This window comes from Moorena sp. SIO3E8, assembly GCF_010692445.1.
GTDB classification, from domain to species: Bacteria; Cyanobacteriota; Cyanobacteriia; order Cyanobacteriales; family Coleofasciculaceae; genus Moorena; species Moorena bouillonii.
Genome location: NZ_JAAHHM010000020.1, coordinates 57,672 through 115,342 on the forward strand (window position 1 = coordinate 57,672; position 57,671 = coordinate 115,342).

Annotated in this window: 39 protein-coding genes (2 of these 39 cut by a window edge); 15 read left to right on the top strand and 24 right to left on the bottom strand. The window is 43.9% G+C overall.

Translation table 11 applies throughout. The features are described from left to right. Positions 1-66: the 5' portion of a TerB family tellurite resistance protein gene (locus tag F6K46_RS10905; protein WP_075906050.1), read on the bottom strand. Its footprint begins 363 nt before the window's first position; 66 of the gene's 429 nt are visible here — the first part of the coding sequence; its start codon is at positions 64-66; the stop codon falls past the left edge of the window. Between the two features lie 324 nt (positions 67-390). On the opposite strand from F6K46_RS10905, the gene aat reads away from it, so the two are divergent. Further along, on the top strand, positions 391-975 hold the full coding sequence (gene aat, locus F6K46_RS10910; protein WP_075899377.1) for a leucyl/phenylalanyl-tRNA--protein transferase: 585 nt from the start codon (positions 391-393) through the stop codon (positions 973-975). Between the two features lie 12 nt (positions 976-987). On the opposite strand, the gene F6K46_RS10915 is transcribed toward aat, so the two are convergent. Together F6K46_RS10915 and F6K46_RS10920 are read right to left on the bottom strand one after the other, a co-directional pair. After that, positions 988-1,353, bottom strand: coding sequence for a hypothetical protein (locus tag F6K46_RS10915; protein ID WP_293056061.1), 366 nt, complete (start codon positions 1,351-1,353; stop codon positions 988-990). A 220-nt stretch (positions 1,354-1,573) separates the two neighbouring features. Then, positions 1,574-3,076 carry a zinc ribbon domain-containing protein gene (locus tag F6K46_RS10920; protein WP_293056067.1) on the bottom strand — a complete coding sequence of 501 codons (1,503 nt, stop codon included), beginning with the start codon at positions 3,074-3,076 and terminating at the stop codon, positions 1,574-1,576. Between the two features lie 335 nt (positions 3,077-3,411). On the opposite strand from F6K46_RS10920, the gene F6K46_RS10925 reads away from it, so the two are divergent. Beyond that, positions 3,412-6,345 (top strand): efflux RND transporter permease subunit, encoded by a 2,934-nt coding sequence (locus F6K46_RS10925; RefSeq protein WP_293056073.1) that lies wholly within the window; start codon positions 3,412-3,414, stop codon positions 6,343-6,345. Positions 6,346-6,349: 4 nt separating this feature from the next. Continuing rightward, a complete protein-coding gene (gene hpnA, locus F6K46_RS10930) occupies positions 6,350-7,321 on the top strand; it encodes a hopanoid-associated sugar epimerase (RefSeq protein ID WP_293056076.1) in 972 nt (323 codons plus the stop codon). 91 nt (positions 7,322-7,412) lie between these two features. Here the strand turns inward: hpnA and F6K46_RS10935 are convergent, their stop codons facing one another. After that, positions 7,413-7,568, bottom strand: a complete 156-nt coding sequence (locus tag F6K46_RS10935; protein ID WP_293056081.1) for a hypothetical protein — start codon at positions 7,566-7,568, stop codon at positions 7,413-7,415. 274 nt (positions 7,569-7,842) lie between these two features. Here F6K46_RS10935 and hpnH point away from each other — a divergent pair, with 274 nt between their 5' ends. Next, positions 7,843-8,862: an adenosyl-hopene transferase HpnH gene (hpnH, locus tag F6K46_RS10940; RefSeq protein ID WP_293056084.1), complete on the top strand. Its 1,020-nt coding sequence runs from the start codon at positions 7,843-7,845 to the stop codon at positions 8,860-8,862. Between the two features lie 263 nt (positions 8,863-9,125). Here hpnH and F6K46_RS10945 read toward each other — a convergent pair whose 3' ends face one another. The 3 genes from F6K46_RS10945 to F6K46_RS10955 all read right to left on the bottom strand — a co-directional run bounded on the left by F6K46_RS10945 (position 9,126) and on the right by F6K46_RS10955 (position 13,953). Continuing rightward, positions 9,126-11,459, bottom strand: a complete 2,334-nt coding sequence (locus F6K46_RS10945; protein WP_293056090.1) for a serine hydrolase domain-containing protein — start codon at positions 11,457-11,459, stop codon at positions 9,126-9,128. A 133-nt stretch (positions 11,460-11,592) separates the two neighbouring features. Then, positions 11,593-12,819 (bottom strand): ABC transporter ATP-binding protein, encoded by a 1,227-nt coding sequence (locus F6K46_RS10950; protein ID WP_293056095.1) that lies wholly within the window; start codon positions 12,817-12,819, stop codon positions 11,593-11,595. After that, positions 12,820-13,953, bottom strand: coding sequence for an ABC transporter permease (locus F6K46_RS10955; RefSeq protein WP_293056097.1), 1,134 nt, complete (start codon positions 13,951-13,953; stop codon positions 12,820-12,822). A gap of 180 nt (positions 13,954-14,133) precedes the next feature. Here F6K46_RS10955 and F6K46_RS10960 point away from each other — a divergent pair, with 180 nt between their 5' ends. Then, entirely contained in the window at positions 14,134-14,310 is a 177-nt protein-coding gene (locus F6K46_RS10960) for a hypothetical protein (RefSeq protein WP_293056102.1), read from the top strand. On the opposite strand, the gene F6K46_RS10965 is transcribed toward F6K46_RS10960, so the two are convergent. Then, positions 14,264-16,924 (bottom strand): glycosyltransferase, encoded by a 2,661-nt coding sequence (locus F6K46_RS10965; protein WP_293056104.1) that lies wholly within the window; start codon positions 16,922-16,924, stop codon positions 14,264-14,266. The genes F6K46_RS10960 and F6K46_RS10965 overlap by 47 nt on opposite strands. A gap of 13 nt (positions 16,925-16,937) precedes the next feature. Beyond that, on the bottom strand, positions 16,938-18,008 hold the full coding sequence (locus tag F6K46_RS10970; protein WP_293056106.1) for a glycosyltransferase family 2 protein: 1,071 nt from the start codon (positions 18,006-18,008) through the stop codon (positions 16,938-16,940). A 485-nt stretch (positions 18,009-18,493) separates the two neighbouring features. Here F6K46_RS10970 and F6K46_RS10975 point away from each other — a divergent pair, with 485 nt between their 5' ends. From F6K46_RS10975 to F6K46_RS10985, 3 genes are all read left to right on the top strand, one after another. Further along, positions 18,494-19,564 carry a glycosyltransferase gene (locus tag F6K46_RS10975; RefSeq protein WP_070392802.1) on the top strand — a complete coding sequence of 357 codons (1,071 nt, stop codon included), beginning with the start codon at positions 18,494-18,496 and terminating at the stop codon, positions 19,562-19,564. Positions 19,565-19,759: 195 nt separating this feature from the next. Beyond that, entirely contained in the window at positions 19,760-21,229 is a 1,470-nt protein-coding gene (locus tag F6K46_RS10980) for an NAD(P)/FAD-dependent oxidoreductase (protein WP_293056114.1), read from the top strand. A 501-nt stretch (positions 21,230-21,730) separates the two neighbouring features. Continuing rightward, the gene (locus F6K46_RS10985; RefSeq protein ID WP_293056117.1) at positions 21,731-23,545 is read left to right on the top strand and encodes a hypothetical protein; all 1,815 of its coding nucleotides are present in this window, start codon (positions 21,731-21,733) and stop codon (positions 23,543-23,545) included. Between the two features lie 185 nt (positions 23,546-23,730). Here F6K46_RS10985 and F6K46_RS10990 read toward each other — a convergent pair whose 3' ends face one another. Both F6K46_RS10990 and F6K46_RS10995 read right to left on the bottom strand, forming a co-directional pair. Continuing rightward, complete coding sequence (locus tag F6K46_RS10990) at positions 23,731-24,174, bottom strand: nucleoside deaminase (RefSeq protein ID WP_293056120.1); 444 nt, start codon at positions 24,172-24,174, stop codon at positions 23,731-23,733. 996 nt (positions 24,175-25,170) lie between these two features. After that, entirely contained in the window at positions 25,171-25,338 is a 168-nt protein-coding gene (locus F6K46_RS10995; RefSeq protein WP_293117007.1) for a hypothetical protein, read from the bottom strand. A 173-nt stretch (positions 25,339-25,511) separates the two neighbouring features. Here F6K46_RS10995 and F6K46_RS11000 point away from each other — a divergent pair, with 173 nt between their 5' ends. From F6K46_RS11000 to F6K46_RS11015, 4 genes are all read left to right on the top strand, one after another. Next, a complete protein-coding gene (locus tag F6K46_RS11000; RefSeq protein WP_293056130.1) occupies positions 25,512-26,321 on the top strand; it encodes a hypothetical protein in 810 nt (269 codons plus the stop codon). A gap of 4 nt (positions 26,322-26,325) precedes the next feature. Beyond that, entirely contained in the window at positions 26,326-27,339 is a 1,014-nt protein-coding gene (locus F6K46_RS11005) for an aspartate/glutamate racemase family protein (RefSeq protein ID WP_293056134.1), read from the top strand. Between the two features lie 94 nt (positions 27,340-27,433). Next, positions 27,434-44,539, top strand: a complete 17,106-nt coding sequence (locus tag F6K46_RS11010) for a non-ribosomal peptide synthase/polyketide synthase (RefSeq protein ID WP_293056136.1) — start codon at positions 27,434-27,436, stop codon at positions 44,537-44,539. A 94-nt stretch (positions 44,540-44,633) separates the two neighbouring features. Beyond that, positions 44,634-46,016 (top strand): MFS transporter, encoded by a 1,383-nt coding sequence (locus F6K46_RS11015; protein WP_293056138.1) that lies wholly within the window; start codon positions 44,634-44,636, stop codon positions 46,014-46,016. Positions 46,017-46,162: 146 nt separating this feature from the next. Here the strand turns inward: F6K46_RS11015 and F6K46_RS11020 are convergent, their stop codons facing one another. The 5 genes from F6K46_RS11020 to F6K46_RS11040 all read right to left on the bottom strand — a co-directional run bounded on the left by F6K46_RS11020 (position 46,163) and on the right by F6K46_RS11040 (position 48,062). After that, positions 46,163-46,348 carry a hypothetical protein gene (locus tag F6K46_RS11020; RefSeq protein WP_293056141.1) on the bottom strand — a complete coding sequence of 62 codons (186 nt, stop codon included), beginning with the start codon at positions 46,346-46,348 and terminating at the stop codon, positions 46,163-46,165. A gap of 271 nt (positions 46,349-46,619) precedes the next feature. Continuing rightward, positions 46,620-46,865: a BrnA antitoxin family protein gene (locus tag F6K46_RS11025; protein WP_075899319.1), complete on the bottom strand. Its 246-nt coding sequence runs from the start codon at positions 46,863-46,865 to the stop codon at positions 46,620-46,622. Positions 46,866-46,963: 98 nt separating this feature from the next. Continuing rightward, on the bottom strand, positions 46,964-47,248 hold the full coding sequence (locus F6K46_RS11030) for a type II toxin-antitoxin system RelE/ParE family toxin (protein ID WP_293056145.1): 285 nt from the start codon (positions 47,246-47,248) through the stop codon (positions 46,964-46,966). Beyond that, a complete protein-coding gene (locus F6K46_RS11035) occupies positions 47,238-47,441 on the bottom strand; it encodes a hypothetical protein (protein WP_293056149.1) in 204 nt (67 codons plus the stop codon). Before F6K46_RS11035 ends, F6K46_RS11030 begins: the two co-directional genes overlap by 11 nt. Before the next feature lie 420 nt (positions 47,442-47,861). Then, the gene (locus tag F6K46_RS11040) at positions 47,862-48,062 is read right to left on the bottom strand and encodes a hypothetical protein (protein ID WP_293044890.1); all 201 of its coding nucleotides are present in this window, start codon (positions 48,060-48,062) and stop codon (positions 47,862-47,864) included. A gap of 578 nt (positions 48,063-48,640) precedes the next feature. Here F6K46_RS11040 and F6K46_RS11045 point away from each other — a divergent pair. Next, complete coding sequence (locus F6K46_RS11045; protein WP_075899667.1) at positions 48,641-48,901, top strand: hypothetical protein; 261 nt, start codon at positions 48,641-48,643, stop codon at positions 48,899-48,901. A 27-nt stretch (positions 48,902-48,928) separates the two neighbouring features. On the opposite strand, the gene F6K46_RS11050 is transcribed toward F6K46_RS11045, so the two are convergent. From F6K46_RS11050 to F6K46_RS11070, 5 genes are all read right to left on the bottom strand, one after another. Next, positions 48,929-49,888, bottom strand: coding sequence for a lipase family protein (locus F6K46_RS11050; RefSeq protein ID WP_293056157.1), 960 nt, complete (start codon positions 49,886-49,888; stop codon positions 48,929-48,931). Positions 49,889-50,102: 214 nt separating this feature from the next. Further along, entirely contained in the window at positions 50,103-50,393 is a 291-nt protein-coding gene (locus F6K46_RS11055; RefSeq protein WP_075899663.1) for a hypothetical protein, read from the bottom strand. Positions 50,394-50,396: 3 nt separating this feature from the next. Further along, entirely contained in the window at positions 50,397-50,543 is a 147-nt protein-coding gene (locus F6K46_RS11060) for a hypothetical protein (protein ID WP_293056164.1), read from the bottom strand. Between the two features lie 36 nt (positions 50,544-50,579). After that, on the bottom strand, positions 50,580-51,167 hold the full coding sequence (locus F6K46_RS11065) for a single-stranded DNA-binding protein (RefSeq protein WP_293056170.1): 588 nt from the start codon (positions 51,165-51,167) through the stop codon (positions 50,580-50,582). A 195-nt stretch (positions 51,168-51,362) separates the two neighbouring features. Beyond that, positions 51,363-53,900, bottom strand: a complete 2,538-nt coding sequence (locus tag F6K46_RS11070; protein WP_293056175.1) for a mannose-1-phosphate guanyltransferase — start codon at positions 53,898-53,900, stop codon at positions 51,363-51,365. A gap of 645 nt (positions 53,901-54,545) precedes the next feature. Between F6K46_RS11070 and F6K46_RS11075 the strand changes: the two genes are divergently transcribed. Together F6K46_RS11075 and F6K46_RS11080 are read left to right on the top strand one after the other, a co-directional pair. Then, the gene (locus tag F6K46_RS11075) at positions 54,546-54,740 is read left to right on the top strand and encodes a hypothetical protein (protein ID WP_293056183.1); all 195 of its coding nucleotides are present in this window, start codon (positions 54,546-54,548) and stop codon (positions 54,738-54,740) included. A 2-nt stretch (positions 54,741-54,742) separates the two neighbouring features. Further along, the gene (locus tag F6K46_RS11080; RefSeq protein ID WP_293056192.1) at positions 54,743-55,534 is read left to right on the top strand and encodes a cobalt-precorrin-6A reductase; all 792 of its coding nucleotides are present in this window, start codon (positions 54,743-54,745) and stop codon (positions 55,532-55,534) included. 93 nt (positions 55,535-55,627) lie between these two features. Here F6K46_RS11080 and F6K46_RS11085 read toward each other — a convergent pair whose 3' ends face one another. From F6K46_RS11085 to F6K46_RS11095, 3 genes are all read right to left on the bottom strand, one after another. Next, the gene (locus F6K46_RS11085; protein WP_293056202.1) at positions 55,628-55,816 is read right to left on the bottom strand and encodes a hypothetical protein; all 189 of its coding nucleotides are present in this window, start codon (positions 55,814-55,816) and stop codon (positions 55,628-55,630) included. Between the two features lie 52 nt (positions 55,817-55,868). Beyond that, the gene (locus F6K46_RS11090; RefSeq protein WP_075899265.1) at positions 55,869-56,519 is read right to left on the bottom strand and encodes a DUF3386 domain-containing protein; all 651 of its coding nucleotides are present in this window, start codon (positions 56,517-56,519) and stop codon (positions 55,869-55,871) included. A 508-nt stretch (positions 56,520-57,027) separates the two neighbouring features. Continuing rightward, positions 57,028-57,671, bottom strand: the end of a protein-coding gene (locus F6K46_RS11095; protein WP_293056217.1) for an ATP-binding protein. It continues 1,078 nt past the right edge of the window; only the last 644 of its 1,722 coding nucleotides appear in the window; the start codon falls outside the window, past its right edge — the gene reads right to left on this strand; it ends in the stop codon at positions 57,028-57,030.

Sequence of the window (57,671 nt, forward strand, 5' to 3'; positions counted from 1 at the left end):
ACCGTCTATCCAGGCGGCACCGATTAAAATTTTGAGCAACTGTTTGACACTAGAATTTGTAACCATGACTTTATCTCTCCAGTAGGGGGGAACCGAACCAATACAGCACTTGTTGCCAATCAACCTTGAATCATCAACAGCTTGCCACGATTAGGGGAAAAGGGAAAGTGGAAAGGGAAGAGGGGGAAGAGTGGGCAGATTGGGGAGACGGGGGAGAACTTTGTCAAAAAACCGGGTTTGTTAAAACTAACTTAGTTAGACCCCTTAATCTAGGTAATAAACCTCATTTATTTAAAGCAAATTTTTTTGTACAGAAGTGTTAACCGCTAGTATGTTACGTTTAATTTTAATTAACTAAGTTAGTTCTTCCTTACACACTTCTTTCTGTTAATGGAAATCGATACTGATTACTTAATTCAAGGGTATGCTCAAGGCTATTTCCTGATGGCAGATGATACTGGTAATTTAGGCTGGTACTCAAGCCGCGAACGTGCTATAATTCCTCTGGATGAGCGGTTTCGCTATCCTAAATCTCTGCGTCGTGTCCTAAATCAGGAACGATTTAGTGTCAGCATTAACCGAGACTTTTTAGGGGTAATGACTGGTTGTGCTGACCGTGAAACTACTTGGATTTCTCCAGAACTAAAAGAGATTTATTGGCAATTTTATAAGGCTGGATGGGCCTACAGTTTTGAAACTTGGCAGGGAAATCAGCTGGCAGGAGGAATTTTGGGCATTGTAATTGGTGGAGCGTTCATTGGTGAATCGATGTTTTATCGGATTCCGGAGGGCTCAAAGGTGGCGATGGTTAAGTTGGTAGAACGGTTGCGCCATCGCAACTTTTTGCTGTTTGATGCTCAGATGATGAATTCTCACCTAGAACGGTTTGGTGCATGTACGGTCAATGAGCAAGAGTATAGTCTGCTGTTACAGAAGGCAATAGCACAAACCTGTTCGTTTGATGAACCTATCTAACTGAGCTAGGGCTTACTTGGTCCACACAGCCAAACCTCCTCCCCGACCTCTAGCAGCAATGCAACGGTTTTCTACTAAAAAGTAGGTGAAGAATGCTTGTTCTTTCAAGGGTTGCTCATAGAACCTAGTTTCCCGGTCTTGTCCACCTTTAATATAGCCTTGATACAGTGTTAGACTAGATAACGATATCCTGATTTGACTAAAGTCGAAAGCTAAGATATTGGTCTTAGGATAAAACTTCGTAGGACCGGTGAGAACTATCTGAATCGGTCCGAGTTGAACAGCATTTTGAACCGTTCCTTGGTCTTGAGAAGACTCTGATCGGGAGTAGGATAGGTTAATCTTGATCCACTTTGGCAGAAATCGTCCGCTACCCAAAATCACCCCTGCTCGTTGGCGCGATCGCTTTGTCCCAGTAATAAACCCTAGTCGCCAAGTCCCGATCAGTTGTGAATAGCCATGGCTGACTTTGGTTCGTTTAGCTGTTGTCTCTGCCTGAAGTAGTGCCTCGAGATACTCTTAAACCGTCATTAATCGGGACAATCCGGTATAAAACAGTCAAGGTGCAATTTATTGTTGCCTGAGGGAGGAGTGGTCATCAGCAATTGGAGTCAAGCCTGCCACCCATCTGTCTAGGCGTTCCTGGCATCTCGACCAGGAGTTTCTTAAAAGCCTTAGTTTTGTTATGCTTACAATCAAGCCAGCCAAGCTCGATTGCATCAAGCAGACTAAGTCCCATACCTTTCAAGAAACGCGCGGTACGACGCAATAATACTGCCTGCACCTCGGTTTTACTCATATACCGGGCGATTTCGTGATCCGTACCTCTATCAAGGACATTTTTGGCAGCATTGTGGTCAGCCTGCAACACGACCCCATTAAATCTGGTAAAACTGTCCCCGCTTCTTTTGCCCAATAGGGTTCCGGTCACGGAGTCAATTTGCGACGTGTAACTAGGCTGCACTTCTGTAACAACCGATCCAGTCCAATTAGCCCATTTTTGCAAAGAGTCCCGCATTACTCCTTTCATCCAATTATTAAGTTTGCGGGATATCGCTAATGACTGACGTTTGTTTTTAATCGGCTGTGTTAAATCTTCTGCAAATACTTTTAAAGATTCTCCCTTAAAAAGGGACTTGGAAGCGGCTCCTATAATCGCCTTTATCTCTGATTGATTTTTTCGGTATCGGCGATTTTCCGTTTTTCTGGTCAGGTTATTTTCGAGTATTCGAGCCGATTTAGCTGGGTCGATTTTTTTTAACTTCCTGTGAAGCGCCCAAAGTCTTCCTCTGTTGCGGTTTTTAGAGCAGATTCTGTCGGACTTCTTGGTTGTTACTCTACCTAGATTTTTGCCGTGTGCCTGACCATCTGAGTCATAGAAAGCCTCCGTGTATCCCTTGTCTACTCCGATGCTCCGACGTTCAGATGGAATTTCTACGGTTCCATGGTCTACTAAAAAATGAATCTCAAATCTTTGGAAAGTTTGACTGTAGATTAATCTAATCTGCCCACTTATTTTGCGATTAGATTTGACGATTATCTTGTTTCTTTTTCCTCTTATTAATCCAGCTAACTCTAACTGATAAGTGTTGCGAGAGAGCCTTCTGCACTTATAGCCTACTTTTTGATAGACTATCTGGTTCTTGACCCAGGAATGCCCCCGCTGAAACTCCTTTCTAATGAGTCTGTGAAGAAGTGGATTATCAAGAATTGCTAAAGTTTTAACCTGTTGGCAAAGTTCTTTTCTGGTCTTTTGGTTTTCAATTCCTTGAAACCTCTTGTAGATTTTCTTAATCACCGCATCAATACAGGCTGCTTGCTGAGCTGTAATGGCTTTTGCTACATCATTGATAGTCCAATCCATTAACTTAGCAGGCAGCCCCAGGGTGTCGGGAGTCCTGAAGCTTTTTACTTTGGGGATAGCCTTTTTCCAGTCCAGTCCCCAATGGTTAATGCTCCCCAGCTTGTTGTAAGACTCAGCCCTAACGACGCCTAGTTTTTTCATTGTAGACAACAACTCAAGTTCGACCGACTTACTCATCCCCACCACGGGGACAATTTGAGTCGATAGTTTTTTGGGATAGCCCACTTTTTTTGACATCCTCAACTGGTGTGTCTTCTTTTCGGATTATACTCTAGCGCTAGCAAAATGTCAATGTCGGTTTTGTACAGTTAAATACCGTTTTATACCTATTTATTGGGGTTTAGTTGCGAGACTACAGCTTCAGAGGTCGGGCGTGTAACCGATGGGCTTGTTAAAAACTCAATCGCTTGATCTAAAGCTGTATCCATTGTTAACAAATGCGTTCGCCAAGTGTGGCGCTACTGGTTCAATGCCATGTCTTTAGAATCTATTACTTAGAATCTATTCCTTTCTGATCGCCGATCGCTCCTAGTATATCCTAAGGAAGCAGTGAATTAACATAATTCTCTTCAATGGTCAAGTTGAGTTTCCTCAAGGTCTTACGAGAGCGGTTCAATATTTCCCGGTTAGCCATTAAGTATTCCCGAGTAACCATCAGTTTTTGGATCGCAATGGTTGTGGCTGGGCTTTTGGCGTTCAGTTCCCTTAAGTATGCCCTATTCCCTGATATTACCTTTCCGGTGGTGGTGGTCAATGCTCAAGTGCCATTGGAGACTGCCGTGGAAACGGAGCAGAAACTGACTCGACCGATTGAGGAAAGGCTTTTCCCTTTGGCAGGACTCGATCAGATGGTTTCTTCAACCTACCCTGGTCGAACGGTGGTTACCCTCTATTTCGATGTCGGAACCAATCTCAACTCCTCTTCAATGGAGGTTGAAAAGACACTGTGGCAAATTGCTATTCCTGAAGGTGCAACCTTTGAGGTCATTCCCTTCAATTTGAACGAATCCTCTGCGGTTAGCTACACCATCAAGAGTGATACTAAAGACCTGAAGGAATTAGCTGACATTGCTAAGACTAGTATCTTACCAGAGATTGCTCAACTTCCAGGAGTTCTGAAAGTCAATTTGTTGGGAGGGGGGGAAACTACGTTTACAGCTCTCAATTCTGGCTCAGAGTTGACCAAACAAGCACCAGAAATTATTAAGGAGGAACAGCAGCGAGATAATCCCGAATCTCCCATACCCATTACCCCGACTCGGATTCGCTTCAATGGACAGGAAGCTTTGGCTTTTCAGGTGATCAAAGGGGGTGATGCTAACACCTTAGATGTGGTTAGTCGGGTAGAGGAAGCGGTGCAAAGGCTACAAGCCAGTTTGCCAGAGGTGCAGTTAGTCTTAGCAGTCACTCAAGCTAACTATATCCGGGAAGCGACTCAATCTACTATTGATGGTTTACTACTGGCAATTGTTCTGGCAGTGTTGGTAATTTTTACTTTCTTGCGCAACTGGCGTGCGACCCTAATTACTGCCTTGGCAATTCCAATTTCCCTGCTGGGAACGGCTATTGTGATGGCTATCTATGGGTTCAATCTCGAAACCATTACTCTACTAGCTTTGGCTCTGGTAATTGGGATTATCATTGATGATGCCATTGTAGAAGTCGAGAACATTTCTCGGCACCTGGAGGCTGGGGAGTCTCCTCGACAAGCTGCTCTTTCTGCTACTAATGAAATTGGTCTGACGGTTTCTGCTTCTACTTTGACCATTGTGGCGGTATTTCTACCGGTTGGTTTAATGGGTGGTAACTTAGGACAGTTCTTTAAACCCTTTGGTCTGACGGTTTCGGCAGCAGTTCTTACCTCTTTGTTGGTTGCTCGAACCTTGTGCCCAGTTCTTGCGGTTTATTGGCTTAAACCTAGGCAGGGGAAAAGGGAACAGGGAACAGTAAACAGGGAAAAATTATCGAGAGTAGTTTTCGACTCTTGGTTGAGGTCTCATCCCAAGTACCGTGATTTGCTGCGCTGGTCCCTGGGGCATCGGAAATTTGTAGTGGGATTAGCGGTATTGAGCTTTGTGGCTGGAATTTCTCTGATTCCCCTAATTCCTCAGGGGTTTATTCCTACCCTAGACCGAGGGGAATTTATGATTACCTATATGGCACCGTTGCCTCAGATGCCTAGTGCCTCTCAGTTTGGTGATTTAATTAATAAGATTCTGAATTTGGGAGGGTTTGATTCTAACAGTGAAGAGTCAAAGCCATTAATTAAATTAGATACTAATTCAGATACTAATTCAGATACTAATTCAGATACTAATTCAGATACTAACAAGCAGCTAAAACCAAAACTATCAAAGTCAGGGTTTAATGGTCTATTTCCGATTAAAAAAGGGATGAAATTGGTACTGAAGCAATCTGAGCAGGTGGCTAAGCAGTTGGAAGAGGCGGTGCTGGCTTTCCCTGAAGTGGAATCGGTATATACGGTTGTGGGGGTACAGGGTGAGCCGAACAAAGGTAACCTTCAGGTCAAACTTAAAGGTAATCGCCAATATACTACTGCTCAGGTTCAGGAAAAAATGCGGGCTGCTTTGCCGAAGATTTCTGGTGTAACGAATAGTGTTGAAGATATTCAGTTTATCGAACTACCTACTCAAAAACCAGTTCAAGTTGCTTTATTGGGTGATGATTTAGAGGTGTTAGGCAATACTGCTGCGGATCTCAAAACTCGGATTGAGACATTACCAGGATTAGTGGATGTAGACGCAACAGGTCAGAATAATCGAGGCAATACGATTACTGAGATTGAGCATGTTAATGGTCAGCGAGGGGTTTATGTTCGTGCTAGCCTTAACCAGGGTCAAAGGTTGGGAGATGCGACTGAGGAGGTGGTAAAGGTTGCCAAAATGGTTTTACCGGATGGTGTGAGGTTAGAACTGTGGGGGGATTCGGCTCTGAGTAGTCATGTGCTGGGCAGTTTTGCTGGCACCTTGACCTTGTCTGTTACCTGTATGCTGCTAGTGCTGATTTTGCCTTTTGGTCGATTGTTAGAACCGATGGTGGTGGGCTTCTCGTTGCCCTTATCTATTCTCGGAGCAATGCTGGCACTTCTGATCACCCAGAGTGATTTTGGCATGATTTCCCTGATTGGTCTCATTTTTTTGCTGGGACTACTTGACAAAAATGCGCTTTTGCTGATGGATTATGTTAACCAACTTCGCCGAGCTGGTTTAAATCGCACTGAGGCAATTCTGGAAACAGGAGTGGTGCGTTTGCGACCGATTATAATGACTACTGCTTCGACTATTTTGGGAATGTTGCCCTTGGCATTGGGATTTGGCGCAGGAGCAGAATTGCGACAACCGATGGCTGTGGCAATTATTGGTGGATTGCTTACGTCTACGTTGTTGAGTTTGATTGTTGTACCAGTATTGTATACTCTGCTGGAAGATTGCTGGGTAGGATTATTTTCTGGTAAGAAGTACGGAATTGGGAAAGAGAGGGGCTAAACCAATGGCAATCAAAGCTTTCGTCACTGGAGGAACAGGATTTATCGGTGCTCATGTTGTGCGATCGCTACTTGAAGCAGGATACTCCGTGCGAGCTCTGGTGCGCCCTACTAGCCAACTCGATAACCTCCAGGGTCTAGATATAGAAGTCGTTATCGGTGACTTGAACGATCCAGGCTTGTGCCAACTGATGCAGGGATGTCAGGTATTATTTCATGTCGCTGCCCATTATTCCCTGTGGCAAGCGGATCGAGATTTACTCTATCGTAACAATGTCCAGGGAACCCGTAATGTGCTACAAAGTGCTGGTAAAGCTGGGATTGAACGCACTGTTTACACCAGTTCAGTAGCGGCTATTGGTGTGGGTAAACCTGGGGAAATTGTGGATGAAACCCATCAGAGTCCTGTAGAGAAATTGGTGGGTGACTATAAAAAATCTAAGTTTTTTGCTGAACGTGAAGCGATCAAGGCAGCTGAATCTGGTCAAGATGTGGTGATTGTTAATCCTAGCGCTCCCATTGGTCCGATGGATATTAAGCCAACTCCTACCGGAGAAATTATTGTGCGCTTCCTACAGCAGAAAATGCCATTTTATTTGGATACAGGATTAAATTTTATTGATGTGCGGGATGTGGCTCAGGGTCACCTGTTGGCGTTGGACCGGGGGAAAAAAGGCGATCGCTATATTTTAGGTAACCAAAATCTATCCTTCAAATCGTTATTGGAGCAACTTGCGGAAATTACTGGATTGAGTGCGCCTCAAAAAACTGTTCCGGTCTGGCTAGCGCTGAGTATGGCTTGGATTGATGAGTGCGTGTTGACTGCTTTCGGGAAAACCCCTTCTATTCCGCTCAATGGGGTGCGGATGGCACAACACCCGATGTATTACGATTGCTCGAAAGCAGTTAGAGAGTTAGGGTTACCCCAATCTTCCATTAGGAAAGCGCTCAAGGATGCTGTTGATTGGTTTAGCTAAGGGAACAGGGAACAGCGGATCTGGGAACAGGGAGCAGGCAAGAGGCAAGAGGCAAGAGGCAAGAGGGAAAAAACCTGTCTACCTCATTAGGCTAGAAAGCGCTATAGTCGGACAAAATTAGGTTTAACTGTCGAGATAGGGAACAGGGAATAGATAGACTTCTGGCAGCTTTAAAAAAGTTAATACAGTTCCGTTTATTTATGTCTAGGTACTTACCACTGGCTCCAGTAAATAGGGAAACCGACAACTGCAGGGAAGTCTAGGATTTTAAGCAATTCACCAACAGTATTATTAATACCAAGTTGCGGTCAAACGTACAACTTTCTCTTCCGCCTATCTCCCTATCTCCCTATCTCCCTATCTCCCTATCTCCCTATCTCCCTATCTCCCTATCCAACCAATCTACTCTCTTTGAATGCAACTCGGTATAATTTATCGGCGAGGCTGATCATAGTTCAAGCTGTGGGGTAATCAGGATTACCCTCCATGATTAGCGTTAATTATATGGTGTGAGGACAATTATGGCTATTCAAATACAACAAGCTCTTGATGTCGGAAAGTATATTGTGACCCAGCGTCTTTTGGGTCGTAAACGCTTTCCCCTGGTGCTGATGTTGGAACCTCTGTTCCGCTGTAATCTAGCTTGTTCCGGTTGTGGCAAAATCCAGCATCCTACGGAAATACTCAAGCGCCAGCTAACTCCTGAAGAGTGCTTTGCTGCGGTGAAAGAGTGTGGTGTTCCGGTGGTTTCTATTCCGGGGGGAGAACCTCTGCTTCATCCACAAATTGACGACATTGTCAAGGGGTTGGTGGCATGGCGAAAGTATGTCTATCTCTGTACCAATGGGTTGTTGTTAGAGAAGTCTCTGGATAAGTTCCAACCTTCCCCTTACCTGACTTTCAGCGTTCACTTGGATGGCTTACGGGAACGGCATGATCAGTGTGTGGACCGTCAGGGGGTATTTGATAAGGTAGTGCAGGCAATTCGAGCCGCTAAAGCTAGGGGATTTCGTGTGACTACTAACACGACGGTGTTTGAAGGAACTGATCCTAAGGAAATGCAGGAGTTCTTTGATTTCCTGGCCATGTTGGGTATTGATGGCATGATGGTTTCTCCTGGATATAGTTATGAATGGGCACCCGATCAGGAGCATTTCCTGAAGCGGGAACAGACTAAGGCGATGTTCCGGGAAATTTTAGCGCCTTTCAAGGCTGGGAAGAAAAGCTGGAATTTTAACCATAATCCTTTATTTTTGGATTTCCTGATGGGGGAGAAAGATTACGAGTGTACCCCTTGGGGAAGTCCTAGTTACAGTGTTTTGGGGTGGCAAAAGCCTTGCTATTTGTTAAATGAAGGGCATTATTCCACGTTTAAGGAATTGCTGGAGGAAACGAATTGGGATCAGTATGGTCGCGCTAGTGGTAATCCTAAGTGTGCCGATTGTATGGTCCATTGTGGGTATGAGCCGACGGCGGCTATGGATGCGTTTCAGCCCCAGAATATGGTTCGTGCTATGGGTAGTGTGTTAGGAGGAGTGTGAACCTGACCAATTTCCCAGACCATAAAGCTGGCGCTACTTCCTAGCTCTGAGTAGTGATGGATTGCTAAGCCTGGCAGGATAGACAAGGTCAACTTGAGCACAATACACACAATACAATCAATGCGATCGCATTTATCTGAGCTTTCTGATTCTTGATCAAATAGACCTTGAAATCAACTTCAAGGTCATTATTTGATTGGGAATTAATTCGTTTTTGTAAAACCTCATTATCTGCTTCCCCTTGTCTAATCACAAAAATTCAATTAAAATTTAAATCCTAATAAATTCCAAGAATTTAGGAGCCAGATAAATAGCCATGCCGCTAGCATACTCAAAAAATAATACCCTCGTCTAATCCAAGACCAGTTTTTGTCTCTCCAAGCCAGTAAAGCAATAATCGATACTATAGTAGTCAAGCCTGTGGTCACAATCGGTAGATAAAGTAACACAATTATAACAGGGGGCATTCCGAAGAAAAATTCCCAGAAATCTATTGTACTAATAGCTATCCCCATTCCCATCAAAAAGCATAAATTAAACAGACTAATAAGACCAATACTCAACTCCACCAGACGAGTATGTCGTGAAACTAGAGATAAGGTTTTATTTTTGCGGCTAACTAATGGTCTAATTAGCCAAACTAAACATCCCCATAGGAAGATGGTCACAGAAAATCCTGCCAGTCCAAGCTGTAAAACAGGAGCTTCGTACCAGGGTAACTTTTCATAGGTTAAATGGACATGACTACTCATAGACATACCAGTAATTTTACCCTGACTATCTGGCCGAAAATTTATATACATATTGCTATCACTAGCGCGAAATAGGAGTGGCTCGACTTCCTCCCATGTACTTCTTCCTGGAAATATAGTTAACGTGTGGTCTTTATTAGTTTGAATAATCAACAATTTTCCCCATTCCAGCAAAACCATGGCTAGTTTAACTAGGGAGTTTCGAGGATATCTAATGAAGCGATAACCGCCCTTTATTTGTTTATATTGCTGTTCATATTGCTGGTTATACTGCTGGTTACTATTAGGTTCAATTATAGGTTTATTAATTGTTTCAGTAGGTGACGAAATGCTTTCCTGTACAGGATAATAACGATCTAAAAACTGTTCAACCAAGTCGTCTCGCAAATTTTCATTAAGAGTGTTACGGTTATAAGCAATATAGAAACCTAACTTTTGTTCTGGGATTAAAAATAGCAGATTAGTATACCCTGACATGCTACCGCCATGCTCAATTATCCGTTGATTATTCACAAAGCGCTCAAAAAAACCATAAGTAGATCCTGCCACTTGAGGAAGGTTGGGAAAATTAGTATAGTGTTGGCGGTGCATCTCTTTTACTGTAGTGTCATTCAGGATACGCTCTGTACCATAACGACCTCCCTGTAAATGAGCAATCATAAAGTGAGCCATGTCTTCAGCAGTAGTACTTAACGCTGTAGTAGGAACACTTTTATTACAGGTAAAGGGTTGCTTTATATAATTGCCATTTTTGTACTGATATCCCACAGCTAAATCAGCAGCCAGCTCAGACGGTAATGGTTGCTGAAAACTACTTTGACTCATATTCAAAGGTTGTAGGATAGCTTGGTCAATATAGTCACTGAAAGGAATTCCACCAACTACTTCGACTAAGTAACCTGCTAATGCTAATCCCACATCACTATAAACATATAATTCACCTGGTGGTCGCACTCGCTCTGGTAAATTTTCTGTGAGAAATTTTTCTAAGGATGGCAGCTGAGACTGGCAAAGAGTGGCTCCGCCAATCGCCCAAGCTACATCAAATCCATGAGTATGAGTTAAGAGATGATCAACTGTGATTGGCTTAAATTTATTAGTCTTGATTTGAACATCCTTAAGATATTGGTTAATATCTTCATCTAGCTTAAGCTTACCTTGCTCAACTAGTTGCATTACTGCTGTAGAGGTAACTAGTTTAGATACAGAGCCTACACGAAACAGAGTTTTGTTAGGAATAACCGGTATCTTCTCCTCAAGGTTGGCATAGCCGTAGCCTTTCGAGAAAATAATCTTGTCATCTTTTACTAAGGTAAATACCGCTCCAGGAATATTATTTTCTGTCATTTGATTGACAAAAAAATTGTCACTAAATTCTTCTATATCCTGGAATTTAGTTAGTTTGACATGAGAATCATCGGTTGTAGATACCATCGGCAAATACCGGTTAGATACACTCAAGGATTCCTCAGCAAATACGGGAAGTACAGAAACACTAAGAATTAATAGAGCTAAACTTAGTGATTGAATCAGTTTTAATAATTTATTTACTGTTTTTTTCACTAGTTTTAGATTTGGTAAATTTTTGATCAAAGGGAACAGGGAATCGGGAATCGGTAATCGGGAATCGGGAATCGGGAATCGGGAATCGGTAATCGGTAATCGGTAATCGGTAATCGGGAATCGGGAATCGGGAATCGGGAATCGGGAATCGGGAATCGGGAATCGGGAATCGGGAATCGGGAATCGGTAATCGGGAATCGGGAATCGGGAATCGGTAATCGGGAATAGTAAAGCTAAATCTGTTACCTCTTGCCTATTACCTGTCCCTAATTCAACAGTCAACCAACATTAAACCTTCAACCAACCTTAAACCTTCAACCAACATTAAACCTTCAACCAACATTAAACCTTCAACCAACATTCAACCTTCAACCAACATTCAACCTTCAACCAACATTCAACCTTCAACCAACATTCAACCTTCAACAACATCCCAACAAAGCGGTGGGCTAATCATACCTTTTTCACTATATTTTGAACGCACTAAAAAGTTATAAACACGCAAATGGTAGTCATAGGTATAAGCCCGATTCGGTTCATAAACTCCAACATCAATAAAATACTTACCACTGTTTAAATCTAAGCGGGATAGATGGAGTTGGATTTTTCCTTTACCTTTAATACCTGGTACTGATACTCCCATGGTAGTTGTGTTAGTCTCAAGACAAACTTGACCATCTTCAGTACTAATCAGGACACTAAAAATTAGTCCATCAATTGCTTGAGGTGAAAAGTACTCAATGTCAATGGCTAAGGAATCACCACTATTAATCTCTAAGCTAGGTAACAGCAACACATCGGTAATTTCTACTTCTAGAGAGCCAAAGCGGTTTTGATTCATTCGCAGTTGTACACCAGACCTAGTCACTTGGGAGGATCCGTTGGGAGTGCGTTGCTGGGTTTGCGATCGCATTTGATTGACATACTGTGCTACTACCACTTTTGGCTCACCGTAAGCCATGATTTGTCCTTGTTGTAGCCACAAAGCGCGATCGCAAAGTTGCTCAATTTGTTCGCTACTGTGAGAAATTAGGACAATAGCACAGCCAGACTCTTTCAACTGCGCAATTCGTTCCAAGCACTTAGCCTGAAATCTCAAATCCCCAACGGACAGAAACTCATCAACTAGCATCACATCTGGGTCTGTGTGTACAGCCACCGAAAACGCCAGCCGCATCTGCATCCCTGTACTATAAGTGCGCACTGGATTATCGATAAACGGCTCAAGTTCAGCAAACGTCACGATTTTATCAAACCGTCGCCCCATCTCTTCACGAGTAAGACCTGCTACCACACCACTAACAAAAGCGTTTTCTCGCCCAGTCAAATCTGGATGGAAACCAGCTCCCAAATCCAGCAGCGCTCCAATGGAGCCATTAACTGTAACCTTCCCTTTATCCGGTTTTCCAACCCCACCAATCAAGCGCAACAGGGTTGATTTACCAGCCCCATTGTGACCGAGAATCCCCAGCATCTGGCCTGGGGAAACGGTGAACGTAATATTCTGCAACGCCCAAAACCTTTCCGCTGCCATAATATGCCGAAAACCCGACAGCGCCGCCTCCATAATGGTAAACGGTCGGTCAGGATGATAGTTGTTAAAGCGTTTACCGAGTCCTTTAACAATAATTGCATCAACCATCTATAATTCCTCCACAAAGCGATCGCTCTGCCACCGGAAAATTTGAAGACCGATAGGTAAACATACTGACGTGACCAAAGCCATAACTAGTAGAGCTAGCCAATCCGGTGCTGTGCCTTTAATTAGTACAGTGCGATAGGCATTAACCAGATGCACCATCGGGTTAAGGTAATACAAAAACTGATAATTTTTCGGCACATTAGTAATATCATAAAAAATCGGTGTCACATAAAAAAGCAGCTGTAAAAGTACACCGATAGTATGCTGGGTGTCGCGAAACGTTACATTAAAACCAGCTAATAGATAGGCTAAACTAATGGTAACGGCAAACTGGAGAGCTTGTAGGATTGGTAACAGTATAACTACTGGCTGTAGTTGAACACCATCGATTAATAAAAAGATAACTAATACTGGCAGGGCTAAAATAAAGTGAATCAGACCTGTGGTTACCGTCACCACCGGTAAGATAGCGTTTGGAAAACCCGGTTGTCGGATCAGGGGGCGATTATGAATAATCACTCCAGTTGCTTGAAAAAGAGAACTGTTAAACCATGTCCATACCAACAAACCAGAAAATGCAAATGAAGTATATTGAGGAATATCAACCGACAATACAAAACTGAAAACAAAGGTAAAAACAGCTAACTGAAGTAGTGGATTAAGCAGCATCCAAGCTACTCCTAAAGCTGACCGTTTGTAGAGTAGCTTCATCTCCCGATTAACTAGCTCTCGTAGCAAATCATAAAGATAATAAAACCGCCACTTAAACAACGGTTTAATTTGGGATTTTCGATTTTTTATTGAAGACATTGGAGTAATATAGCATTTTAATTTGAGATGTAAAACTAGAATTGATATAAATCGGGAATCGGGAATCGGGAATCGGGAATCGGGAATCGGGAATCGGGAATTGGGAATCGGGAATTGGGAATCGGGAATCGGGAATCGGGAATAGTAGGAAATAGAGCCGATTATTTTGTGATATTTATTATAGCAAGTCTTATACCCATGAGGTACAAATCTCTGGTTTTTAGGGACTTCGGAGCAGGGAGCAGGGAGCAGGGAAGAATGAAGAGGGAAGAGGGAAGAGGGAAGAGGGAAGAGGGAAGAGGGAAAAAATAATGTGTACCTCATAGCTATGAGAAACGCTATAAAATGCTGCTATAGCCCTAATTTTTATAGTTTAATCAAGCATTAAATCAAAAGAAATTAAGGCTTTATTTACCAGAATTTTGAAAATTTTTTTGTTATTAATAAGATAATATTTAATACTTTTATAAACTAAAATTTTAAGTATTTTACTGAGATTATTGTTTGACGAGAGTGAAACAATATTGTGATAATTTTTGTTCCCTGTTCCCGACTCCCGACTCCCGACTCCCGACTCCCGACTCCCGACTCCCGACTCCCGACTCCCGACTCCCGACTCCCGACTCCCGACTCCCTACCCCCTACTCCCTTTTCCCATTGCTATACGACCTTCACGTTTAACCCGTAGATGAGATTGCCACAAAGACCAAACTCCAGCCAGATTACCTGTAATTTCCAAGCAGATTAGGGAGATCGGATAATTGCTTGAACCTTTTAGCCGTTCAAAGATGCGCCATAAATGAGCAAGTGGCAATCCCAGCACTATTTGCACCAATCCTCGCCAATCCCCATCTTCTAGTAATGTGGTGAGATTGTAAGCAACATGACCTTTACTGTAGTTGTAAAGCTGACGACGTAGCTCTGCCATTTCAGTACGATGCTTATGCCACACATAAGCGTTTGGCTCATAGACCAGGGTGTAGCCAGCTTTAAGTACTTTATAAAATAAGTAAGTATCTTCACCAACTCCTGAAGGCATACCAGCACCGAGGACTTCATTCATCAGGCCAATCTTGGGATGGCGAAAGATACTGGCACGAAAAGCAACATTAGCCGTTGCTCCTAAGGTCCAAGTTGGTACAGGCTTGTAGAAAAAGGATTCAAACCAATCTCCATTAACCTCCACCTGTTCAAAGCCTCGTCCCAAGCCGCCATAATTTTCAAAACACTGCTGGGCATTGGTTTCCAACTGTAAGGGCAAAACATTACCTGTGACAATCATTACATCCGGTCTAGCAAAAGGAGCGATCAGCTTTTCTAACCAATCTGGTGGTACAGTAACATCATCATCTATCGTAACCACGATATCGCCGGTACTAGCAACAACGCCAACATTGCGAGCATAAGCTGATCCCTGACGGGATTCACTAACTAAAATAACATCAGGAAACTCCGCAACCACTGGTGGAGTCCAACCAGAAGCGGGATGATTATCAACTACAATAATTTCCAATTGTCGAGTAGACTCTTGGGCAACTAGGCTCGACAAACACTTCCGCAAATCTTGGGGTCGGTCATAGGTAGCGATGATAATAGAAACTGGTATAGTATTTGGTAAACAGGTTAGTAAATTAGTCTCTTTATCCTTGGATTTATAGTGATTAGTTAAGATAGATAGTGCTTGATTATGATAGTAATCCCTACTGAAGTTAACGTCTACTTGCAGCAGCTTATGACCAAACTGATTGACAATAACTTCAATTAAGCGATTCTTGCTAATCCCTCGATCAGGGTTAGCAATATCAACGCTACCTAAAAGGTGATCATGCCATTTCACAAAAACTCGTACTGATGAATACTCTTTTACATCAGTTAATGCCTGTAAAGGTTCCCCTAGATCCACAGTCCGCACGGCCATACCTGGATTGGTTTTAATCTTTGGGATTTCTTCCTTAGTCAGAGCAGGAAAAATAGGGTCAGAAAAAATTGGGTAGGGATCACTATCTATATCAACTTCTGTTTCTCGTTCTTGGTTACCGAAAGATTGAGTAATCTCAGCAGCAGTGTGGCGAGCTTTGTGATAGCGAGTTAAACCAGTGAAGCAGCCTTTGAATTCAGCCAGAATTAAATCCCGTGGGAAGCGAGTGGGGTTTTTGAAATCAAGACACAGACGTCTTAAATTCCAATAGACTATCCACCAGAGCAAAAGCAATAAGAAAGACAGAAACTCCTCTGGATAGGCAAAGACGCTACGGATAGCGTAAGAAAACAGACCAATACTGTTATTAGTAATTTGCGTACGCAACTGAGCATAATTCCGTCGATGTCGATGGCGCACTATGGCGCTAGGCTCATAGACCAGAGTATGTCCTTCCTTAAGCACCCGGAAAAACATTTCTAAATCACCACCACCATTAGTGACAGTACCCACATCCAAGGCAGGGTCAAAGAAACCAATATCATCAAAGACTGAGCGGCGATAAGCCATGTTTGCCCCTGTACCGAATTCGCCAGTACCTAGGAGTCTCCAATGGATTTTGTTGCCTCGATTAACCTGATACCATTTACGGCTCATGCCTCGCCCGAAGCCACCATACATTTCAAATAGCACTTGTGTTTCGGTTTCCAATTCATAAGGCACAACTAACCCAGTCACTGCCATAACGTCAGGATGTTTAATAAACACTAGCGCTAATGCTTTTACCCATGCTGAATCAACTACTACATCATCATCAGTATAGGCAATAATGTCTCCTTTAGCTTCAAGAACAGCTCTGTTTCTCGCCCAATCTAAACCCGGACGAGGTTCACAGATATAACGAATATTAGCATAAGTTTCTACCAGTTTTTTTGTGCTATCATTGGTAGGAGCATTATCAACAACGACAATATCTAAGTAAGGATAATCGAGTTGCTTGATAGCGTCTAAACATAAAGCAAGATTAGCAGTGCGATCGCGAGTACAAACCGCAACCGTTACTAACGGCAACTTGCCCTTATACTCCGGTGGTGGCACATCAAACAAATCCTCAAGGCACAAGCTTTCCCGTCCGAGAGGTAAGGATAATCCATTGTACAAAAGACGATTGATAATCGTCTCGCTATGGTCTTCCAGAATACGTTTACTTAAGGTTTGAGCTGTGCAGTGACCATTAGTAATCGGTGCTTTAACATATCCAATTGGCGCACCATGGAAGCGAAGCAGTCCTTGCACTGCCATATAGCCATCCAAACCATCAAGAGTAGTCAGGGGGCGGCTCAACTCAATGTCTACTACTTTGATTGGATAAAGCATAATCGAAAATCTTTTATATCATCAGCAGTGAACGGTGTAATAAATTTCCAAGCAAGAGCTTGAAATATAGACTACCTCGGCGTTTATTTAAATCCGCATAACTGACTGATAAACCCGGTTTATTAACATAATTATCAGATTTAAGCTTAGTGATCATTCTAAATACGCTTTTAATGAACAAGATATACAACCCATAGCGAAAAATAGGCGTAATAAAATCCGCTTTCAAAGCTTGAGATAGCCAAAATAATGTACTGCGATCGCTACTACACTGACTACTTTGTCGTGCCAAATACATATAAAAACTACTCTTAGACAATCGATAAAGTGCTGCGGGAATCTCTGGATGCCTTTGTTCAACGTCACGTAGCATCAAACCATGAGACTTAGCCATTTGGCTGTAGTCGCGAGACATACTACTAACAATCTTGCGATAGCCAATCATAAATTCCGGCACAACAGCAAATTCATAATGTTCTGCAATGCGCAGATAGAGCTCCCAATCCTCACACCCTTGAGCTTGTTGTGCTTTTAATTGACAGTTGTAGCCACCGACGGTTTCAAAACAACAGGCGCGAATCACAGATGCACTAGCATTGCCTAAAAAGTTATGACATACCAGAGTTTTATAAACCTTTCCTTCTATAGTTGAGGCACGGAAATTTCCAGTCAGTGAATTTTCGGCATCAATATCCGCCGACCAAGCATAAACCAACCCTACCGATGGCTCTGTTGCCAAGAAGCGTTTAACTTGCTTTTCTAAATTTTGCGGATACCAAATATCATCAGCATCCAGGGGAGCAATATAATCTCCCTTCGCGTTTTTAATCCCTAAATTACGAGCAGCAGCCACCCCTAAATTTGGTTGTTGTAGTAAAATCACACGCTGATCTTGCTTAGCAATAGATTGAACAATCTCAGCTGTGCGGTCTTGAGAACCGTCATCTACCACTATCACTTCCAGGTTTTTATAGGTCTGAGAAAGAACAGACTGTAATGTGATTTCAATAAACTGCTCTGTATTATAGGCAGGAATAATCACTGAAACCAGTGGTAAGCTATCAACTGTTTTAACAACCGACATTTGATGATTTAAATTTTATATCTATACTTTCCACAGGGATAAACTGAGTTTTTAATTTAGCTATCAGCATTTAGCTATAGCGTTTCTAGGATTTATGAGGTACGCTTTTCAACCTCAAAGTCCCCCTTTATAAGGGGGATTTAGGGGGATCCATTTGTACCTCATGGCATAGAGAATTGCTATATATCAAATGGGCTGACTTCCGCTGACTGCTGATAGCGGATGCCTGACTGCTCAACCTGTAGACACAACCTCTATTACAAGTACAGAGTTACTCAGTCAATTCAGGACTTTTTGAAAAAAAAATCTCTATTGGTGATTATTCGGTAGTTTTGTTAAAGCCAATCAACGAGTTAGTTAAATTTATTATAAACTGATTTTTTTTTCTAAGCTAATGTTATACTATTTGAGGGTATTATTGAGATGCAGAGTAACGATTTAATCTCAAAATCTCAATCAGTAATTGAAGGTATATTCTCTAAAGAATGATTGACTCTGCTAGACTCACTATCTCCGTCATCATCCCCGTATACAATGGAGGCGAAGACTTTCACCAATGTCTTGCCAGACTATCTCAAGCTCAACCCCCTCCCGATCAAGTGATTGTAGTAGCTGATGGCGATACTGATGGCTCATGGCGTATAGCCCAAGATTTTGGAGCCACGGTAATTCGATTGCCCACAGCAGGGGGTCCCGCTAAAGCCCGAAACCTGGGAGCGAAAGCAGCACAGAGCGATATCCTGTTCTTTATAGATGCTGATGTAGCAATCTATCCGGATACTATTGGTCAAGTGGTGAAAATCTTTAACAATGAACCTAATTTAACCGCTTTAATTGGTTCTTATGACGATGCTCCCGGTGCTGCTAATTTCCTTTCCCAGTACAAAAATTTACTCCACCACTACACTCACCAAACTGCATCTGAACAAGCATCTACCTTTTGGGGTGCCTGTGGCGCAATCCGTCGTGACATCTTTCTTGCCATGGGTGGCTTTGAGGAAAATTATCGTCAACCCTGTATTGAAGACATTGAGTTAGGCTATCGACTCAAGGAAAAAGGTTACAGGATTAAGCTGTGTAAGACTCTACGGGTGAAACATCTCAAGCGCTGGGGGATAATTTCTCTGCTTAGAGCTGACTTTTTCTACCGCGCCTTGCCCTGGACTGCCATAATTCTCAAGGTTCGCGACGCAAGTCCAGAAAACTGTCGTGAGTTTATCAGTGACTTGAACCTAAAACTGTCTAGTCGTATTAGTGTGGTGTTGGTCTATGCTCTACTAGGTGCTTTAGTTACAGCTTATTGGTGGTCTAGTGCTCTGATTGCTATTGCTACCTGTGTGTTTAGTCTCGCCCTGCTAGTACTCAACAGACCTGTCTACCAATTCTTTTATCAAAAGCGTGGTCTATTATTCACTATACGAACCGTTCCATGGCACTGGCTGTATTACTTTTACAGCGGACTTGCGTTTGCCATTGGTATAGTTCGTCATTGGTTTAAAAAGTACCTAAAACCTCTGATAGACTTGCCTAATATCTCAGGTTTTAATCATTATTGAAGCCTGATTATTGCGTAATTTTATCAAATAATATTTGAACAATATTATTTGATAAAAGCTGTTTAAATAACGTTAAATATAAGGTTAATTTTTATGGTTAACCTAGAATTGCGATCGCTATGGAATAAAAATCGATATTATCCTACTAATAACTGACCACTAACGCACTCACCACTGACGCACTATTTTTAATCAATGGAACATTATCCCGTAGTGATTACAGGGGCAGGACCGGCTGGTCTTACTGCTGCCTATGACCTGGTTAAACAAGGCATTAAACCTATCGTTCTAGAAAAATCCAATAAAGTCGGTGGTATTGCTCGCACCGAAGTCTACAAAGGCTATCGCTTCGATATTGGTGGTCATCGCTTCTATACCAAAGTAGAAGCAGCGCATCAACGTTGGCAAGAGGTTTTAGGGGAAGATTTTATCAAAGTTCCCCGCATGTCACGGATTTATTACCAGGGAAAATTCTACGACTATCCCCTCTCAATTTTTAACACCCTATCGAATCTAGGGATCATTAACAGTCTGGTTATTTTGCTCAGCTACTTCAAGGCAAAAATCAAGGCAAAATTGCGACCTTGGCATGAACCTGAAACCTTTGAAGAGTGGGTAAGCGATCGCTTTGGTCGTCGTTTATACAGAATCTTTTTTAAAACGTATACGGAGAAAGTTTGGGGCATACCCTGCGATAAAATTCAAGCAGAATGGGCAGCACAGCGTATTCAAAAATTATCTCTAAAACAAGCAATTATCAATGCTTTGTTCGGAAGTCAAAATAGCAAAAGCTTGATTAAGGAATTTGATTACCCCATACTTGGACCAGGGATGATGTGGGAAAAATTTCAGCAAGCAGTAGATAATAAAGGTGGTCAGGTAAGACTGAATACTGTAGTCACTAGTATTCAACGAGATGGTAATCATATCAAAAGTATTACTGCTTTGCAGGATGAAAAAACTATCAGTATCTCTGGAGACCATTTCATCTCTAGTATGCCAGTGACAGCACTGGTTAAAAAACTCGATCCACCTCCCCCACCAGCGGTAATCGAAGCAGCAAAATCTCTATCTTATCGAGCTTTTATTATTGTCGCACTGATTATTGATGCTAAAGATTTATTTCCTGATCAGTGGATTTATATCCATAGTCCAGAGGTGAAAGTGGGTCGCATCCAAAACTTTAAGAATTGGAGTCCAAAAATGGTATCGGATCCTAGCAAAACCTGTCTGGGTTTAGAATACTTCTGTAATGAGGGAGATGAAATCTGGAATCTATCTGAGACCAAATTGCTGGATTTAGCCACCCGTGAATTGGCGAGTTTAGGTCTAGCTGATGCCAAGGCTGTAGAAGATGGTACTGTGTTGCGCCAACCTAAAGCTTACCCAGTTTACGACCGTGATTATCGTCAGCATTTACAAGTGATTCAAGATTTTTTAGCAGACTTTGATAACCTACAAACCATTGGACGTAATGGGATGCATCGCTACAACAATCAAGACCATTCCATGTTAACAGGAATGCTAGCAGTTAAGAATTTACTGGGAGAAAACCATGATCTGTGGCAGGTAAATACTGAACGGTCTTACTATGAAGAATTTACTACAGAAGAGTTAAAGCAAAAACAGGATTCAGTAGAGGACTCAGTTTTTCAGCCTGTATAGGCTATATAGCAATTATACGACTTGTGAGGTACAAATATCTGGGTTTTAGGGAGCAGGGAGCAGGGAGCAGGTAAGAGAAACCCACCCCTAGGGCCTGTTTTCAAACTCGGAGATCCCCCTAAATCCCCCTTAAAAAAGGGGGACTTTGAGTATGGCTCCCCCCTTTTTTAAGGGGGGCTGGGGGGGATCATAATCTTGCGGAAAACTTTGAAAACACGCCCTAACCCCTCCCAGGAGGGGAAGGCAAGAGCCAATAGTCAAACAGTTATGTGTACCTCATGAGTCCTATAAACGCTATAGCGTTTGTATTTGAGATGTAAACCTGTATAGTCTTTTTTTTACTGTCCAATAAAACTGAGGATCTCTTTCCCCTTTTGCCTCTTGCCGTCTTGATGCAGTCGCTCATGGGGGAAACCCCCAAGACCGCGCTGCATCGCTCTTGCCTCTTGCCTTTTTCGGCAATTCGTGTGTTTACAACCCAGATACAAATGCTATATAGGCATGTTCTACTTCATCACGACTTGGAATTTTCTACTTATTCCTTGCTACTTGATCGGAACTGCTGTACTGAATGTACTCCAAGCGGATTCCTTTAAACGAGTTAGCGATCGCATTATTGCAGCAGTGTGGTTGGGCATCGTTGTGCTGTCCATTGCACTGCTAGCAACCTCCTTAGTATTTCCCCTCAATTCCTGGGTAGGCTGGTGTACCGCTGCTAGTCTGAGTTTATTGTCTCTGACATCACAACCTACCCGGGATGAAATTACTAATCTATTTTTCATGGTGTTTCCCAACTTAGCTTTGGGATTGTTGACCTTAGAATTTGGTGTCGCAGCATTCACCAGCCGACAAGTCACTTGGCTTGACACAGGTCTCTATCACTATGGAGCGATCCGATGGTTGTCCGAGTATGGAGCAGTGCCAGGTATCGCCCTGCTCCTTCAGCAGCTTGGTTTTACCTCATCGTGGTTTGCTCTCGCTGCTCCGTTTAACCCTCCAATTTTGGATGCTCAAGTTAGTGCCATCACCAATGGCTTTGCCTTTCTTCTCGCAATAGTACACTTTCTGATTGCTTTACCTCAACTATTTACCAATCAAGCACAGCTCAGTGACTGGTTTATCGTCATCTGCTCATTAATTCTACTCCCTCTCCTAGCTCTATCCAGTTTAATGTCAGATATTCTGGTATCTCCATCACCAGATATCCCAGTAATTTTGCTGACCGTAATCATCGCTTGGGCAATGTTAATCATTGCTCACCATCGCTCATCATCCGTAACTCAGGATGAAAATTATAGTTTTAAAAATAAATTTAATAATAAATTTTACGATCAATTTATCCCACTAATTTTAGCAGCGGGAGCTGTAACTATAAAGCTTACTTGTCTACCTATATTATTAATATCAGTTATTTTTTATAGTGTTTTCAGTAGGTTTTGTATAAAACGACTAGTGATAGGTGCTGTCATCACTAGTTTACTCTTATCACCCATGTTCGCTGTCAATATCGTCACCTCTGGTTGCCCACTTTTTCCATCATCATTCTTATGTCTGGATTTACCTTGGTCTTGGACAGCAGAAGAAGCTAAAGCAGTTGCTGAGAACACTCAAGTTTGGGGAATTTGGTTTGACTCAGCTCCACCAAATATTCCTCCCTGGCTTTGGTTATTTGGGATTTGGTTGATTAATAGTACTCTAAATCAAATCGCTACTGTAATAATTTTAATTTCAATTTTCTTGACTATCTCTATTCTCAGAACATCAATCAATCATCGCCTCTGGAGTTTGATGTGGGTATTAGGATTAGCTATTTCGGGAACGGTATTTTTGATGCTCTATGCTCCCGTAATCAGATTTGGAATAGGATATATAATTCTTATACCTGGTTTATATATTACTATTATTTTTAATAAAAAGTTTGGCAATTTTAATTTCCTAATTACAAAAAAAATACAGCCATCCAAATCATGGATAATTCCTCCAGATTTTAGGATAACTAGTTATTTAGCATTAGCGGTTATCACCTTAGCTATTGTTCTAAATCAAAAAATGTCCTATCGACTGATTCTCCCTCCCCAAATGATGACGTCATATTTAGAAAAAAAACAAGTTAATGGTATTAATTATTTTTCTCCACCAGATATCTCTCCAGAAGACCATGAGCTATGCTGGTCTGCTAAACTACCTTGTGCCTTTGAAATAGAAGATAATATCCAACTTCGCGATCCAAACCGTGGTATTAAAGGTGGTTTTATAAAAGTAAAAAGGGAACAGGGAACAGGGAACAGGGAACAGGGAGTAGGGAGTAGGGAGTAGAGAGTAGGGAATAGCAATGGGCTGCATCAATATAGGGAATCAACGCAAAAGAATATTGTACCTCATAACTGCGATAAACGCTATCAGCTTATGCGCTACGCGCAAGCTACGCGAACAGCTTATGGGCAAGCTACTTGAGGTGCTATCGGCTAAAGGCTGACTGCTGACCGCTGACTGCTGAATCCTTACACAACACCAATATCCTCATTCCAAAGTTTAGAGTTATTCAGAATAAAGTCTTGCATTAATTGATAGCAACTATCGTCATTTAAAACCTCAACAATCACACCTCTAGAACGGAGTAATTCTTCCTCACCTAAGAAAGTTTTGTTTTCCCCAATCACAACATGAGGGATCTTGTACAACAAAATCGCGCCAGTACACATACTACATGGGGATAATGTAGTGTAAAAAACGACATCTTGATAAAAAGAAGCAGGTTGAGAGCCAATATCCTCAAGAGCATCCATCTCGCCATGAAGGATTACACTACCTTTTTGGACTCTCCTGTTGTGTCCACGCCCTACAATTTCACCACCCTTAACAACAACTGAACCGATCGGTATTCCTCCCTCTTGGAAACCCATCTCAGCCTCTTTAAATGCTGCTAGCATAAACTGATTCACCATTCCACCTCATCACTCTGAGCTACTGCATCTTGGCTATATATTAGGGCAAAAAATCCCCTTTAAATCGATGGCTAGCAAACATTTGAGACGACGTAAGCATATGCGCTACGCGAACAGCTATTAGCCGTTGGCTATTGCCAAGGAGTTTTGTTGAGACTTTCAATGCTCATTAATCGTAAGCATTCAGCCGTGAGCCTTTGGCTCACGCTACTTGAGGTGCCGTCAGCCGTCAGCTAAAAGCTCACGCTATGGAACCGTCAGCTGATTTAACAGAGATTAAACCAATGCTTACTTGTTTGATTCAAAAGCACCTCAAGTAGCGCATTAGCTGATAGCTGATACGCGACACGCTGATAGCTGAATGCTTACCATTAATCTATCAAGATTAAATTCTCTCGTGCCCGTAGCGTGGCGATAGGTCTGGATAGATTTATTTTAAGCTGACCGCTGACCGCTGACCGCTGACCGCTGACCGCTGACCGCTGACCGCTGACCGCTGACCGCTGACCGCTGACCGCTTATCTAGTTTCTAGAGGATCCTGGTAATAATAATCGAAAAAAAATCTGTGTAAATCATTACTATTTAAACCCCTATAAGTATAACAAATCTAACTATAGTAAACAGTTATATAAAAATATTAATTTTTATTAAAAATATAGCTTTTTTAATTTTTAATATGATAAACAAATATTCAATCAATTGATTAATGTAAAGTTTTATTTCAATAAGCTCTGCTATCAATAAGCTGTGTTTGAATAGGTAAGAGAGTTCACTAGTAATATAAGGAAACTTAGATAACACAGACTTATAAAACGACTTGAACTATAAACTGTTGATGTTGCTTCTTGTCTAGGATTAGGAGAGTCAAGGAGACCAAACTGTAAGGGTGCAGTGTTTTAGATTTGAGGGAATTACAAGCCTTATGGCTTGGGATAAATATTTCAATTAATACAGTTTTGGACAGTCAGATTAAGTTGTTAAATAAACTTGGATTGCTATAGATATAGCAGAGAAAAGGAATGGGATGCTCTCAAAGAGCCGCTATGGGAACGCAAAGAAACTGGACAGACTACACCATTAAGGTAGGTTACCGAATCAGGAAGATTCCAGACTACAGCATCAGAGCGATCGCCCAGCCCTCGCACCAGCCCTAATCCTGCCAAAACAAAATTTTTAATTATGACATACTACATGTGTTCATATATTACATTATGAAATGCACAAAATGTAGTTTATTAAATTCAGTTTAATATCCACTTAAAAGTCAACTTAAATGTTGACATCAAAGCACGATGAGTTATCTTAGAACAGGCAATTGTGGGTAGCCATTTTTACTATGACTATTTCGTTGTTAGAGACGGTAAATCCTCTAATCGCTATGGTGGATGACGCCCAGTTGAGGCAGTCATTGACTCAAGCTTTCTGTGAAGCAACGGAGGCAGTAAGCAAGATTGATAATTTCTTTGCACTGGTTCCTACCCATCGTTGCTCCAAGTCATTTCTGGCTCATTTCTTTAACTCCTGGAAGGCGACTCACCTTAAGATGTTAGCGATCTATGGTCTATCTTGTCGCTTACAACGGCTGGCTTTCGCAAATTCCTCTTCAGTACGGGAACAGTTATTCATGGCGGGAGCCTTCAACGCTGAGACCAGTTATGAAGACCTCGGTTTAGACTATGGCGGTCAAACCCATGCTGAGCTTTATCACCGTTTGGCTGGGGGGTTTTTGGATGACGCTTCCTGGCAATTAGACCAGTATTGCTTACCGAAAGCCAGAGAGTTTAAACAATGGATTTATCAGAACATGGTGGTCAATGATATTCCCAAGGGATTGTTCACCAATATGTTTTCTGAGATCTATAACCACGGTGAGTATAGCATTGCCCTAAAGGCTTTTAGTGATCTCATTGATCGTCATTACTCCTTTTCTGCTGCAGAAAAAGAGCAAGCTTTGACCTATATCCACGCTCATGTGGCTGATGAGACGGAAGTGGATCACTTTTTGGTTGTGGTCAAAGCCTTGAATGCCTATTGTCAAGCCACAAACACATCTATTGATTACCAACAGGCTCAGAACTTATTTGTAGAATATTTGACTCGTTTAGGTAGTGTAATGGTAGACTTGACTAACATGATGACTCAATAAATTCATGCCAACGAATCCCTTATCTGCGCGTCTTAACCCAGAGCATCAGTACTGTTTTGAAACAGCTCAACAGGCGATTACGGCAATCCCAGCCTATCGACGAAGATTAGCTGACATTGCTAAGGTTCACTTGGACTTGGGAGAAGTGATTACCGATCAAGACTATCCCACAGAGGTGATGGTACTCCGGCCTCGGGACACCAAAGCTCCCCCCTTACTCTTAATTGGAGGGATGGGTCCAATACCGGGAGTATCGGGATTTGAGCAAGCCTGTGAAATATTTGATGATACGAGAGAAATTGTGTTATTACAGGCCTGTGCGCTGCCAAGTCGAACAGCAGTCATGACCTTAAAAAGGCAAGCTGGCAGCAAAACCTTGGTCAAAACCTTGGCCGAAGAGGAGTTAGTGGCGATGCTAGAGATGGCAATTCAAGTGGGAGTTGCACAATGTTATACACGCAATACTCCAATCCAAGTGATTGTCCTGTGTAATGCTGCCCATTACTTCCTTCCTTTTGCGTGGCAGAGGCTGCTGAACAATCATCCCCAGATTGCCATTAAACTCCAGTGGATTTCGTTAATTGAATCTGTGGTGAAGCATCTCACAGATGGGAATTGGCACCGACCGTTACTCCTATGCACCAGTGCCACGCGATGGGGACAGGTTTACGCCGATCCCCTTCAGGCCAATGGCATTGAGCTGATCGAACCAAGTGATGCTTTGCAGTTAACCCTGATGGACTGCATTTATCAGGGGGTAAAAGCCTCTAATCCTGATTTGACCTGTGAATTAGGGGAACGCTTCTTTGTTGACCTGCTCAAAACCCAACCCGACCCGGACTGTATCATCCCAGGCTGTAGCGAAATTCCCTGTTTGCTGGAGTCGCTGCAAGGAACAAGTAAAGGGGCAGTGCAGCAGTTTTTGTCGGCGCTCGAGGTGATTAATCCGGTTCAACTTGCTTTGAACCGTGCTGCTGAAACCCTTCAGCCGATGGCAGCAATTAAACTGAGCATCTAACGAGACAGGTTCTATCTTTTAACAGATCAGTCCAAACCACATTAGCTCAAATACTTAAGCTCAAACACTTAGCTCAAACACCTAAGCTCAAACGATGAATCCCTCTGTAAAACCCCTGACCCCTCTCGACAACGATAGTCTAAACCAGATCTTTGAGCCTTTCCCCTTAGAACATGTGGAACGGTCAATTGTAGAGCAATTTGAACAACAGGTTTCACGTCATGGGAATCGTCTTGCCATCGGTTTTCCAGGACAAGAGCTAACCTACAACGCCTTAAACCAATGGGCTAACCGGATTGCACGAGCGGTTTTAACCAAGCTTGGGGCTGGGTCTGAACCGGTTGCTCTGTTATTTGAGACCGGACCAAGCATGATTGCAGGGATGTTGGGGGTACTCAAGGCCGGGAAATTTTATGTTCCCTTAGATATATCGTTGCCAGAGTCTCGCCAACGCCTGATTCTTAACGACTCAAAGGCTAGGTTAATTTTAAGCGATCGCTACCATCTGGATGCTTCAGGGTTTGAGCAGAGGATTTTGAGCCAAGATGTTTTGAGCCAAGATATTTTAAGGATTGACAGCCTAGAACCAGGGATTTCAGATGAGAACTTAGAGATTAACTGTGATCCTGACGACCTGGCTTATATTCTTTACACTTCCGGTTCTACAGGACGCCCCAAGGGTGTGCTCCAAAACCATCGCTATGTCCTGAATCTATGCCGCAACTATACCAACAGCGGTAAGATTAGCTTTAGCGATCGCTTTTCACTGTTGTACTCAGCTGCCTTTGGTGGTGCAGTGCGAGATATTTATTGTGCACTGTTGAATGGAGCAGCCCTATTCCCCCTCGATGTCAAGCAAATTGGCTTACATCAGTTAGGTCGATGGTTGCGAGATAATGAGATCACCGTTATGTTTGCGGTGGCGACATTGTTTCGTCACTTTGTTTCAACATTGGATGGGCTGGGAAATTTTCCCAAGTTACGACTAATCCAAATTGGCAGCGAAACGGTTTACCGACAGGATGCCGAACTTTTCGTTGAAAACTTTTCCGACCAATGCACCTTAATGGTGAATCTTGGAGGTACAGAGATTAGTCCAGTGCGACAATTTCCCATTACTAAAGAAACCGTGCTCACTGGTCCGACCGTGCCTGCGGGCTATGGCGTTGAGGGGACGGATGTTTTGCTATGGGATGAATCGGGGCAGGAGGTACCTCCGGGAGAGGTTGGTGAAATTGTGGTTCGTTCTCGCCAAGTAGCCTTGGGATACTGGCAACAGCCTGAGCGAACCGAGCAAGTGTTTATCACAGATGGCGAGCACCGATATTTCAAAACCGGAGATTTGGGTCGGTTATTACCGGATGGTTGTTTGCTCCACCTGGGTCGTAAAGATTTTCAGGTCAAGATCCGAGGTTATCGGGTTGAAACCAGTGAAGTGGAAGCCAGTTTGTTGAACTTAGACGCTGTTAAAGAGGCGGTTGTAGTAGCCCAGACAGAAGCAGGGGGAGCAGTGGGCGATCAACAGCTAGTAGCTTATCTGACTCCGGTAAATTCCCAAAATAGACTGACAGCCAACGAATTAAAAGCTGCTTTGGGAGACAAATTACCCAGTTACATGGTTCCAGCTGGCTTTATTTGGCTAGAGTCATTACCGTTAACTGTAACTGGTAAAATTGACCGACGGGCTTTACCAAAACCGGAATCAATTCTATCAACATCTCAATTAGAATTAAACGTTATTGCTCCCCGCACCGCAACAGAAGAAAGCTTAGTCAAAATTTGGTCGGAAGTCCTAAAAATTGAGCCGATTGGCATTGAGAATAATTTCTTTGAATTAGGAGGACACTCCCTTGATGCCAGCCAAGTTGTGGCTCGTATTTCTAATAGACTAGGCATTGAAGTGCCATTAAAGCAGATTTTTGAAACACCAACAATTAGCCTGCTTTCAAATTACCTAGAATCTGTAAATACTAGCACTTGTAGCACTGGTGACTATCCATTAGTCCCCACTCCCAGGGCAAAAGAGGCAGACATTCCTCTATCCTTAACCCAACAGGGTCTCTGGTTTCTGGCTCAACTGGAAGACAATCGTGCTGCCTATAACTTGGTCAGAGCGTTTGTGATTACCGGGTCATTAGATAGAACGAGTTTAGAAAATGCGATCGCAACCCTGATAGACCGCCACGAAATCCTACGAACGACATTTGAAGCTCGTGAGGGCATGCCTTTCGGTGTGATTGCCCCACACATTCGGTTACCCTTGTCTATTGTAGACTTGTCCACTGAGGGGTTCGATGGGATTGAGGAAGTGATTCTCCAAGAACAAAATCGCCCCTTCGATGTAACTGTTGGCCCTCTGCTGCGATTTACGCTAATTTGCAATTCACGGGAAAAGCAAATTTTACTACTGACCATGCACCACATCATTAGTGATGACTGGTCAATACAAGTTTTGCTCAGAGAACTCTCATCCCTTTACAAAGCTGGTTTAACCCAGACACCGCCATCGTTACCGGCTCTGCCCATTCAGTATGTTGATTATGCAGCTTGGCAACGCCAACGCTTCACTGGAGAGTTTAGAGATAGCCAAATTAAATACTGGCAAGAGCAATTAGCAGATGCTACCCCAGTACTTAACCTCCCCCTGGATCGTCCCCGCACAACTCAACCCTTCAAATCTGGCCGGGTGCCATTTCACCTCAATGGGGATTTAACTCAAAAACTCAATGTCTTAAGCCAGGGTAAGGCAACAACCCTATTCATTACCCTGTTTGCGGCCTTTTCCGGTTTTCTGTCTCGCTATTGCCATCAAGACGATATTCTGGTGGGGACTCCCATCGCCAACCGCAACCCAGCCATAACAGAGGCATTGATTGGCTTTTTCGTTAATACCTTAGTCTTGCGCACTCGACCGAACCAACAGCATACCTTCGATGAATTACTTTCCCAGGTTCGTCAAATAGCCTTAGACGCTTATGCCCATGCTGATGTCCCGTTCGACCTGCTGGTAGAGCAACTGAAACCGGAACGGCTGCCAGGGGTTAGTCCCCTATTTCAGGTGATGTTTACCTTGCAAAATTTCCCGAAGGAAACCCTAGAGTTGCCAGGGCTGACTGTCAGTGCGAAGTCTTTAGACAAACCCACTGCTGGGGCTACCTTTGATTTAACCTTATCCCTGACCGAAAGCAATACAGAACTGATTGGCGCTTTTGAATACAATGCCAACCTGTTTGATCACGCAACAATTGAGCGGATGGCCAGAAATTTCCAAATTTTTGTAGAGGGGATAACTGGTGACCCAGAACAAACCATTGCTCAATTACCCATTTTGAGTGCTGCTGAACGACAGCAATTGTTAGTGGAGTGGAATCAGACTCAAACCGATTATCCTCGTCATGCCTGCGTTCACCAGTTATTTGAAACTATTGTCGAAAAAACACCAGATGCAGTAGCAGTGGTGTTGAATGAACAAACCTTAACCTATCAGGAGTTGAATCAGCAGGCCAACCAACTCGCCCATTACTTGCTTTCTTTGGGGGTTGGTCAACAGAGTTTGGTCGGGGTTTGTTTGGAGCGATCGCCTCATCTAATCATCGCCCTGTTAGCAATTCTCAAAGCCGGTGGAGCCTACCTGCCCCTCGACCCTACTTATCCTCCTGAGCGACTGGCTTTCATGGTAGAGAATGCTGGTATTCAGGTAATCGTGACTGAAACGGGTGTGAGTGATAGATTACCACAGGTAGCCCATTCTGTCAATCTGGATATCGACGGTAAGACGATTGCAGCCCATCCCAAAGAGAATTTGGACGCCCCCGCTACGGCCACATCTTTGGCCTACGTCATGTATACCTCCGGCTCCACAGGACAACCAAAAGGGGTCAGCGTCACCCATCGCAATATTGTGCGGCTGGTGAAGAATACCAACTATGCCCAATTTACCACCCATGATGTGGTTCTCCAGTTAGCCTCAGTTTCTTTTGATGCTGCCACATGGGAAATCTGGGGCAGTTTGCTCAATGGCTCCCGTCTGGTTCTGTTCCCAGAAGCGAAACCGTCCTTAGAAGCCTTGGGGCAAGTGATTGGGGAATATCAGGTCACAGCCCTATGGTTGACAGCTGGATTGTTTCACTTGATGGTAGATGAGCGGTTGGAAGATTTACAATCTCTACGTCTACTGATGGCTGGTGGAGATGTGTTGTCTGTGTCCCATGTGCTCAAATGTTGTCAAGCTTTACCTGATTGTCAATTCATTAATGGTTATGGTCCGACGGAGAACACCACCTTTACCTGTTGCTACCCAGTGGTGCCGGGTGAGAGCCTGCAAAACATCGGTCAATCCATTCCCATCGGTCGTCCCATTGCCAATACCCGAGTCTACATCTTAGATGGGCAGCAACAACCAGTGCCCATTGGAGTGGCGGGGGAACTGTATGCCGGGGGTGATGGAGTGGCCAGGGGCTATCTCAATCGTCGGGAGCTCAACCCAGAACGTTTTATTGCCAGTCCTTTCGATCAGGGTGAGATTCTTTACAAGACCGGGGATAAGGTACGGTATTTGCCCGATGGCAATATTGAGTTTATCGGTCGCATTGACTATCAAGTTAAAATCCGAGGCTTTCGGATTGAGCTAGGGGAAATTGAAGCGGTCTTATCTCAACATCATCAGGTAAGCCAATCCCTGGTTATGGTAAGACAAGACGGTTCTGGGGATAAATCCCTGGTGGCCTATGTCAAGGGCAGTCAACAGCAGGCATTTAGTTCTGAACTACGGCATTTTCTTCAACAAAAGCTGCCGGATTATATGGTGCCTAATGCCATTGTTTGCCTGGATAGCTTTCCCTTAACCCCTAATGGTAAGGTGGATCGCCGTAGGTTACCTGCTCCTGATTTTGAACAAGAGCGCTCGACAGATTTTGTGGCTCCTCGCACCCCGGCTGAAACAGTGATCGCTAATATCTTAGCTACGGTATTAGGGCTTGAACGGGTGGGTATCCACGATAATTTCTTTGCCCTCGGGGGTCATTCACTGCTAGCGACCCAAGTTATCTCTCGTATCCGTCAGAGTTTTGGGGTTGAGCTACCCCTCAAGGTCATGTTTGAGCAGCCAACCTTGGTAGGACTAGCTCAAGCAGTGGATTTAGCTGTGAAGGATACAAGGGTCCCCTTACCTGCCATTGAACCGATTGCCCGCACAGAACCTATACCCCTATCCTTTGCCCAACAACGGCTTTGGTTTCTAGATCGACTCGAAGGTGCTAGTCCTAGCTATAATATTCCGAGCGCTTACAAGTTAGAAGGTAACTTAAATCGAGTAGCTTTGGAGCGAAGTTTACAAACAATTGTCCAGCGCCATGAAAACTTGCGCACTATCTTCAAAGTCGGTAGTCATGGAGTTCCTTTTCAGGACATTAGCGATACAGTTACAATAACTTTGCCAGTCATTGAGCTGACAAGTGGAGAACAACAAAGCCAGGTTCAAGACTTAATTAAAGCAGAAGCTCAACAATCCTTCGATCTTGCCCAAGATCGACTCATTAGGTTTAAACTGCTACAACTATCTCCTACTGACCATATATTACTGGTAACCATGCACCACATCATCTCCGATGGCTGGTCAATGGGAGTATTTTGGGGCGAGTTATGCCAACTTTACCAGGCATTTTGTGAAGGTGAGGAGGCATCCTTACCACCATTGACAATTCAGTATGGAGACTTTGCCTATTGGCAACGCCAATGGTTAGCCCAGCAGGTTCTAGAAACTCAACTAGACTACTGGAAACAGCAACTGGCTGGGATTCCACCCTTATTAGAACTGCCCACAGATTATCCTCGACCGGCAAGGCAAACCTTCGGAGGCAGTCGGGAGCGTTTTCAGTTGGATGCTAGCCTGACCCAAAAGTTGAAAGAATTGAGTCAAAAAGCCGGGGTGACGCTGTTCATGACTTTGTTAGCAGCGTTTGATGTATTGCTCTGTCGCTACTCTGGGCAAACAGACATTGTGGTGGGGTCTGCCATTGCTAACCGTAATCAGGCGGAAATAGAACCCCTGATTGGCTTTTTTGTCAACACCTTAGTGTTGCGCTCAGACCTATCAGGAAATCGGAGCTTCGAGGATCTACTCACTCAAGTCCGAAAAACCACATTAGAAGCATATACTCATCAAGACTTACCCTTTGAGAAATTAGTAGAGGAGTTACAGCCAGAACGTCGTCTTGATCACCATCCTCTAGTTCAGGTAGTGTTTGCCCTGCAAAATGCACCGAGAACCGATTTAGATTTGCCTAGCTTGAAAGCAGAAACTCTGGAATTGGATACCGGAGCAACCCGTGAGTTCGATCTAGAGCTTCACCTTTGGGATGATCCGGAGGGTTTATCAGGACTTTGCGTGTACAGCAGTGATTTATTCAACACAGAAACAATTCAACGGATGTTGGGGCATTTCCAGACCCTATTGCAAGCTGTTGTAGCTGACAGCAGTCAAGCCATTGGTGAACTTCCTCTGCTCACCCCCGCTGAACGACAGCAATTGTTAGTGGAGTGGAATCAGACCCAAACCGATTATCCTCGTCATGCCTGCGTTCACCAGTTATTTGAAGCCCAAGCCCAAAACACCCCAGATGCAATAGCGGTGGTCTGGAACGAACAAACCTTAACCTATCGGGAATTGAATCAGCAGGCCAACCAACTGGCCCATTACTTGCAAAGCTTGGGTATTGGTCCAGAGAGTTTGGTGGGGGTTTGTTTAGAGCGATCGCCCAACCTAATCATTGCCCTGTTAGCAATTCTCAAAGCAGGTGGAGCGTACCTTCCCCTCGACCCAACTTATCCTCCCCAGCGACTGGCTTTCATGGTAGAGAATGCTGGTATTCAGGTAATACTCACCGAAACGAGTCTGAGGGAAAATCTCCCACAGGTGGCCGATTCTGTCAATCTCGATACCCACGGTAAGACGATTGCAGCCCATCTTTTAGAGAATTTAAAATCACCCGCTACGGCCACATCTTTGGCTTACGTCATGTATACCTCCGGGTCTACAGGACAACCGAAAGGGGTCAGGGTTACCCATCGCAATATTGTGCGGCTGGTGAAGAATACCAACTATGTGAAACTAGGAGCGTCTGACCGTATTGCCCAAGCCTCCAATGTAGCCTTCGATGCTGCTACCTTTGAGATTTGGGGCGCACTCCTCAATGGAGGACAACTAATTGGTATTCCCAAAGACACTCTGCTATCAGCTAATGATTTACACAAGCACTTACGCCAGCATGGAATCACTACCCTGTTTCTGACCACGGCTTTATTCAATCAGTTAGTTAATGAGTTGCCAGACATTTTTGCTGGTCTGAGAACCGTCTTATTCGGGGGAGAAGCGGTCGATCCCACACCGGTAAGAGCCGCCTTGGCAGCAGATCCCCCAAATAGACTTCTCCATGTCTACGGCCCTACTGAAAACACGACTTTTTCCCTATGGTATCCCGTAGAAACCCTGCCAAAAGAAGCGACAACTATTCCCATTGGTCAGCCAATTGCCAATACCCAGGTCTACATTCTCGATCACCATCAACAACCCGTTCCCATCGGCCTAACTGGGGAGCTTTATCTGGGGGGCGATGGATTGGCCAGGGGTTATTGGAATCGTCCCGCCCTGACCGCAGAACGATTTATCTCAAGTCCTTTTGTAGAAGGCGAGCACCTATACAAAACTGGCGATAAGGCACGCTATTTACCCGATGGCAATATTGAGTTTATCGGACGGATCGATCATCAAGTTAAAATTCGTGGTTTCCGGATTGAACTTGGAGAAATTGAGGCCACTTTAGGACAACACCCTGCCATTGCTCAAAATGTTGTTTCCCTTCATCACAACCAATCTGGCGATAAAAGTCTGATTGCTTATTTAGCAATTAACTGGACTCGACAAGACATTTCCCAGTTAATTGCTCAAGCAGAGACTGAACTTTTAGAAGAATGGCAAAATCTCTACGAACAAGTCTACGAGTCAAAGCATGACCATCTAGAGTTGGATTTCAATATTTTGGGATGGAATAGTAGTTATTCCGGCCAACCTATCCCATCCATTGAAATGCGGGAGTGGCTTGAGACTACTGTGGCACGGATTAATACGGCTCGTCCTCAGTCGGTTCTAGAAATTGGCTGTGGAACTGGGTTGCTCATTAATCAGATTGCACCAAACTGTAAGCGCTATCATGGCACCGATTACTCTAGTGCAGTTTTAGACCATACTAAACGCCTGCAACAAGGGAAACCGTCTTTAGCCCATGTGGTTTTACACCATAAGTTAGCCCATGATTTTGAGGGAATTCCTCAAGGAGCATTTGATACAGTTATTCTTAACTCGATCGTGCAGTACTTTCCCAGTATTGATTATCTTTTAACAATTTTAGAAGGTGCGATCAATGCCCTTGACCCTAACACTAACAGTCGAATTTTTGTCGGAGATGTGCGCAATGGCTCTTTGTTGGATGCTTTCCACACTTTAGTCCAATTTATACAAGCTGAACAGGGGATGACCTTAGAACAGTTACAAGGTCATCGGCAGCGTAGTCTTCGTGCAGAAGAGGAGCTGGTGATTACTCCAAGCTTTTTCGTGGCCTTACCGCACTATTTTCCACAGATCAGCCATGTGGAGATTCAACCAAAACGAGGGAAATTCCACAATGAATTGACACAATTTCGCTATGATGTCACCCTCCACATCGAAGCTATTGGGGCACAGGGAGAGGAGAGTAACAGGGGAGTGTCAGAGTCTGTTCGGGCAAAAACTGGGCACATGGACATTCCTTGGCAAGATTGGCAGAGGGATTCTGTCACTTTAGCTAAAGTTCGTCGCACCTTAGCTCAACAACGTCCAGAATCTTTGGGCATTCTTCGTATCCCTAATGCACGAGTTCAAGAAGCTTTAAAGATTCAACAGTGCTTGGATGATCCTACACCTGAACTAAAAACTGTTGAACATCTGCGGCAATACCTGTCTCCCCAGAACTCTGGGGGAATTGAACCTGATCTATTCTGGGAATTGGGTGAGGAACTAGGATACGAAGTCCGATTGAGTTGGTGGGAAGCCAGTGCTACCGGATGTTATGATGTGGCCTTTATTCGTCAGAATCTTGCCACTACAGCTCCAAAAATCGCCTTTTGGCAATCACAGCAAATGGGTGTGGTTCGGTGGCATGACTATGGCAATATCCCTTTGCAAGGTAAGGTAACTGACAAACTACTGCCTCAAGTCCGTCAGTTTTTGCAAGGGAAATTGCCGGAGTATATGGTGCCTCAGCAATTGATTGTTCTGGAGCATCTACCCTTAACCCCCAATGGCAAGGTCGATCGCCGTGCATTGCCAGCGCCAGAAACAATAGATTTGCCAAGAAACACAAGCTTTGTTGCACCCACTACCCCCACCCAAGAACTATTAGCCACGATTTGGACTGATGTTTTAAAGATCGAGCACATCGGTCTTGAGGACAACTTCTTTGAGCTGGGGGGGCATTCCCTACTAGCAACCCAAGTTATCTCTCGTATCCGTCACAGCTTCGGGGTTGAGCTACCCCTCAAGGTCATGTTTGAGCAGCCAACCTTGGTAGGACTAGCTCAAGCAGTGGACTTCGCTGTGAAGGATACAAGGGTCCCCTTACCTGCCATTGAACCGATTCCACGCACAGAACCTCTACCCCTGTCCTTTGCCCAACAACGGCTTTGGTTTCTCCATCAACTCCAAGGTGCTAGCTCTAGCTATAACATGTTCAGTGCTTGCCAGTTAGAAGGAAACCTAGACCAAGTAGCCTTGGAGAGGAGTTTACAAGCAATCGTCCAACGCCATGAGAGCCTACGCACTATCTTTAAGGTCGATAGTAATGAAGTTCCCTATCAGTACATTACCGATACGGTCACAGTCACCTTGCCAGTGATGGAGCTGACCAGTGCAGAACAAGATACCGAGGTTAAACACTTAATTCAAGCAGAGGCTCAACAATCCTTTGACCTGACCAAAGACAGACTTATTCGCTTCAAACTGCTGCAACTATCCCCTACTGACCATGTGTTACTGGTAACCATGCACCACATCATCTCAGATGGTTGGTCCATCGGAGTATTTCGGCGGGAATTAGCCCAACTTTACCAGGCATTCTGTGAGGGTCATGCTTCCCCCTTGACCCCTTTGACCATTCAGTATGGAGACTTTGCCTATTGGCAACGCCAATGGTTAGCCCAGCAGGTTCTAGACACTCAAATCAACTACTGGAAACAGCAACTGGCTGGGATTCCACCCTTATTAGAACTGCCTACGGATTATGCTCGACCGGCAATGCAAACCTTCCGAGGCAGTCGGGAACGTTTTGAGTTGGATGCCAACCTCACCCAAAAGCTGAAAGAATTAAGTCAAAAAGCCGGGGTTACCCTGTTCATGACTTTGTTAGCAGCGTTCGATGTATTGCTCTGTCGCTACTCTGGGCAAACAGATATTGTAGTAGGGTCTCCCATTGCTAACCGTAATCAAGGGGAAATAGAACCCCTGATTGGCTTTTTTGTCAACACCTTAGTCTTGCGCTCAGACCTATCAGGCAATCCGAGCTTCCTTGATTTACTCACTCAAGTCCGAACAACCACCTTGGACGCTTATACTCATCAAGACTTACCCTTTGAGAAGTTAGTAGAGGAATTACAGCCCGAACGTAGCCTTAATCATCATCCTCTAGTTCAGGTAGTATTTGCCCTTCAAAATGCACCGATAACGGATTTAGCACTGTCTGGCTTGAAGGCAGAAGCGATCAAATTGGAGGTGACAACAACCCGTGAATTTGATTTAGAACTTCACCTGTTCGAGAGTGAGCAGGGTCTGTCAGGATTGTGTGTTTACAGCACCGATTTATTCAAACCAGAAACCATCCAACGGATGTTGGGGCATTTCCAGACCCTATTGCAAGGTGTTATAGCTGACAGCAGTCAAGCTATTGGTGAACTTCCTCTGCTCACCCCCGCCGAACGACAACAATTGTTAGTGGAGTGGAATCAGACCCAAACCAATTATCCTCGTAATACCTGCGTTCACCAGTTATTTGAAGCTATTGTCCAAAACACCCCAGATGCAGTAGCAGTGGTTTTGGCAGACCAAACCTTAACCTATCAGGAGTTGAATCAAAAGGCTAACCAACTGGCCTATTACTTGCAAACCTTGGGGGTTGGTTCAGAGAGTTTGGTGGGGGTTTGTTTAGAGCGATCGCTTAATCTAATCATCGCCCTGTTAGCAATTCTCAAAGCAGGTGGAGCGTACCTTCCCCTGGATCCCACTTATCCCCCTGAGCGGCTAGCTTTCATGGTAGAGAATGCTGGTTTGAAGGTAATCCTGACCGAAACGGGTGTGAGTCAGAGCTTACCACAGGTAGCCCATTCTGTCAATCTGGATATCGACGGTAAGACGATTGCAGCCCATCCCACAGAGAATTTAAACGCCCCCGCCACAGCGACATCTTTGGCTTACGTCATGTATACCTCCGGGTCCACAGGACAACCGAAAGGGGTCAGCATTACCCACCGGAATATTGTGCGGCTGGTGAAGAATACCAACTATGCCAAATTTACTGCCAATGATGTTGTTCTCCAAGTGGCATCGATTTCTTTTGATGCAGCCCCCTGGGAAATATGGGGAAGTTTGCTGAATGGGGCTTGTCTAGTTCTATTTCCAGAACAGCAACTGTCCTTGGAAGTCTTGGGGCAAGTCATGAGACAACATCAGGTCACAATTGTGCTGCTGACCACTGGGCTATTTCATTTGGTTGTGGACGAGGGGTTAGAGGATTTACACTCCTTGCGTTTACTAGTGACAGGTGGAGATGTATTGTCTGTATCCCATGGACATAAATTTCGTCAAGCCCTACCTCATTGCCAGCTCATTAATGCCTATGGTCCAACAGAGAACACAACCCTTACCTCTTACTACTCGGTGCCGACGGAAGCTTCATTGGAACAATCAATGCCCATCGGTCGCCCCGTTGCCAATACCCGAGTTTACATTTTAGATTCCCAACACCAACCAGTTCCCATCGGGGTAGTAGGGGAACTGTACACCGGCGGTGATGGAGTGGCCAGGGGCTATCTCAATCGTCGAGAACTGAACGCAGAACGGTTTATTGCCAGTCCTTTTCTAGAGGGTGAGATTCTTTACAAGACGGGGGATAAGGCACGCTATTTACCGGATGGCAATATTGAGTTTATCGGACGAATCGATAATCAAGTTAAGATCCGAGGCTTTCGGATTGAGCTGGGGGAAATTCAAGCGGTCTTATCTCAACATCCTATGGTCAACCAAGCCCTGGTTATGGTAAGACAAGATCGCCCAGGGGATAAATCCTTGGTTGCTTATGTGATCAGAAGTGAACAGCAGGCTAGTAGTGCTGAACTAAGGCATTTTCTTCAACAAAAGCTTCCGGATTATATGGTGCCCAATGCCATTGTCTTACTGGATAGCTTTCCCTTAACCCCCAATGGTAAAGTTGATCGTCGTGCTTTACCCATTCCCGATTTTGAACAAGAGCGCTCGACAGATTTTGTGGCTCCGAGTACCCCGGCTGAAACAATCATCGCCACTATCCTAGCTAGGGTATTAGGGCAAGAACAGGTGGGTATCCACGATAATTTCTTTGCCCTAGGGGGACATTCATTGCTGGCAACCAAGGTCATTTCTCGACTGCGGGAAGCGTTCGAGGTTGAATTACCGGTGAGGGCTATATTTGAATCGCCTACAGTTGCGGGTTTGGCCTCTCTAGTTACCCAAAGCCAACAAATCACTCCTGGATTGACTGTACCGGAAATTATACCAAGGGAGTCCGAAGGCCAACCCCTCCCCCTCTCTTTTGCCCAAGCCCGCCTTTGGTTTCTCAATCAGCTAGAAGGACAGCCTAACGCCACTTATAACATGCCGTTTGCCTTGGAAATTAAAGGTTTACTAGATGTGGGGGCCTTGGAGCGAGGACTTCAGGAAATTGTTCAACGCCATAGTATTCTGCGAACCCGCATTCAGGTTGTTAACGGCATTCCACTGCAAACAATCGATCCCTGTGCTGAGCTTAAGTTAGCTGTAGTGGAGCTAATACAGGACGGTAATCACCAACACAACCTCCAGAAATGGGCGACCGCAGAAGCTCAGAAACCCTTTGATCTCAAGCAGGATTGGCCAATCAGGGCTACTCTGTTGCAGTTATCCCCAGAAGACCATGCCCTATTCCTGACCCTACACCACATTGTCTCGGATGGCTGGTCCATGGGGCTGCTTTTACAGGAACTGTCAACCCTCTATAGCGCTTTTGTAGCTGGGCAACCGTCTCCCCTCCCAGCGTTGCAAATTCAGTACGTTGACTATGCTGCTTGGCAACGTGAGTGGCTGACAGGATCTGTGATTGAGCAACAAGGTGAGTACTGGAAACGGCAGTTAGCTGATGTATGCTCCCCGATCAATTTGCCCACAGACCGCCCCCGACCATCTGTACAACGTTTTCGGGGAGGGCACTTCCAGTTTCAGCTCGACACTGCTCTGTCCCAAAAGTTGCGAACCTTAGCCCGAGGGACTAATAGCACGTTGTTTATGACCTTGCTGGCTGCCTTTGCCGTCCTCCTCTCACGCTACAGCGGCCAGCAGGATATGCTCATTGGTACTCCTGTTGCCAATCGCCATCATGGTCAAACCGAATCCCTGATTGGCTTCTTTGTTAATACTTTAGTGCTACGTACTCGAACTGAAGGTAATCCCAGTTTTAGAGAACTGCTTGGGCAGGTGCGTCAGGTGGCTCTGTCTGCCTATAGTCATCAGGATATTCCTTTTGAAAAAGTGGTGGAAATTCTGCAACCAGAACGTTCCCTGAGTCATAGTCCCTTGTTTCAGGTCATGTTTCAGTTAGAGCAAAGACCCACTTATGAGCAGTTTTCCAACTTAACCCTCACCCCCATTAAACAGGATCTGCAAATCGCCCAGTTCGATCTAACGTTATCAATGATAGATACCCCGTCAGAGTTAATTGGATACTGGGAATACAACAGTGATCTGTTTGACTGGGAGACTATTGTTCGGATCGCTAGTAATTTTAAAACCTTACTAGCTGGGATTGTGGCTAATCCAGAGGAACGGGTTGAGCAGTTACCGTTACTGAGTACCAACGAGGGCCAGCAGTTGTTGGTGGGGTGGAATAACACCAGGGTAGACTATCCCCAAGACCATTGCATTCATAAGCTATTTGAAACACAGGCAGAGCGGACACCAGAGGCTGTGGCAGTAGTCTTTGCCGGTGAGCAGTTGACTTATCAAGAGTTGAATGCCGGTGCCAATCAGTTAGCCCACTATCTCCAAGGCTTGGGGGTAAAGCCTGAGACCTTGGTGGGCATTTGTGTGGAGCGTTCTATAGAGATGGTGGTGGGCTTGTTGGGGATTCTTAAAGCAGGAGGGGCTTATGTGACCCTCGATCCTGATTATCCTACAGCTCGACTGACTTATATGCTGGAAGATTCAGGAATTGCTGTTTTGCTCACTCACAAAGCGTTACGGGCAAGATTGCCCGAATCTCAGGTAAAAGTCGTTTATTTGGATGCAGATTGGTCAGCGATCGCCCAGCAAGATACCGTTGCACCTTCTGTCAATATCCAACCCCAACACCTTGCCTATGTGATTTATACATCTGGGTCTACTGGTCAACCTAAGGGAGTTTTAATCGAACATCAGGCCATTGCTAGCCATTGTTATGGCATTACAGAACATTATCAAGTAACCAGTCAGGATCGGTTTCTTCAATTTACCTCTTTCAGTTTTGACGCTGCCCTAGAAGAAATCTTCCCCCCTTTAATCAGTGGAGCCACCTTGGTGCTCAGAGACCCTGACCTGTGGACTGTGCCTGAGTTTCACCAGAAATTGATGGAGCTGGAACTGACATTTGTTAATCTCCCCCCCAGCTACTGGCACCAATGGTTACACTGGCAACAGCAAAATCCTCAAGATGCTCCCCCTCTACCTGATCTGCGACTAGTGGTTTCTGGTAGCGATGTGCTTCAACCAGAAACCATCAAACTTTGGCAACAACTGTGCCAACAAAATCCCTGGTTAGATTCAGTCGGCTTGCTCAATGCTTACGGTCCAACAGAAGCAACCATTACCACAACTACATTTGATATTGCTGGAGCCTTAAACACCGATAGCTCTATGCCACGAGTGCCTATTGGTCGTCCTTTGCCGAATCGAACTATCTATATCTTGGATAGTAATGGTAATCCTACCCCGATTGGCATTCCTGGAGAACTTCATATTGGTGGTATCGGTCTAGCCCGAGGATATTTGAATCGCCCGGAGCTAACCGTAGAAAAATTCATTCCCAATCCCTTCGGCGAAGGTCGTCTCTACAAGACAGGAGACTTGGCTCGCTACCGCCGGGATGGCAACATTGAATTCCTCGGTCGCATTGACCATCAAGTCAAAATCAGAGGCTTCCGTATCGAACTGGGGGAAATTGAATCCGTGCTCAGTGGCCACCAGCAGGTGCAGGAATGCGTGGTCATCCCCCGGGAAGATACCCCAGGGAACAAGCGCCTGGTAGCCTATGTAGTTGGGGATGATGATCTTGACATTAAGGCTCTCAAAGAGTATGCCAGACAGCACTTACCAGACTACATGGTTCCCAGTGTAGTGGTGCCCCTGACGTCATTACCCCTGTCTCTCAGTGGTAAGATAGACCGCAAAGCTTTACCTGCCCCTGATCCTGCCTTCAGCCACAGCAGTGAGTTCGTTGCACCTAAAACAGAGAGTCAAATTCGCATCGCTAGTCTTTTTGCCGAAATTCTCTCCCTGCACCCTGAAACGATTAGCCTTGATGATAGTTTCTTTGAGTTAGGTGGTCATTCTCTATTGGCTACTCAACTGATGTTTCGCATTCGTGAAGCCTTCGAGATTAATTTATCTCTAAGGGCATTGTTTGATTATCCCTCTGTTTCTGATTTGGCTAGTGCAATCGACCAAGCTTTAGTAACTGGAGACTATCAATCCCAGACTTGGGATTTAGAAGTAGAAGCTGCTTTAGATCCAGATATTCAGCCATCAACTGCGATCGCGCCAATCGTCAGTCCAATGGAACGAATTTTATTAACCGGTGCAACAGGTTTCTTGGGAATTCATTTACTTTCTGAACTCTTGACTACAACGGATGCTATTGTCTATTGTTTGGTTCGGGCTGATAATCGTGATGCTGGCAAAGAAAGACTGAAGAGCAAGTTAGAAGCAACTGGTTTATGGCGTGAGAATTTGACATCTCGAATTATTCCCATCATCGGAGATTTAGGAACCAGTCGTTTTGGACTCTCAGCAACTGAGTATAAGAATTTATGCCAAGACATTGATGTGGTTTATCACGTTGGAGCTAAGGTTCATCATCTGTGGTCTTATGCTCTTTTAAAAGATGCGAATGTTTTGGGAACCCAAGACGTGTTAAGACTGGCTAGTTTAGGAAAGATCAAACCTGTTCATTACGTTTCTACTCTATTCTCAACATCCCAAACTGACCAACCCATTCTCGAGTCAGCAACTACCAATCATTCTGATTTACCAAACGTAGGCTATGTTCAGACTAAGTGGGTAGGAGAACAGTTAGTTTGGGAAGCGAAAGAGCGCGGTTTGCCCATAACTATCTATCGACCGTCGAGGATTAGTGGTCACAGTCAAACCGGTTTCTCTAGTTTCGATGACTTACTCTCGCGACTGGTGAAAGGATGTATTCGACTCCAAAGTTTTCCTAACTGGAATGGTTTTTCAGAAAACCTCGTTCCAGTAGATTATGTCAGCCGAGCGATTGTTTGCCTGTCTCAACAAAACCGTTTATTTGGGAAGGCGTTCCATTTAATTAATCCACAATCCGTGCCTTTCAGGGAAATTTTTGAGTGGGTGCGCTCCCTGGGCTATAGCTTGGAAGAAATTGACTATACTGATTGGCGTTCCAAGTTAATCGAGGATATGGAAAATCCTCTCTACCCTTACTTACCCAACTTCCCGGAATCACCGTCAAACACAACAAACACAACAAACTTAATTGAGTACGATTGTCGCAATGTAGTTGATGGTTTAAAGGGAAGTGGTATCAAGTTACCGGAGGTTAATCAGGATTTATTTAAAACTTACCTCTGCTACTTTAGAGAAAGTGGTTTTTTGGAGAATTAACCTTCAAAGCCTTTAATGGAAAATGGAAAGAGCGTCTAGAGGATCCCTAGATTCCCCTTTTTAAATTCCAGTTTCCCTATTTTTCTATTCACCAATGAACCAAACTACTGATACCCAACAACAGACGGCTGATGATGGCAAGCCCAGCATCATCAGCGCCATCACTAAACGGTTTCCATCACTGCAAGGAATGGAAACATTTACTTTCATCTGGTTTGGCCAAGTTATTTCACTGATCGGTACCAGTCTGACCAGTTTTGCCCTCAGCATTTGGGTTTACCAGCAAACTGATTCTGTCACCCAATTTTCCTTACCCGTACTATCGGCGGCGATTCCTCCGATTTTAATTGGTCCAATTGCGGGAGTCTATGTCGATCGCTGGAGTCGTCGTTGGACGATGATTATTAGTGACTTCTCTGCCGGTTTGTGTACCTTGCTGGTGGCTTGGTTATACCTTAATGGTAGTCTGGAAATTTGGCATATCTGTCTAACAAATGTGCTTAGGTCTAGCTTCAGTACATTTCAAGGTTTAGCCTATTCTGCCGCAACCACTCTGCTGGTTCCCAAAGCTAATCTTGGCCGTGCTAGTGGTATGGTCTTCACGGGGCAAGCCATCTCAGATTTAGCAGCCCCTACCTTTGCGGTAACTCTACTTGCCATTATTCAGTTACCAGGGATTATCGCCATTGACTTTATTACCCTACTATTTGCCTTGGTAGCTCTATTGATAGTCAAATTTCCGGAGCTTTCAACTGGGACTGACGAGCAAACGGAACAGGAATCATTTTTACACAATTTAACCTATGGCTGGAACTATTTCGTGCAGCGACCAGGTCTTTTGGGATTGGTACTGTTGGTTGCTCTGTGTAATTTCCTAATTGGAGCCACTCAGGTTCTCGATATCCCATTAGTTCTTTCTTTTGCATCGGTAACAACCCTGGGAATTGTGGTCTCCTTCGCCAATGCTGGCATGGTTATTGGGGGCTTAATCATGACGATTTGGGGCGGCTGGCAGAATCAAATGACTACTGTTTTTATCAGTATGTTTGCTATTGGCCTGTGCGTACTTTTGGTAGGTCTTCGCCCCTCCGCTATTCTTCTGGCTTGTGCAAATTTTTCCATGCTACTAACTATTCCGATAGTCAATAGTGCTATTCAAGCTATTTACCAGCGCAAGGTAGCTCCAGAAGTCCAGGGCAGGGTGTTTGCATTTCGGAAATCAGTGGCTTTAGCAACGCTGCCTCTGTCTTATGTTATTGCAGGTCCATTAGCCGATCGCTTCTTTGAACCCTTAATGACTCAAGATAGTATTGTTGCAAAAACCATTGGCAGAGTAATCGGTACAGGTCCTGGTCGTGGTATTGGCCTAATGTTTATTTCCATGGGAGTCTTGACTATTTTGATGACTTGTATCGCTTACTTATTGCCTCGTTTACGATATTTGGAGGATGAATTACCTGATGCGATTGGGGATTAAGAATTGGTAAGGGGGAATTGTTTTTACTGCTCTAAGTGAGCTTTAGACTTTTAGGGAATAACCAAATTATGAGTGCAACCAATTTCTGCAACCATTGGTTGCAGTTTTTTCGTAAGCATTAAGCTAATGGGCTACGCCCACGCTTTTTACGCCTCTTGAGCAGTGTTGGGACAGCCTGTCCGAAAATTGTAACGGGCAAGATGCCCGTTCCACCCCTGATGCCCGTTCCACCCCTGATGCCCGTTCCACCCCTGATGCCCATTCCACCAAGATGCCCATTCCACCCACCGGGTCAAACAGCTTTTAGGAGATGCACCCATTTGTGCCACCAATGGTGACAGTTTTTCCGTAAGTACCAGTAAGCAAGTAGGATGGGCAGTGCTTGAGACAGATCAGATCAGCTTGCAAAGCGCGTAGGTAGACACTGCCCACCGACGATTAATCACAATGGTGCCAGATGTGAGTATAAACATTTCCACGATCACGAATTGTCTTATAAAACTATAGTGAATCAAGGTTTTATCCTAATAACTTACCCTTTAAATATTTATATTAAATTCCTTGATCGTTACCAGAGCGATTATTTTTCCAAGCTTATTTACTTTAAATAATTTCTGTGATCGGAATAGTTTCCTGATCTCCTTCTACTTCTATCGATTGATGCTGAATGTGCTGACGCAACACCTGATTAATCAAGGTTTGATAATTGCCTCCACCAGATAGATGTACCTGCTCACGAAACCACTCGATAACATCGTTATCTAAACAAATTGTGATCCGAGTCTTACCAGATGGCATCGGGTCAATCGCGCCACGCTTACCTTGACTAAAATCATACTCAGCTTCCATCTTCATCCCTCCAGATATTGTTTATGTTACGCTAATGGTGATCAATCGTTCCTCCTCAAATCGTTGCTCCTCAATTGTAATGGCCATTGGGTCAGAGATTATCTATTTTTATAGACATTTCCTCTAAAGCCAATCGTATAAATTTCTATATCTGCTAAGGTTAAATCAACGGTAAAAATCACTCTAATTTTACCAATACGCAATCGATAAAAGCCTTCCCAATTTCCTTTCATTTTCTTGATGTCTAGGTCGTTAAAAGGAATAATTGACTTATTTTCAATAGCATCAACAAGCTGCCTGAGTTGTTTGCGAATATTTGCGGTAGTTTCCTGATCAGCAGACTCTAAGAATTTAATCGCACTCTTGCGGAATTTAATGGTCATTTTTAATCCAATCTGTCAGATCAGTCACGTCTTCAGTTTCATAGTCTTGAGGTAAGCCAAAAGTGGTGTCAAGCTCTTGTTGCTCTTGATCACTAACGTCAGGCATTAACATATGACAGAGTAAGAGTCTTTCTTCTCTCAAAACTTCTCGGATGCTTTCTTTAATCAGTGTTTTTAAGTCTTGAGTTTCCATCGCTTTTGAATTAAAGGTTATTTTTTATAATTATAGCATTTTTTATACTAGGGAATAGGGAGTAGGGAGGTAAGCATTCAGCCGTCAGCGGTCAGCCGTCAGCTTTCCATAACTCAGCATTATTCGAATACTTACTTGGTTTTATTCAAAAGTTCCGTAGCTTCCTAATAGCCCATAAGCACATCAAGTAGCTTGCGCATAAGCTGATAGCTGATAGCTGATAGCTGAATGCTGAATGCTTACGTAGGGAGTAGGGAGTAAAGAAAAAAAAATAGCCGTAGAAATACTATCCACGACTATTTCAATTTCTTATGTCACAAAATTAGCAAACCTAACCTGCTCTGCTTGGCCAAAGGTCACGCTACAAAACCAGACCAAAACCTTGGCCAGGGGGGAAACCCCCCCCAGAAATTTAAGGTGTTATGGCAACAACCAATACTTGGTTATTGTAGTTATCACTTCCCCAGGAACATCAGTCGCTTCCAGAGGCGTCCATTCCGCAATCTCTGCATAGCCTAGGGCGTAAAGCATTTGCATACTATAAAGTACTGATTGACGAGAACCTTTCAGAGTGTGTTGAGCAGGTTGTTTCTTGAAGTTTTGGCTGAATTGTTGTGACATCATAAAAAATTTAATTTCGGTTTATATTGATTATTGTAATGATTATTATTTTAATTGTCAAGGGTTTTGAAAAGTTTTTTTTGGGAGTTTTAGGATTAATAAAAAATAAGCGTTCGCATAAGCGCGGAAGCTTTGCTTCATCGCGTAGCGTATCTTTCAGATAATCGCTTTTAAAAAATTAGCGATCGCATAAGCGCGGAAGGTTCGCGTGACTCGCGTAGGGTGACATGCAGGTCAATCGCATAAGCGCAGAAGGTTTACGTGACTCGCGTAGCGTCTCTTTCAGAAAATTGCTTTTTTTTACTAGTATTTTGTGATAGCGTTTATTGCATTTATGAGGTACGCTTATCAACCTCAAAGTCCCCCTTTTTAAGGGGGATTTAGGGGGATCATTTTTTACCTCATGGCAGAGAGAATAGCTATAACTAGTAATTTTAACGATAGCGCTGGGAGCAGTAGCTCCTAAAATAGATAAGGTTTAATAAGCGCGGAGATTGTAACGATAAAATATAAATTATTGATTTGCTATAATAACGTAAACTATCAGCTATCAGCTATCAGCTATCAGCTTATGCGCTATGGGCAGGATTGAGAAAAAAAAAGAAGCTAACGCTAATATTCGCCAACTTTTGACTGAGCGTTTAGCTCAAGCAGATATCATTTCTTTGGAAGTTGAATCTGCCAATAATCAACATCCTTGGATGGAATTTGCTGGTATGTATGCAAATAATCCTCTGTTTGATGAGGTGCTAGCAGATATAGCAGCCTATCGTGATGAAATTGATGGAGACATGGAAGACTATGATCGCCAAGTTGATGCCAAGGAGATAGTAAAGTGAGGTAAGGATATAACGCCAGACCAAAAGCTACCAATATGTACAGACTGTACTAGGATCTGGTTTCACCGACTTCATCGTTTTGCCCTGATCGTAGTCAAAGGTTCTCTCACAAAAGCCACTTTCACTCTCGAACGCACAATTCAAAACAGTTTTATAATTTTTGCGATGATGATTGTCTATAACATCAAATTTACCCATTAAGTTGTCTCGATAAAATGAAACTAGATAGGCATAGGGCAAATGCTGGTATCCTTCACGTTTAAATGGGACACAAGGAACTTTATCATAAACATTTTGGATACGAATAGTTCGTGTCTCCGGATTTTGTTGCGGTGCCTGTTGTTGATAAAATTCTACAAATGCTTGGTTGCCTACACGAGGGGAAGCATAGTTGTAGCTTGCAGACTTGATATCTGGTCTAGACAACGCCATATCAAGTGTGAAGAAAGTGCTCAGTGTAGAGCCTAAACTATGGCCAGTAATATACAGAGTATCGATCGGTTTTTCAGATGCTTGATATTTATCAACTAGGGCAAACACTTGATTCTGCATCGAGGGTGTGTTCCCATCACTATTGGAATAGATATGGTAGAAACCTGATTCAACCCTAAGGTCAGATGGCACTACAACATCTTCCTGATAAGGTAAAAATTTTGTATGATTAACACCAAAATTATCTATTATATCCTCTGTCGAAGAAGTACCTCTAAAAGCAAATATATAAGTGTAAGGAGACTGCTGAGATCGAAACACTAGACCATAACACTCAACAGTTTTGTATTTATTAAAAATCGCATCAACACCAGTCCAGTAGTCTACAAAATCATAACCATCCGGTGGAGACACCTCAAGACACTCAGCAGGGTTTTGCTTATCAAAAGCATCATAAGTTAGACCGCTTGCTTGCGCTAAAACGATCGCCCTAGTGGAATCAAGGTCAGCAGTTGTGAGGTAAGTAATTGTCTTATCCATCACGCATGCTTTCATTAGGATTGCTATATATAGCAATCCTATCTGATTTGCGAAAGAAATGGTCTGCTTTAAGGCAGGAAGCAAACGGCATATGGCAGAAGGGAAGGGAGAAAGCACCAGTTTTTAACAATTCCAGTGATTTTACAAATACATTACATAATTTAGGATTGCTATATAGGCTCCCTCCCCACTAGCAAGGATGAAGCCCATGGCATTACCGTCGAGTCTTTTAAACTCTTGTCATGTAATTATTTTTTTCACAAAAGTCCATACAATTAATTGCTGCCTCAGAATTAGCAACAGAGGGATGCACGGTACATTTAAGACGATAATCACCAGTAAAAAACTGACAGTTAGAACAGGGAATTTGATGCAGTCGTTTGGCAACAGCAAAACTTTCTCGGACTGCTGACAAAACGGTCCAAGCTAGAATCATCATTAGCCCCCAAGCCAAACAAAAGCAAATCAGGTCTAGATAAGGCTGGAGGGCATAGATCAGTACGTAAAGGAGTTGAAACACAATTTAATAGACTTCGCGGCAGTTGTCGAGAACAGCGGATCTGGGAACAGCGGATCTGGGAACAGGGAGCAGGGAGCAGGGAGCAGGGAGCAGGGAGCAGGGAGCAGGGAGCAGAGAAGAGGGAAGAGGTAAATTTTTTTTGTACCTCATAACTATGAGAAACGCTATAATCTTTTCTCCGAATAACTAAAAGGGAATATCATCTAAATCTTGTTGATGACTAGGGCTACCAGAGGTTGGGTTTTGAGGAGATGAAGACCCAAAAGAAGACTCAAAACTTTGCTCAGTATTTTGTTCAGTGCTGGTATAAGCAAAATCTTGTTCGGTATTGTTGGGATAAGAAACTGATGACGACATCCGATGTTGATCCATCGATACAACCTTATCATAGGTTTGGGGAGAGGATGGTTCTGGGGTACGCTGGAAAGTTCTATCCGATGCCATGACTTGTGGCTCGAAGTGATCATCTGTTCCCAATTTGTGAATCCGGGAAACAGTCAATTCTGCCCGTTTTTCCTTGAATCCTTCTGGTCGCTCAATCACATTCATCCTTAAGCTACCTTCAATCACCACGCGATCGCCTGTGGAATAGTTTGTTTTAATTTCATTAGCCAAATATTCCCCCCAACCTACCACTTTTAAGGTTGATGGGGATTCCTCAGCCTTGACACTGGCGAATTGTACTAGCATCTGAGTCAGGGGTGTCTGATTCTCTGAGGTGTAACGCAGTTCTGGATCCTGAATAATTTGTGCCATTAAAATGCAGCTGTTCATCTCGTATCTCCCTTGTCCTTTCAGTGTTGACTCTTCATTATAGAACAAGCGTACCAATACTTTTGGCTTTTCTTTGAGTGAACTTAACCTACCAACAATTAACTACCAACAACGGCATAGCGGTGACTTTCCTGAAGTCTACAAACTCTCTGAGGAAAGCCACCGCTATGCCTGTTAACAGCCGATCAATCCGATTTATGACACGGCTGAAGGTTGCGCTTCTACACCTTGTTCTTGTTCAACGAATTCCTGAACATGGTTGCGATAATGCTTGAGGTTTTCCTCGGCCCAATCCCGGTCATCGCTGTTGGCAAAAATATGAACTAAGGGTTCGCCAGCATCGGGTAAAATCAACACCCAGTTATCATTTTGCGCGTTGATAATTTTAACTCCATCAACAAGTTCGAGCTGCTCACTGGGATGGGTTTCGACCAGATGACGCATCAGGCTACCCTTAACTGTCCAAGGACAACGCAGGGTAACGGTTTTGTACCATACCCGAGGAAGTTCGGCACGAATATCAGCAAGCGATCGCTCTTGGACTGTCAGCATCTCGATCAACTTGGCGATTCCAAACATGGCATCAAAGCCTGGATGTAGTTGGGGGAAAATAAAGCCCATATCCCAACTGCCTCCCAATACCACATTGGGGTTGCTTTGAGAAGCTTCCATCAGTGCTGTGGGGTTAGCTTTGGTGCGGATCACCTTGCCATCATGGCGTCGGGCAATTTGTTCCACCGCACTTGATGTCTGCACTGGAACCACCACAGTTCCCCTGGGATTAGAGGTTAACATAATATTGACCATCAGTGCAGTCAATACCTCACCTCGAATCGACATTCCCGATTCATCCACCAAAATAAACTGTTCCCCATTAGCAGAGACCTGCACGCCAAAATTGGCTTTTAGGGCTTCGACCACCTGACCCAGCTGATTGAGCAAACTCTCTCGTTCTTCTGTGGAGATAGCTGTTTGTTTCAAACTGGCATTGAGGACTACTGCATCAGCGCCAAATTTCGCTAACAGTCGGGGTAACACCGCACCAGACACGGCATAAGCATAGTCAATAACTACCTTAGAACCACTGTTGCGAATTGCCTCTACATTGAGATGCTTCTCAAAAGCAGTACCGTAGATATCGATTAACTGGATCGGGTAGTTAACATTACCGATATCATTGATCTGGACTCGTCTTAGGTCTTCTTTGAAGTAAGCCCCCTCAATTTTTTTCTCTTTACCCTTGCTGATATTAATTCCCTTGGCATCAATAACTTCGATCAGGATATGATCTGGTCGGTCAGGATGCACTCGCACATGGATACCCCCCTCAACCCCTAGGGTTGGTATCACGGTTCGAGCCACAGGAATTGCAGTTGCATCTAGGTTCTGGACATCGACACCCACAGACATCAATCCCCCAATCAAAGACCGGGTCACCATGCGACAGATACTACGCTGGTCACGGGAGAGTGATACTTGGGAGCCTAGTTTTAAGGTAGACCCATAAGCCGCTCCCAACTTAACGGCAAATTCCGGAGTAATATCGATGTTGGCTAAGCCTTGGACACCCCGCTGACCAAAAAGATTCCGTTGGGCAGTGTTGCCCCAAATTAAATTGATATTCAATGTTGCACCTGATTCTATAGTTTTATTTGGCCAAACCCTTACAGTGGGACTAATTTGAGCTTCTTCTCCGACTTTAGACAGGGAACCGACAACGGCACTTTCCAAAACCTGAGCACGACGATCTACCCGGGTTCCCCTGGAAATGGTGCAGGCACTCAGATTAACTTCTTCACCAATCAACGCTCCATTCCAAATAATCGGTCGTTTCAGGTGAGCGTGGGCAGAGATGGTAACATTATCGCCAATTACTGTTCCTGCTTCGATGTGGGCGTTTGGCCCAATCCGGCAGTTGCTACCAATTAGTACTGGGGTTTCAATCTTGGCAGTAGGGTCGATATAGGTATTTTGTCCCACCCACATTCCTGAGGATTGTTCTGGGTAAGCAAAGTCTAGTGTGACTTTATTCATTAAGCCGTCATACTGGGCTTCTCGGTAAGCCTCCAGGTGACCGACATCACACCAATATCCCTCAGCCACATAGCCATACATTGGCTCATCTTTCGCGAGGAGTTTCGGAAACAGGTCTTTGGAAAAGTCACATTCCTCATTTGATGGCAGGTACTCTAGAACCGATGGTTCAAGAATGTAAGTGCCAGTGTTAACAGTATCGGAAAAAATTTCTGAGGTCGAAGGTTTTTCCAAAAATCGGCGGATGCGCATTTCCTTATCGGTGATCACCACCCCGAACTCAACGGGATTGGGAACGCGAGTTAGGATTAATGTCGCCTTTGATTTCTTAGCTTTATGAAATTCAATCGCAGCAGTCAAATCAAAGTCGGTGATGCTATCGCCACTAATGACTAAAAAGGTTTCATTGAGTAATTCGGAAATATTTTTAACACAACCTGCAGTCCCCAGAGGCTGTTCTTCTTCTACCGCATAGGTCATCTTTACCCCAAAGTCACTGCCGTCTTGGAAGTAGTCCCGCATGACATCTGGGAGATAGTACAGAGTGGCAATGACCTCATTGATATTGTGCCGTTTGAGTAGATTAACGATATGTTCAGCAATGGGTCGATTCAGGATTGGCACCATGGGCTTGGGCAGATCACAGGTCAACGGTCTCAGCCGTGTTCCTGAACCACCAGCCATCAGCACTGCTCGCATAATTCCTCCTCTTTTAACCCGTTAAGGGGTTTGATCATGTTGTCTACGTTCATTTGTCTTGTTATGGGCTTTTTTTAGTGAAGTACTTTCCTCCACAAACAGTCACTTGATCTGAAAACCGTGATTTTGGCATGCTAGCGTCGATAGTGAGTCATAAAAGAGTGCTTTCGACAAAGACTGGCGGAACCATAACTAACGACACTGGTGTCGCCAAGTTTCCTCCTCCCTGAAAAGAAAGATCGCGCGTTGACCCGCTGCTTCTTCATTCAGGTAATGATCACTACTGAGTTTGGCTAGTCTGTAACTCCTAAGGGTGACACCACAAATGAAGACTAGAGAAACTGGATCTGGATCAATGCTACTTTGAGCTGTAATCCGAATCAATTCGGTTGATTAACCTACACACTTATGGTATTGAGGTCATGGTCTAACACTTGCTTGATAAGGTAAAATTATCATTAATATAAAAATTATCTTATAAAAAGCACCGGAAGTGATAAACCATGTCACAATAGCCAAATGTGTTCTACCCAGATTGATCAAGGGTAGTAAAAACTGCCCCAAGGGCTCGCTTTTAATCCCTGTCAGGCGAGACGCCTATCTGACTTGAGACGGGGTTTCCAAATATGGCAAGATTTTTGATGAATGGCTAAGTTAATTGTCTTAGGGTTACTTGTAGTCTATGGGTACGGCGTGTGGAAATTCTGGAGGGGGTTTGAGCGCACTGACTTCAGCCGCAGCTTAACCAATCGGATATACTTGTCACTTTTGTGGCCAGCTTTAATAGTTGCCAATAAGTCCTATCGCAAAAACTTTACTAAAGCCCTTAAGGGCAGATAGGAGTGCTAGATAGCAGTGGCGGTATTTGGCTGATTGGTGGAACCACGGAAAGTGTGACTCTGGCAAATGCGATCGCATCCAGGGGTATGCCCTGTACAGTAACCGTTACCACAACGGCGGCTAAATCCCTCTATCCCCAAACCCCAAATTTAAGGGTTCGAGTCGGACGTTTAGATACAAATGAGCTAGAGCAGTTTTTGGAGAAGCATGGTATTGTAGCGATCCTAGATGCCTCTCACCCCTATGCGGTAGAAATTTCCCAAATAGCGATTTCAGCCGCTTGTGCTCGGCATATACCTTACCTACGTTTTGAACGACAACAGCTAAATTCTCAGGTAAGTTCTGAACTAGACAATTCACCAATAATTTATCTCAATAGTTTCCAAGACCTGATTGCTGGTAACTATCTCCATCACCAGCGGGTATTGCTGACCATCGGTTACAAACATTTACCCTTATTCCGTAGCTGGCAAGACCAGTCAACCCTATACGCCAGGATTCTGCCGAGTGTTACTGCCATCGATGTAGCGATCGCGTCTGGATTTAGCCCAAATCGAATTATTGCCCTGCGCCCTCCGGTACCAGCTGAGTTGGAAAAGGCACTCTGGCATCACTGGGACATCTCTGTTGTTGTCACCAAGGCATCTGGGGTTGCTGGGGGAGAAGATATCAAACGAACCCTAGCTAATGAGTTAGGCATCTCCCTAGTTATCATTACTCGCCCAGTTGTTGATTATCCCCAGCAAACCAGCAATGTATCTGTGGGATTAGAGTTTTGCGATCGTTATGTTTGAACTCTTCTCCCCCTTAAATAAAACGTAAGCATTCAACCGTCAGCTGTCAGCCGTCAGTTGTCAGCCGTAAGCTTAAAATAAACCTATGCAGGTCTATGGCCACGCTACGCAAACGGTAGAATTTAATAGTTCGAGATTAATCAGAATTGAAAGTCTGGGGATTTGCCCTTGGCCAAGGCTGTTCGCGTAGCGTGCGCGTAGCGCATAGGCTGATGGCTGTTCGCGTAGCGTGCGCGTAGCGCATAGGCTGATGGCTGTTCGCGTAGCGTGCGCGTAGCGCATAGGCTGATGGCTGATAGCTGATAGCTGATAGCTGATAGCTTACAACCAAAGCTTAAACCATAGCTGGTTCGAGTAACCTGATATTAGAAAAGTTGAATTCAGTAGCTGTCCGCCCTTTTTCCTCGATGGCATAAACCACTTGACGAGTCATAATATAATAATCACCAACTTTATCAAAGCTGTCTTCAAACTCTCGTTTAGCCATCAAATCACCAGTTTTGGCATTGCGAAAAATGGCATTGTAGCCTGAAGAAATATACCCTTCTCCTGTATCTAGGCTATCGTTGGTATTAATTGTAAAAGCCATCGGACCCATCACGCGACTGACATGACAAATTTCCTGCCCTCGGACTTTATAGTTAGAGCCCATAGCATCACCCTTGACAAAAATTTCCACTGCACCAGTAGAATCATTGTCACCAAAGCTAAATTGGTTTTTACCATGGGCTTTTTCAAAGGATGACCGCTTGCGGTGGGTCACAATATCCCGCATCTGGTTATAGACACTTTCTTTGACCTTTTCATCATCAAACCCACTGACGTCAACACTGTGATCACCATTAATGCGAACTTGACCAGTGTATACTTCATCACCTTGCTTAATTTCCAGGTCAGCTTTGTAACCAGGAAAATCGTCGTCCCAGGTGTAGCGGTTTTCGTAAGCCGCCTGGAATACTTCACGAGCTGTTTCGTTTTCGATCATAGTCTTGCTAAGTCAACCGATAGTTTATCCAAAGACTACTCATTCACTAATCTCTGACGCTGGTTATTATAGCATTACTGCTTGATATAGAATCTTTAAATTGGGTGAGGTAGTTTCAGCTAACTTTAAGCTAAGACTAAATTTTCACCATTACTCCCAAATTGATTATGATTTGGAATAAGTATAGGTAAGTTTAGTTGAAATTTTGCACAAAAAGTTTGCTAATCTTACCGTTAGGTTTTATAAAAAATGAACTATTAACCATTAACAGGATCAGCTGACTTTATTTTAATTCCATAGTTCTGAAAGCTGCTCTCCCTGTTCTCGTCAGCAGGAAGTATGGTTATTTAACCAGATTTGATCGAATTCTCCAGCAGAGGATATCGCTTAAGCTTGCCAGCCTTCAGCTAACCCCCTAAGCCAATCAATCCCTTGCCAGCTTTCAGCCCTTGAGCATGCTAAAGTTACTGGTAGCGGTGATGGTAAGGGTAACCTTTCAAGTGGATGGTTAATCCATATCAGTTGCTTGATTGGAAACCATCACAGGAACTTGATAAAGAGGTACTGTGAAGGTAACTGTTGACCCTAAATTTTCCCCCATACTGAAAAAATTGACCACACCCCCCATGGTTTCAATCAGCTTTTGGGATATGACTAGGCCTAAACCCGTGCCGCCATATTGGCGAGTTCGGGAACCATCGACTTGGGTAAATGTTTGAAACAGCCGGTCTTGCTGGTCGAGGGAAACACCGATGCCAGTATCAGCAACTCGAACTTTAACCAATCCTGGGAATTCTGTACCTTTGAAAGTTATCTTCTTTCGGATCACCTCAGCACTAACAGTCACCCCACCTTCATCAGTAAACTTAATGGCATTGCCCACTAGGTTTAACATGACCTGTAGCAGCCTTTGATAGTTACCATACATAACAATGCCATCATAGACATCAGGCATTTCAATTCTGAGGCTGAGGTTTTTTAGCTCGGCTTGATTGATCGTAAAGTCCTCAACTTTTCTAAACAGAGACTCTAATTCTACTGGAGCCAGTTCTAGCTCCATTTTCCCGGCTTCAATCTTGGCAATATCCAGGATATCATTAATAATATTGAGCAGATGCAATGCAGAATTGTAGGCTTCTTGGATAAAATCCC

Bases quoted from the DNA above. Each gene is read 5' to 3' on its own strand.
- aat (WP_075899377.1), top strand. From the start codon at position 391: ATGGAAATCGATACTGATTACTTAATTCAAGGGTATGCTCAAGGCTAT.
- F6K46_RS10920 (WP_293056067.1), bottom strand. From the start codon at position 3,076: ATGTCAAAAAAAGTGGGCTATCCCAAAAAACTATCGACTCAAATTGTC.
- F6K46_RS10925 (WP_293056073.1), top strand. From the start codon at position 3,412: ATGGTCAAGTTGAGTTTCCTCAAGGTCTTACGAGAGCGGTTCAATATT.
- hpnA (WP_293056076.1), top strand. From the start codon at position 6,350: ATGGCAATCAAAGCTTTCGTCACTGGAGGAACAGGATTTATCGGTGCT.
- hpnH (WP_293056084.1), top strand. From the start codon at position 7,843: ATGGCTATTCAAATACAACAAGCTCTTGATGTCGGAAAGTATATTGTG.
- F6K46_RS10950 (WP_293056095.1), bottom strand. From the start codon at position 12,819: ATGGTTGATGCAATTATTGTTAAAGGACTCGGTAAACGCTTTAACAAC.
- F6K46_RS10955 (WP_293056097.1), bottom strand. From the start codon at position 13,953: ATGAGGTACACATTATTTTTTCCCTCTTCCCTCTTCCCTCTTCCCTCT.
- F6K46_RS10965 (WP_293056104.1), bottom strand. From the start codon at position 16,924: ATGCTTTATCCAATCAAAGTAGTAGACATTGAGTTGAGCCGCCCCCTG.
- F6K46_RS10970 (WP_293056106.1), bottom strand. From the start codon at position 18,008: ATGTCGGTTGTTAAAACAGTTGATAGCTTACCACTGGTTTCAGTGATT.
- F6K46_RS10975 (WP_070392802.1), top strand. From the start codon at position 18,494: ATGATTGACTCTGCTAGACTCACTATCTCCGTCATCATCCCCGTATAC.
- F6K46_RS10980 (WP_293056114.1), top strand. From the start codon at position 19,760: ATGGAACATTATCCCGTAGTGATTACAGGGGCAGGACCGGCTGGTCTT.
- F6K46_RS10985 (WP_293056117.1), top strand. From the start codon at position 21,731: ATGTTCTACTTCATCACGACTTGGAATTTTCTACTTATTCCTTGCTAC.
- F6K46_RS10990 (WP_293056120.1), bottom strand. From the start codon at position 24,174: ATGGTGAATCAGTTTATGCTAGCAGCATTTAAAGAGGCTGAGATGGGT.
- F6K46_RS11000 (WP_293056130.1), top strand. From the start codon at position 25,512: ATGACTATTTCGTTGTTAGAGACGGTAAATCCTCTAATCGCTATGGTG.
- F6K46_RS11005 (WP_293056134.1), top strand. From the start codon at position 26,326: ATGCCAACGAATCCCTTATCTGCGCGTCTTAACCCAGAGCATCAGTAC.
- F6K46_RS11010 (WP_293056136.1), top strand. From the start codon at position 27,434: ATGAATCCCTCTGTAAAACCCCTGACCCCTCTCGACAACGATAGTCTA.
- F6K46_RS11015 (WP_293056138.1), top strand. From the start codon at position 44,634: ATGAACCAAACTACTGATACCCAACAACAGACGGCTGATGATGGCAAG.
- F6K46_RS11025 (WP_075899319.1), bottom strand. From the start codon at position 46,865: ATGGAAGCTGAGTATGATTTTAGTCAAGGTAAGCGTGGCGCGATTGAC.
- F6K46_RS11030 (WP_293056145.1), bottom strand. From the start codon at position 47,248: ATGACCATTAAATTCCGCAAGAGTGCGATTAAATTCTTAGAGTCTGCT.
- F6K46_RS11035 (WP_293056149.1), bottom strand. From the start codon at position 47,441: ATGGAAACTCAAGACTTAAAAACACTGATTAAAGAAAGCATCCGAGAA.
- F6K46_RS11040 (WP_293044890.1), bottom strand. From the start codon at position 48,062: ATGTCACAACAATTCAGCCAAAACTTCAAGAAACAACCTGCTCAACAC.
- F6K46_RS11045 (WP_075899667.1), top strand. From the start codon at position 48,641: ATGGGCAGGATTGAGAAAAAAAAAGAAGCTAACGCTAATATTCGCCAA.
- F6K46_RS11050 (WP_293056157.1), bottom strand. From the start codon at position 49,888: ATGAAAGCATGCGTGATGGATAAGACAATTACTTACCTCACAACTGCT.
- F6K46_RS11060 (WP_293056164.1), bottom strand. From the start codon at position 50,543: ATGAGGTACAAAAAAAATTTACCTCTTCCCTCTTCTCTGCTCCCTGCT.
- F6K46_RS11065 (WP_293056170.1), bottom strand. From the start codon at position 51,167: ATGAACAGCTGCATTTTAATGGCACAAATTATTCAGGATCCAGAACTG.
- F6K46_RS11070 (WP_293056175.1), bottom strand. From the start codon at position 53,900: ATGCGAGCAGTGCTGATGGCTGGTGGTTCAGGAACACGGCTGAGACCG.
- F6K46_RS11075 (WP_293056183.1), top strand. From the start codon at position 54,546: ATGGCTAAGTTAATTGTCTTAGGGTTACTTGTAGTCTATGGGTACGGC.
- F6K46_RS11085 (WP_293056202.1), bottom strand. From the start codon at position 55,816: ATGCGCTACGCGCACGCTACGCGAACAGCCATCAGCCTATGCGCTACG.
- F6K46_RS11090 (WP_075899265.1), bottom strand. From the start codon at position 56,519: ATGATCGAAAACGAAACAGCTCGTGAAGTATTCCAGGCGGCTTACGAA.